General features: G+C 63.8%; 57 protein-coding genes, 5 tRNA genes and 1 pseudogene (2 of these 63 running past the window's edge). 34 read left to right on the plus strand and 29 right to left on the minus strand.

The genetic code is table 11. The annotated features are described in order from the left end of the window. Nucleotides 1–50 carry the 3' end of an SDR family oxidoreductase gene (locus CR917_RS07410; protein ID WP_054915845.1) on the plus strand. It extends 712 nt beyond the left edge of the window, so only the last 50 of its 762 coding nucleotides appear in the window; its start codon lies beyond the left edge, outside the window; it ends in the stop codon at nt 48–50. A 38-nt stretch (nt 51–88) separates the two neighbouring features. Here the strand turns inward: CR917_RS07410 and CR917_RS07415 are convergent, their stop codons facing one another. Next, nucleotides 89–1282, minus strand: a complete 1194-nt coding sequence (locus CR917_RS07415; protein WP_078479755.1) for a benzoate/H(+) symporter BenE family transporter — start codon at nt 1280–1282, stop codon at nt 89–91. A gap of 145 nt (nt 1283–1427) precedes the next feature. On the opposite strand from CR917_RS07415, the gene CR917_RS07420 reads away from it, so the two are divergent. Next, on the plus strand, nt 1428–2030 hold the full coding sequence (locus CR917_RS07420) for a glutathione S-transferase family protein (RefSeq protein ID WP_043862699.1): 603 nt from the start codon (nt 1428–1430) through the stop codon (nt 2028–2030). A 43-nt stretch (nt 2031–2073) separates the two neighbouring features. Here CR917_RS07420 and CR917_RS07425 read toward each other — a convergent pair whose 3' ends face one another. The 5 genes from CR917_RS07425 to CR917_RS07445 form a co-directional block, all read right to left on the minus strand. Continuing rightward, complete coding sequence (locus CR917_RS07425; RefSeq protein WP_043862700.1) at nt 2074–2445, minus strand: glutathione S-transferase N-terminal domain-containing protein; 372 nt, start codon at nt 2443–2445, stop codon at nt 2074–2076. Nucleotides 2446–2506: 61 nt separating this feature from the next. Then, nucleotides 2507–3052: a GTP cyclohydrolase I FolE gene (gene folE, locus CR917_RS07430; RefSeq protein ID WP_054915843.1), complete on the minus strand. Its 546-nt coding sequence runs from the start codon at nt 3050–3052 to the stop codon at nt 2507–2509. A gap of 69 nt (nt 3053–3121) precedes the next feature. Then, complete coding sequence (locus CR917_RS07435; RefSeq protein WP_043862702.1) at nt 3122–3679, minus strand: Smr/MutS family protein; 558 nt, start codon at nt 3677–3679, stop codon at nt 3122–3124. Nucleotides 3680–3731: 52 nt separating this feature from the next. Next, nucleotides 3732–4049 carry a hypothetical protein gene (locus tag CR917_RS07440; protein WP_043862703.1) on the minus strand — a complete coding sequence of 106 codons (318 nt, stop codon included), beginning with the start codon at nt 4047–4049 and terminating at the stop codon, nt 3732–3734. 73 nt (nt 4050–4122) lie between these two features. Beyond that, complete coding sequence (locus CR917_RS07445; protein ID WP_054915842.1) at nt 4123–4713, minus strand: cysteine hydrolase family protein; 591 nt, start codon at nt 4711–4713, stop codon at nt 4123–4125. Nucleotides 4714–4903: 190 nt separating this feature from the next. On the opposite strand from CR917_RS07445, the gene prmB reads away from it, so the two are divergent. Continuing rightward, nucleotides 4904–5812, plus strand: coding sequence for a 50S ribosomal protein L3 N(5)-glutamine methyltransferase (prmB, locus tag CR917_RS07450; RefSeq protein WP_054915841.1), 909 nt, complete (start codon nt 4904–4906; stop codon nt 5810–5812). Between the two features lie 88 nt (nt 5813–5900). On the opposite strand, the gene CR917_RS07455 is transcribed toward prmB, so the two are convergent. Together CR917_RS07455 and CR917_RS07460 are read right to left on the minus strand one after the other, a co-directional pair. Next, nucleotides 5901–6698 carry a hypothetical protein gene (locus tag CR917_RS07455; RefSeq protein WP_054915840.1) on the minus strand — a complete coding sequence of 266 codons (798 nt, stop codon included), beginning with the start codon at nt 6696–6698 and terminating at the stop codon, nt 5901–5903. Nucleotides 6699–6804: 106 nt separating this feature from the next. Then, nucleotides 6805–7767, minus strand: coding sequence for an alpha/beta hydrolase (locus tag CR917_RS07460; protein ID WP_043862707.1), 963 nt, complete (start codon nt 7765–7767; stop codon nt 6805–6807). A gap of 145 nt (nt 7768–7912) precedes the next feature. Between CR917_RS07460 and aroC the strand changes: the two genes are divergently transcribed. The 3 genes from aroC to CR917_RS07475 are packed head-to-tail and all read left to right on the plus strand — an operon-like array spanning nt 7913 to nt 10718. Then, complete coding sequence (aroC, locus tag CR917_RS07465) at nt 7913–9004, plus strand: chorismate synthase (protein WP_043862708.1); 1092 nt, start codon at nt 7913–7915, stop codon at nt 9002–9004. A gap of 38 nt (nt 9005–9042) precedes the next feature. After that, nucleotides 9043–10194 carry an MFS transporter gene (locus CR917_RS07470; RefSeq protein ID WP_043862709.1) on the plus strand — a complete coding sequence of 384 codons (1152 nt, stop codon included), beginning with the start codon at nt 9043–9045 and terminating at the stop codon, nt 10192–10194. After that, nucleotides 10191–10718: an acireductone dioxygenase gene (locus CR917_RS07475; RefSeq protein WP_104572084.1), complete on the plus strand. Its 528-nt coding sequence runs from the start codon at nt 10191–10193 to the stop codon at nt 10716–10718. The genes CR917_RS07470 and CR917_RS07475 overlap by 4 nt, the downstream gene beginning before the upstream one ends. A gap of 92 nt (nt 10719–10810) precedes the next feature. On the opposite strand, the gene CR917_RS07480 is transcribed toward CR917_RS07475, so the two are convergent. Further along, nucleotides 10811–11083, minus strand: coding sequence for a DUF3509 domain-containing protein (locus CR917_RS07480; RefSeq protein WP_043862711.1), 273 nt, complete (start codon nt 11081–11083; stop codon nt 10811–10813). Between the two features lie 273 nt (nt 11084–11356). On the opposite strand from CR917_RS07480, the gene CR917_RS07485 reads away from it, so the two are divergent. Continuing rightward, complete coding sequence (locus CR917_RS07485; protein WP_054915837.1) at nt 11357–11881, plus strand: ankyrin repeat domain-containing protein; 525 nt, start codon at nt 11357–11359, stop codon at nt 11879–11881. A gap of 59 nt (nt 11882–11940) precedes the next feature. Then, nucleotides 11941–12471: a hypothetical protein gene (locus tag CR917_RS07490; protein ID WP_043862713.1), complete on the plus strand. Its 531-nt coding sequence runs from the start codon at nt 11941–11943 to the stop codon at nt 12469–12471. Here CR917_RS07490 and CR917_RS07495 read toward each other — a convergent pair. Next, entirely contained in the window at nt 12468–13409 is a 942-nt protein-coding gene (locus CR917_RS07495) for a ZIP family metal transporter (protein ID WP_043862714.1), read from the minus strand. The genes CR917_RS07490 and CR917_RS07495 overlap by 4 nt on opposite strands. Before the next feature lie 129 nt (nt 13410–13538). On the opposite strand from CR917_RS07495, the gene CR917_RS07500 reads away from it, so the two are divergent. Then, nucleotides 13539–13730: a PLDc N-terminal domain-containing protein gene (locus CR917_RS07500; protein ID WP_043862715.1), complete on the plus strand. Its 192-nt coding sequence runs from the start codon at nt 13539–13541 to the stop codon at nt 13728–13730. Between the two features lie 44 nt (nt 13731–13774). On the opposite strand, the gene CR917_RS07505 is transcribed toward CR917_RS07500, so the two are convergent. Next, nucleotides 13775–14248: a methylated-DNA--[protein]-cysteine S-methyltransferase gene (locus CR917_RS07505; RefSeq protein ID WP_054915836.1), complete on the minus strand. Its 474-nt coding sequence runs from the start codon at nt 14246–14248 to the stop codon at nt 13775–13777. Nucleotides 14249–14434: 186 nt separating this feature from the next. Between CR917_RS07505 and CR917_RS07510 the strand changes: the two genes are divergently transcribed. The 5 genes from CR917_RS07510 to CR917_RS07530 all read left to right on the plus strand — a co-directional run bounded on the left by CR917_RS07510 (nt 14435) and on the right by CR917_RS07530 (nt 20130). Beyond that, nucleotides 14435–16522, plus strand: coding sequence for an LTA synthase family protein (locus CR917_RS07510; RefSeq protein ID WP_043862717.1), 2088 nt, complete (start codon nt 14435–14437; stop codon nt 16520–16522). Between the two features lie 263 nt (nt 16523–16785). Then, the gene (locus CR917_RS07515) at nt 16786–17961 is read left to right on the plus strand and encodes a hypothetical protein (protein ID WP_146094989.1); all 1176 of its coding nucleotides are present in this window, start codon (nt 16786–16788) and stop codon (nt 17959–17961) included. Then, on the plus strand, nt 17958–19292 hold the full coding sequence (locus CR917_RS07520) for a T6SS immunity protein Tli4 family protein (protein ID WP_116055135.1): 1335 nt from the start codon (nt 17958–17960) through the stop codon (nt 19290–19292). The genes CR917_RS07515 and CR917_RS07520 overlap by 4 nt, the downstream gene beginning before the upstream one ends. A gap of 73 nt (nt 19293–19365) precedes the next feature. Beyond that, nucleotides 19366–19602, plus strand: coding sequence for a hypothetical protein (locus CR917_RS07525; RefSeq protein ID WP_043862719.1), 237 nt, complete (start codon nt 19366–19368; stop codon nt 19600–19602). A 198-nt stretch (nt 19603–19800) separates the two neighbouring features. Then, the gene (locus CR917_RS07530) at nt 19801–20130 is read left to right on the plus strand and encodes a ribonuclease E inhibitor RraB (protein WP_043862720.1); all 330 of its coding nucleotides are present in this window, start codon (nt 19801–19803) and stop codon (nt 20128–20130) included. Between the two features lie 42 nt (nt 20131–20172). On the opposite strand, the gene CR917_RS07535 is transcribed toward CR917_RS07530, so the two are convergent. Further along, nucleotides 20173–20988, minus strand: a complete 816-nt coding sequence (locus tag CR917_RS07535; protein ID WP_104572087.1) for a cytochrome c — start codon at nt 20986–20988, stop codon at nt 20173–20175. A 548-nt stretch (nt 20989–21536) separates the two neighbouring features. Between CR917_RS07535 and CR917_RS07540 the strand changes: the two genes are divergently transcribed. Next, entirely contained in the window at nt 21537–22265 is a 729-nt protein-coding gene (locus tag CR917_RS07540; RefSeq protein WP_043862722.1) for an amidotransferase, read from the plus strand. 3 nt (nt 22266–22268) lie between these two features. Here CR917_RS07540 and CR917_RS07545 read toward each other — a convergent pair whose 3' ends face one another. The 3 genes from CR917_RS07545 to CR917_RS07555 form a co-directional block, all read right to left on the minus strand. Further along, nucleotides 22269–23240, minus strand: coding sequence for a magnesium and cobalt transport protein CorA (locus CR917_RS07545; RefSeq protein WP_043862723.1), 972 nt, complete (start codon nt 23238–23240; stop codon nt 22269–22271). A 43-nt stretch (nt 23241–23283) separates the two neighbouring features. Beyond that, a complete protein-coding gene (locus CR917_RS07550) occupies nt 23284–24027 on the minus strand; it encodes a 1-acyl-sn-glycerol-3-phosphate acyltransferase (protein WP_043862724.1) in 744 nt (247 codons plus the stop codon). A gap of 146 nt (nt 24028–24173) precedes the next feature. Then, nucleotides 24174–24863, minus strand: a complete 690-nt coding sequence (locus tag CR917_RS07555) for a crotonase/enoyl-CoA hydratase family protein (protein WP_043862725.1) — start codon at nt 24861–24863, stop codon at nt 24174–24176. Between the two features lie 75 nt (nt 24864–24938). On the opposite strand from CR917_RS07555, the gene CR917_RS27020 reads away from it, so the two are divergent. The 3 genes from CR917_RS27020 to CR917_RS07565 all read left to right on the plus strand — a co-directional run bounded on the left by CR917_RS27020 (nt 24939) and on the right by CR917_RS07565 (nt 25815). Further along, nucleotides 24939–25136 carry a hypothetical protein gene (locus CR917_RS27020; protein ID WP_143516616.1) on the plus strand — a complete coding sequence of 66 codons (198 nt, stop codon included), beginning with the start codon at nt 24939–24941 and terminating at the stop codon, nt 25134–25136. Then, nucleotides 25132–25221: transfer RNA gene (locus CR917_RS07560), tRNA-Ser, on the plus strand. Before CR917_RS27020 ends, CR917_RS07560 begins: the two co-directional genes overlap by 5 nt. Nucleotides 25222–25299: 78 nt before the next feature. Further along, nucleotides 25300–25815, plus strand: a complete 516-nt coding sequence (locus tag CR917_RS07565) for a hypothetical protein (RefSeq protein ID WP_043862726.1) — start codon at nt 25300–25302, stop codon at nt 25813–25815. A gap of 88 nt (nt 25816–25903) precedes the next feature. On the opposite strand, the gene CR917_RS07570 is transcribed toward CR917_RS07565, so the two are convergent. Both CR917_RS07570 and CR917_RS07575 read right to left on the minus strand, forming a co-directional pair. After that, nucleotides 25904–28063 (minus strand): TonB-dependent siderophore receptor, encoded by a 2160-nt coding sequence (locus CR917_RS07570; protein WP_104572088.1) that lies wholly within the window; start codon nt 28061–28063, stop codon nt 25904–25906. A gap of 103 nt (nt 28064–28166) precedes the next feature. Then, nucleotides 28167–29357, minus strand: coding sequence for an MFS transporter (locus tag CR917_RS07575; RefSeq protein WP_043862728.1), 1191 nt, complete (start codon nt 29355–29357; stop codon nt 28167–28169). A 106-nt stretch (nt 29358–29463) separates the two neighbouring features. On the opposite strand from CR917_RS07575, the gene CR917_RS07580 reads away from it, so the two are divergent. Then, a complete protein-coding gene (locus CR917_RS07580; protein ID WP_054915830.1) occupies nt 29464–30351 on the plus strand; it encodes a LysR family transcriptional regulator in 888 nt (295 codons plus the stop codon). A gap of 38 nt (nt 30352–30389) precedes the next feature. Here CR917_RS07580 and CR917_RS07585 read toward each other — a convergent pair whose 3' ends face one another. Further along, complete coding sequence (locus tag CR917_RS07585; RefSeq protein WP_043862730.1) at nt 30390–30872, minus strand: GreA/GreB family elongation factor; 483 nt, start codon at nt 30870–30872, stop codon at nt 30390–30392. Between the two features lies 1 nt (nt 30873). Beyond that, the gene (locus CR917_RS07590) at nt 30874–31266 is read right to left on the minus strand and encodes a hypothetical protein (RefSeq protein ID WP_058541059.1); all 393 of its coding nucleotides are present in this window, start codon (nt 31264–31266) and stop codon (nt 30874–30876) included. Between the two features lie 137 nt (nt 31267–31403). Between CR917_RS07590 and earP the strand changes: the two genes are divergently transcribed. Together earP and CR917_RS07600 are read left to right on the plus strand one after the other, a co-directional pair. Further along, nucleotides 31404–32537 carry an elongation factor P maturation arginine rhamnosyltransferase EarP gene (earP, locus tag CR917_RS07595; RefSeq protein WP_104572089.1) on the plus strand — a complete coding sequence of 378 codons (1134 nt, stop codon included), beginning with the start codon at nt 31404–31406 and terminating at the stop codon, nt 32535–32537. A gap of 48 nt (nt 32538–32585) precedes the next feature. Continuing rightward, entirely contained in the window at nt 32586–33158 is a 573-nt protein-coding gene (locus CR917_RS07600; protein WP_043862733.1) for an elongation factor P, read from the plus strand. A 78-nt stretch (nt 33159–33236) separates the two neighbouring features. Here the strand turns inward: CR917_RS07600 and CR917_RS07605 are convergent, their stop codons facing one another. Next, entirely contained in the window at nt 33237–33695 is a 459-nt protein-coding gene (locus tag CR917_RS07605; RefSeq protein ID WP_043862734.1) for a MarR family winged helix-turn-helix transcriptional regulator, read from the minus strand. Between the two features lie 51 nt (nt 33696–33746). Further along, entirely contained in the window at nt 33747–34703 is a 957-nt protein-coding gene (locus CR917_RS07610) for a LysR family transcriptional regulator (RefSeq protein WP_054915829.1), read from the minus strand. A 105-nt stretch (nt 34704–34808) separates the two neighbouring features. Between CR917_RS07610 and CR917_RS07615 the strand changes: the two genes are divergently transcribed. Further along, complete coding sequence (locus tag CR917_RS07615; protein WP_054915828.1) at nt 34809–35558, plus strand: sulfite exporter TauE/SafE family protein; 750 nt, start codon at nt 34809–34811, stop codon at nt 35556–35558. A gap of 48 nt (nt 35559–35606) precedes the next feature. On the opposite strand, the gene CR917_RS07620 is transcribed toward CR917_RS07615, so the two are convergent. Next, nucleotides 35607–36953, minus strand: a complete 1347-nt coding sequence (locus CR917_RS07620) for a class II 3-deoxy-7-phosphoheptulonate synthase (RefSeq protein WP_054915827.1) — start codon at nt 36951–36953, stop codon at nt 35607–35609. 128 nt (nt 36954–37081) lie between these two features. Here CR917_RS07620 and CR917_RS07625 point away from each other — a divergent pair, with 128 nt between their 5' ends. Together CR917_RS07625 and CR917_RS07630 are read left to right on the plus strand one after the other, a co-directional pair. Next, nucleotides 37082–37837: a spermidine synthase gene (locus CR917_RS07625; RefSeq protein ID WP_104572090.1), complete on the plus strand. Its 756-nt coding sequence runs from the start codon at nt 37082–37084 to the stop codon at nt 37835–37837. A gap of 322 nt (nt 37838–38159) precedes the next feature. Further along, nucleotides 38160–39861: pseudogene (locus CR917_RS07630) on the plus strand (DEAD/DEAH box helicase). Nucleotides 39862–39966: 105 nt separating this feature from the next. Here the strand turns inward: CR917_RS07630 and CR917_RS07635 are convergent. Next, nucleotides 39967–40734 (minus strand): class III extradiol ring-cleavage dioxygenase, encoded by a 768-nt coding sequence (locus CR917_RS07635; protein ID WP_104572091.1) that lies wholly within the window; start codon nt 40732–40734, stop codon nt 39967–39969. Nucleotides 40735–40839: 105 nt separating this feature from the next. Here CR917_RS07635 and CR917_RS07640 point away from each other — a divergent pair, with 105 nt between their 5' ends. Next, entirely contained in the window at nt 40840–41493 is a 654-nt protein-coding gene (locus CR917_RS07640) for a thiopurine S-methyltransferase (protein ID WP_043862741.1), read from the plus strand. A gap of 51 nt (nt 41494–41544) precedes the next feature. Here CR917_RS07640 and htpX read toward each other — a convergent pair whose 3' ends face one another. Together htpX and CR917_RS07650 are read right to left on the minus strand one after the other, a co-directional pair. Next, the gene (htpX, locus tag CR917_RS07645) at nt 41545–42432 is read right to left on the minus strand and encodes a protease HtpX (protein ID WP_043862742.1); all 888 of its coding nucleotides are present in this window, start codon (nt 42430–42432) and stop codon (nt 41545–41547) included. A 203-nt stretch (nt 42433–42635) separates the two neighbouring features. After that, nucleotides 42636–43847, minus strand: coding sequence for a pyridoxal phosphate-dependent aminotransferase (locus CR917_RS07650; protein WP_043862743.1), 1212 nt, complete (start codon nt 43845–43847; stop codon nt 42636–42638). A gap of 165 nt (nt 43848–44012) precedes the next feature. Between CR917_RS07650 and msrB the strand changes: the two genes are divergently transcribed. Both msrB and CR917_RS07660 read left to right on the plus strand, forming a co-directional pair. Continuing rightward, nucleotides 44013–44408 carry a peptide-methionine (R)-S-oxide reductase MsrB gene (gene msrB, locus CR917_RS07655; RefSeq protein WP_043862744.1) on the plus strand — a complete coding sequence of 132 codons (396 nt, stop codon included), beginning with the start codon at nt 44013–44015 and terminating at the stop codon, nt 44406–44408. Between the two features lie 26 nt (nt 44409–44434). Continuing rightward, entirely contained in the window at nt 44435–44923 is a 489-nt protein-coding gene (locus CR917_RS07660; RefSeq protein ID WP_043862745.1) for a glutathione peroxidase, read from the plus strand. On the opposite strand, the gene CR917_RS07665 is transcribed toward CR917_RS07660, so the two are convergent. Continuing rightward, complete coding sequence (locus CR917_RS07665; RefSeq protein WP_104572092.1) at nt 44920–47286, minus strand: response regulator; 2367 nt, start codon at nt 47284–47286, stop codon at nt 44920–44922. The two genes, CR917_RS07660 and CR917_RS07665, sit on opposite strands and share 4 nt — an antisense overlap. 76 nt (nt 47287–47362) lie before the next feature. On the opposite strand from CR917_RS07665, the gene CR917_RS07670 reads away from it, so the two are divergent. Both CR917_RS07670 and CR917_RS07675 read left to right on the plus strand, forming a co-directional pair. Next, nucleotides 47363–48250, plus strand: a complete 888-nt coding sequence (locus CR917_RS07670) for an ATP-binding protein (protein ID WP_058541064.1) — start codon at nt 47363–47365, stop codon at nt 48248–48250. Further along, nucleotides 48250–48732 carry a GAF domain-containing protein gene (locus CR917_RS07675; RefSeq protein WP_104572093.1) on the plus strand — a complete coding sequence of 161 codons (483 nt, stop codon included), beginning with the start codon at nt 48250–48252 and terminating at the stop codon, nt 48730–48732. Before CR917_RS07670 ends, CR917_RS07675 begins: the two co-directional genes overlap by 1 nt. A 75-nt stretch (nt 48733–48807) precedes the next feature. On the opposite strand, the gene CR917_RS07680 is transcribed toward CR917_RS07675, so the two are convergent. Beyond that, on the minus strand, nt 48808–49575 hold the full coding sequence (locus CR917_RS07680) for a hypothetical protein (RefSeq protein WP_043862749.1): 768 nt from the start codon (nt 49573–49575) through the stop codon (nt 48808–48810). A gap of 333 nt (nt 49576–49908) precedes the next feature. Here CR917_RS07680 and CR917_RS07685 point away from each other — a divergent pair. The 5 genes from CR917_RS07685 to CR917_RS07705 all read left to right on the plus strand — a co-directional run bounded on the left by CR917_RS07685 (nt 49909) and on the right by CR917_RS07705 (nt 50731). Continuing rightward, a tRNA-Glu gene (locus CR917_RS07685) sits at nt 49909–49984 on the plus strand. 2 nt (nt 49985–49986) lie between these two features. Then, nucleotides 49987–50062 (plus strand) — tRNA-Gly (locus tag CR917_RS07690). A 102-nt stretch (nt 50063–50164) separates the two neighbouring features. Further along, nucleotides 50165–50240, plus strand: a tRNA-Glu gene (locus CR917_RS07695). Nucleotides 50241–50243: 3 nt separating this feature from the next. Further along, nucleotides 50244–50319 (plus strand) — tRNA-Gly (locus tag CR917_RS07700). Between the two features lie 76 nt (nt 50320–50395). Further along, nucleotides 50396–50731: a hypothetical protein gene (locus CR917_RS07705; RefSeq protein WP_063612007.1), complete on the plus strand. Its 336-nt coding sequence runs from the start codon at nt 50396–50398 to the stop codon at nt 50729–50731. Nucleotides 50732–50834: 103 nt separating this feature from the next. Here CR917_RS07705 and CR917_RS07710 read toward each other — a convergent pair whose 3' ends face one another. Both CR917_RS07710 and CR917_RS07715 read right to left on the minus strand, forming a co-directional pair. Beyond that, nucleotides 50835–51248: a PA2817 family protein gene (locus tag CR917_RS07710; RefSeq protein ID WP_043862897.1), complete on the minus strand. Its 414-nt coding sequence runs from the start codon at nt 51246–51248 to the stop codon at nt 50835–50837. Nucleotides 51249–51324: 76 nt separating this feature from the next. After that, nucleotides 51325–53215, minus strand: the 3' portion of a protein-coding gene (locus tag CR917_RS07715) for an acyl-CoA dehydrogenase (RefSeq protein WP_100634413.1). It continues 557 nt past the right edge of the window; 1891 of the gene's 2448 nt are visible here — the last part of the coding sequence; its start codon lies beyond the right edge, outside the window — the gene reads right to left on this strand; its stop codon occupies nt 51325–51327.

The raw sequence follows: 53215 nt of genomic DNA on the forward strand, positions 1-53215 counted from the left end.
TCACCACTGGCCAGGCTCTGGCAATCGATGGTGGTGCCACCGCTATCTAGCGGGTGGGGCAGGGGAGGGCCAGGCCCTCCCGTGTCGATCAGGCAGGCTTGCGCCAGTTCAGGATCATCAGCGTCAGTACCCCCGCCACAATCCCCCAGAACGCCGAGCCGATCGAGAACAGGGTAAAGCCCGAGGCCGTGACCATGAATGTGATCAAGGCCGCCTCGCGCTCCCTGGCTTCGCTCATCGCGACCGTCAGGCCGTTCATGATCGAGCCGAACAGCGCCAGTGCGGCAATCGACAGCACCAGCTCCTTGGGCAACGCGGCGAACAGTGCCGCCAGGGTGGCGCCGAACACGCCGGCAATGCCATAGAAAATCCCGCACCAGACCGCCGCGGTGTACCGCTTGCTCGGGTCTTCATGGGCATGCGGCCCGGTACAGATCGCGGCGCTGATGGCCGCCAGGTTGATGCCGTGCGAGCCGAACGGGGCCAGCAGCAGCGAGGCCAGGCCCGTCACTGAAATCAGCGGCGAGGCAGGTACCTGGTACCCGTCCGCACGCAGCACCGCCACACCCGGCATGTTCTGTGAAGTCATCGCCACCACGAACAGGGGGATGCCGATGCTGATGGTCGCGGCCAGCGAGAACGACGGCGTGGTCCATACCGGTGTCGCCACCTCCAGGTGGAAGCCGCTGAAGTCCAGCAACCCCATCACTGCGGCGATCGCGGTGCCTACCACCAGCGCGGTCAGTACCGCATAGCGCGGCGACAGCCGCTTGATCAGCAGGTAGCTGAAGAACATCCCCAGCACCAGGGCGGTCCGATGCTGGGCTGCAACAAAGATCTCGCTGCCGATCTTGAACAGAATGCCGGCCAGCAGGGCCGCGGCCAGCGATGCCGGAATGCGCCGTACCAGGCGTTCGAAACTGCCTGTAAGCCCGCAGATCACCACCAGTACGGCGCAGGTGATGTAGGCGCCGATTGCCTCGCCATAGCTCACGCCGCCCAGGCTGGTGATCAGCAAGGCTGCGCCGGGGGTCGACCAGGCGACCGTGATGGGCGTGCGATATCGCAGTGAAAGGCCAATGCTGCATACCGCCATGCCGATCGACAGCGCCCAGATCCACGAGGAAATCTGCGCGGTGGTCAGGCCGGCCGCCTGGCCCGCCTGGAACATCAGCACCAGCGAGCTGGTATAGCCCGTGAGCATGGCAATGAAACCGGCGACCACCGCCGAGGGGGAGGTGTCGGCCAGCGGACGCATTGGCGCAGAGGTGGCGTCAGGCATGCAGTAATCCTTGTGCGGGTGTAAGCAGGTTTTTCAGACTACGCTGCGATAGGGCGAGTTTTGCCATACAGCAACCATTGCATTTAACCGTACAGTCGCCAACTATGGACGGCGGTTTCGTTTCAGCTTTGGAGAGGGGGGAACAATGTACAAGGTCTACGGGGATTACCAGTCGGGCAACTGCTACAAGGTCAAGCTGATGTTGCACTTGCTTGATATTCCGTACACATGGTGTCCCGTGAACATCCTCAATGGCGAGACCGAGCGCCCTGAGTTTCTGGTCAAGAACCCTAACGGCAAAGTGCCGGTGCTGGAGTTGGAGGACGGCAGTTATCTGTGGGAGTCCAACGCCATTCTGAACTACCTCGCCGAAGGTAGCCTGTTCCTGCCGAGTGAGCCGCGTTTACGTACGCAAGTGCTGCAGTGGCAGTTCTTCGAGCAGTACAGCCATGAGCCCTACATTGCCGTGGCACGTTTCATCCAGTTCTATCTGGGCATGCCCGAAGATCGTGTCGATGAATACAAGTCGTTGCAGAAGGGCGGGCACAAGGCGCTGAAGGTGATGGAGAAACAGTTGCAGGAAACACCTTACCTGGTCGGTGACCAGTACTCGATTGCCGATGTGGCGTTGTATGCCTACACCCATGTGGCCCACGAAGCCGGCTTCCTGCTGAATGATTACCCGAAGATTCGCGCCTGGCTGGAACGCGTGGCCTCGCATCCGCGGCATGTGCCCATGATCGATTGATGGTGTTTTGCCGGCAGGGAGCAGCCCTGCCGGCCAAGCGCTGTCAGACCGCCGAGAACCGCTGGTTCAGGTAGTCGATGATCACCTTGGACTCGTACATCCAGGTGGTCTTGCCGTCTTCCTCGATGCGCAGGCACGGCACCTTGATCTTGCCGCCTTGCTCCAGCAGGGCCTGGCGATCCTGTTCGTTGTTCTTCGCGTCACGCAGTGCCACCGGCACGTTCAGGCGGTGCAGTGTACGGCGGGTCTTCACGCAGAAGGGGCAAGCGTGAAACTGATACAGGCTCAGCCCCTTGGCCTGCTGCTCGACATTCGCCTGGGCGGCCGCATCACGCTTGAGCTTGCTCGGGCGGCTGACCCAGTCGAGGAAGACGATCAGCTGGCCAAGGCCAACCCGCAGTGCTTTGACGATCATGGCAACTCCTCACAATGAAAAAAGCCGACCTGGGCAGGTCGGCTCGCAGAACCTCGGCCGATTACTTGATCAGGCTGAGGAACTCGCTGCGGGTGGCAGCATTGTCGCGGAAGGCGCCGAGCATCACCGAGGTGATCATCGACGAATTCTGTTTTTCCACACCGCGCATCATCATGCACATGTGCTTGGCTTCGATCACCACGGCCACGCCCAGCGCGCCGGTCACCTGCTGAACCGCCTCGGCGATCTCGCGGCTGAGGTTTTCCTGGATCTGCAGGCGGCGAGCGTACATGTCGACGATGCGCGCCACCTTGGACAGGCCCAGCACCTTGCCGCTCGGGATATAGGCGACATGCGCCTTGCCAATGAACGGCAGCATGTGGTGTTCGCACAGCGAGTACAGCTCGATGTCCTTGACCAGGACCATTTCGCTGTTGTCGGAGCTGAACAAGGCGCCGTTGGTCACCTCTTCCAGGGTTTGGTCGTAGCCGCGGCAAAGGTACTTCATGGCCTTCGCAGCCCGCTTGGGCGTATCGAGCAGGCCCTCGCGGGAAACATCCTCGCCGAGTTGGCCGAGAATCGCGGTGTAGTGCTGTTCCAGGGACATGGATCTACCTGTGGGATTTATCGCAAAAGCGAAGGGTACGGCGGCTGTGACGGCGCTGCAAGCGCGGCGTTACTCGTCACGCCCTTCAAGCATGGTCCGCTTGAGCATGACATACACCGCGCCGGTGCCGCCGTGACGCGCCTGGCACGAGGTAAAACCCAGTACCTGGGCATGCTGGCGCAGCCAGGTGTTGACGTGGCTCTTGATCATCGGACGTTTGCCATCGAGCCGCACCGCCTTGCCGTGGGTGACTCGCACGCAGCGCACCTCGAAGCGCGTGGCCTCTGCCAGGAATGCCCAGAGGGTCTCGCGGGCTTTCTCCACGGTCATGCCGTGCAGGTCCAGGCTGCCTTCGAAACCGATCTGGCCAAGCTTGAGCTTGCGCATCTGGCTTTCCTGCACGCCATCGCGGCTCCAGTGCAGGTCGTCTTCCGGGCCCACGTCGATGACGAACTGATCGGACAGGCCGTCGATCACCGTCTGGTCGCTGCGCACGGTCGCGGCCTGGCGCAGGCTGGCCAGCTGCTTGCGGTCAGCCTTGGGTTTGCCGGTGTCGGCGCGATCATGCCGGATCGGCTTGACGCCATGCATCTGGCTCTTGAACAGGGAAAAATCGTCGTCTTGCATGTAAGCCTCCGCCTGGGCGGCGCAGTTTACGCGACTCCCCACAGGGTTGCAGTCAATCGTGTTTCTTCATCAGGTGCGGTGACAGGTTCAGCCCCCTGGCACGGCGCAGGCGCAGCCGGCTGCGGCGCCAGGACCAGACGCCCAGGTACAGCGACAGCAAGCCCAGGCCCAGCACCACGGCAGCGCCGGGACGGTTGTTGTTGAGCTCGCCCAGCGCCTCGGCATGGCCCAGCAGGCCAGCGACGCCGGCCATGGTCAGGAGCACGCCGAGTATCGCCAGCAGTGCCGAGAACGCCGTGGCCAGGCGTGCGCCCCAATTGCGTTGTTCGCGGGGACGCAGGCGCCTGGCGTCGAAACTGGATAACTTCATTCCGACTTTCCTCAAAGGGTATCCGGGGTTGGACCCGAACGCCCCAGAGTGGTTCCACTTGCCTGTCGGGTGGTCAGATCAGGCTGTTGACGGGTGCGACACAGGCAAAGTTGTCGGCCATGATCGCCATTTCGCTCTGCTGGATCTGTGCGGCCGGAATCACGCCGTCCTTGAACGGCAGGTCGCGGGTGGCGCAGCCGTCTTCGACCAGGGTGCAGCGATAGCCGTAGTCCTTGGCGCGGCGCACGGTGGTGCTGACGCTGGAGTGGCTCATGAAGCCGCACACGATCAGGTCCAGGTGGCCGTACTTCTGCAGCGTCTCGTGCAGGGTGGTGTTCTTGAAAGCGTTGGGCATGCGTTTTTCGATGACGACTTCATCGCCCTGCGGCTCCAGGCCCGGAATCCACTCGCCGCGCGAGCCCTGTGGGTCGAACAGGCCACCCACGGTGCCCAGGTGGCGCACATGCACCACGGGCCGGCCGGCCTTGCGTGCAGCCTCGAGCAGTTTGCCGATGTTGGCCACCGCTTCGTCCATGCCCGACAGCGCCAGGGGCCCGCTCAGGTACTCCTTTTGCGCATCGATAATCACCAGGCTGGCGTTGCTCAGCTTGGCCGGCGGATAACCGCGACCGCTGAGGTGGAACATCGTCGTTGGAACGGACATCAGGGGCTCCTTTGGATAGGGCTTTTCACCTATTGTCCCCTGCTTGGCGACTTATGTGAATGGCTTAGCGTGCATGCGGCGTGGATAGCGGCCTGCAGGCATGAGCACAATTGCGGCCAGAGGCGTATTGGCGGGCCCATTTGTGTTCCAGGCTGTTAGAATTGCCGGTCGTCTTTAAAGGAGTCTGCCCGTGATCACTTCCCGCCTGCGCACCCTGCGCGACCACATCCGTTGGGCTGTCAGCCGTTTTCATGAGCAGGGGCTGTTTTTCGGGCATGGCGCCGACAATGCCTGGGACGAAGCACGCCTGCTGGTGCTGGGTTCGGTGCATCTGCCATGGGAAGTGGCCGACGCCTATCTCGATTGCCGTCTTGAAGACGACGAGCTGGTCAAGCTGCAGCGCCTGCTCAAGCGACGTATCGAAGAACGCGTGCCGACCGCGTACCTGCTTGGCGAGGCGTGGTTCTGTGGCATGTCGTTCATCGTCGACGAGCGCGTGCTGATCCCGCGCTCTCCTATCGGCGAACTGATCGAAAAACGCTTCGAGCCATGGCTGGCTGCCGAACCCGCGCGCATTCTCGACCTGTGTACCGGCTCCGGCTGCATCGGCATCGTCAGCGCCGACGTGTTCCCCGAGGCCGAGGTGGTGCTGGCCGACCTGTCGTTCGAGGCGTTGGAAGTGGCCAACCAGAACATCGAGCGCCATGGTCTTGAAGAACGTGTGTTCACCGTGCAGGGCGATGGGTTCGAGGGGTTGCCGGGGCAGCGTTTCGACCTGATCCTGTCGAACCCGCCGTATGTCGATGCCGAGGATTTCGCCGACATGCCCCAGGAGTACCACCACGAGCCGGAGCTGGGCCTGGCCTGCGGCAATGACGGGCTGGACCTGGTACGGCGCATGCTGGCCGAGGCGGCGGATCACCTGACCGAGAAGGGCCTGCTGATCGTCGAGGTCGGCAACAGCCAGGTGCATGTCGAGCAGTTGTACCCGGAGGTGGATTTCGCCTGGCTGGAGTTCGAACGTGGCGGGCACGGGGTGTTCATGCTCACGGCCGAACAATGCCGGCAGCATCAGGCGCTGTTTGCTTCGCGGGTGTAAGGGATACCGGGTTCAAGCCTGTCGCGGGTCAAGCCCGCCCCAACAGGGCCGCATTGCCGTGTTGGGGCGGGCTTGACCCGCAACGCTTTCAGCGGTTGGTGGCAATCCAGATCAGCAGCCCGGCCTGGAACACCGCAAAGGCCACCAGGCAGGTGATGGTGAAGCGCAACCCGCTGTCTTCGCGGCGGTACTTGTTGACCCGCTCATCGCGCTCGCGCAGTTGTGCTTCCTTCTCCTGCAGGTTCTGCTCGGCCTGCTGCAGCATGCCCGCAGCATCCAGGATGTCTACCTTCTGCACCTTGTCGGTATTCCAGCCACCCTTGAGCTGACCTGCCTGGACTTCCACGCAGCGCCCCTTCAGGTGCTGCGCATCGGCGTACTCGACCTCCAGGCCATGGCTGCGCAGCACCTGGTCGCGGCGCAGGCGTGTGTCTTCGTTGAGTGCGTCCTTGTTGGCCAGGGCCATGCCCTCGACCCGGTAGTGCGACCACTTGCGCTGTACCCAGTGCACCGCCTGCGACAACAGGAAGCGCCCCAGGCCACGGCTGACCGGCTCGATCTGCAAGCCACTGTCGGGGCCGATCTTGATCTGGTGCAACTCATGGTCCACCCAGATATCCAGGCGATTCTGCTCCTTGCGCACCTTCTGCCCAGGCAGGCGCACTTCCATGCGCAGCAGGCTGTGGGTCTTGTTGTGCCGTTCGGCATAACCGTACTGCACGAAGCGCAGCGGCCGCGCGCCGGTGTTGCGGTCGGTGGGCTGCGGGGACAGGCGCAGCATCTGGAAATGCTCGGGCACAACGTCCGCCCAGGGCAGCGGGGCCGCTTCCGGGGCTGGCGATTCGTCGGTCGCGTCTGGGGCGTCCTGGGGGGTGGCTTCAGTCATCACGGCGGTCCTTTTGTGCACAGCAGGCGGGTCGCAAGGGCGACGCCTGCACCGGCTTATCGGCCGCTTTGCGCAAGACTGGAGACACAATTTGCGCCAATTCGCTTCATGCCGCCGGCAATCGACGAATGAACTCGACGATCCGCTCGCCCAGGGCACTGGCCAGGGGCAGCTCGGGGTTGTTGTAGCTGTCGCGCTGCTGGCTCATGGCACGCGGGCTGATGCGCAGCATGTGGTTCATGCCGTCAATCAGTGCCAGTTCGGCGTCCGGCTTGGCAGCGTGCAGGCGCTCGGCATCCTCGACCTCGACCTGGACGTCGTTGCGCCCCTGCACGATCAACGCCGGCAAGTGGAGGCGGGCGAAGGCGGCGGCCGGGTCCTGGCGAAACAGCGAGATCAGGTACGGCTGCACGCTGGGGCGAAACACGTCGCGCAGGTGCAGCGGTACCTGGGTGCTGGGCTGGCCGGCCTTGAGCTGCTCGATCAGGCGTACGGCCTGGGCTCGCTCGGTCGCCGGCAGGCGTTCACCCAGTTGCTCGCGCAGTACCTGATCGACCGGGCGCCCGCTGCCTGCCACTGAAATTACCGCGCTGGCGCCGGCCTGTTCGGCCGCGAGGCTGGCGATCAGTGCGCCCTCGCTGTGACCCAGCACGATCAGCGGGCCAAAGCGCGGGTCGGCCTTGAGCAGATGGCCCCAGGCAACGGCATCGGCCACATAGCGCTCGACGCTGAGGTTGCGTTCGTCGGGGGTTGCCGCGCGGCTGGCGGCCACCCCGCGCTTGTCGTAGCGCACGCTGGCAATGCGGTTGTTTGCCAGCAGCAGGGCCAGGCGCTTGAGGTTGTCGATACGTCCGCCGGCGGGATTGTTGCCGTCACGGTCCGTGGGGCCGGAGCCGGCGATGATCAGCACCACCGGTGGCGGCGTGTCGCTGCGCGGCAACAGCAGGCTGCCCTGCAGGGTGCCGTCGTCGGTCACCAGGCTGATCGGTCGTTGCAGTACCGTGGGGGCCGCGGCCTGGGCCAGGCCGGTAAACAGGAGGAACAACAGGGCGAACGTGCGCAGCATCATCAGGCCATTAGCGAGGAGGTGGCGTTTTGACTCGTCCGGCGGCATTAGGTTCGCGCCCGGAGGTGATCTAAGGGTATACCCTGCGTATACTGGTTGGCCTTGTTACCATCCAGTTAAAAATCAGGCTGAACGCGGAGCGCCCTGCATGTCCGGCAATACCTACGGCAAGCTGTTCACTGTCACCACCGCTGGCGAAAGCCATGGTCCGGCGCTGGTCGCCATTGTCGATGGCTGCCCTCCGGGCCTGGAGCTTTCGCTGGCCGATCTTCAGCACGACCTGGACCGGCGCAAGCCCGGTACCAGCCGGCACACCACTCAGCGCCAGGAGCCCGACGAGGTCGAGATTCTATCTGGCGTGTTCGAGGGCCGTACCACCGGCTGCGCCATCGGCCTGCTGATTCGCAACACCGACCAGAAGTCCAAGGACTACTCGGCGATCAAGGACCTGTTCCGCCCGGCCCACGCCGACTACACCTATCACCACAAGTACGGCGAGCGCGACTATCGTGGCGGCGGCCGCAGCTCGGCCCGCGAAACCGCGATGCGCGTGGCTGCCGGTGCCATCGCGAAGAAGTACCTGGCCACCCAGGGCATCCGCATCCGCGGCTACATGAGCCAGCTGGGCCCTATCGAAATCCCGTTCAAGACCTGGGAGTCGGTGGAGCACAACGCCTTCTTCAGCCCCGACCCGGACAAGGTGCCGGAGCTGGAGGCCTACATGGACCAGCTGCGCCGTGACCAGGACTCGGTGGGTGCCAAGATCACCGTGGTCGCCGAAGGCGTGATGCCCGGCCTGGGCGAGCCGATCTTCGACCGCCTCGACGCCGAGCTGGCCCATGCGCTGATGAGCATCAACGCGGTCAAGGGCGTGGAGATCGGTGCCGGCTTCGACAGCGTGGCCCAGCGCGGCACCGAACACCGTGACGAACTCACCCCCGAAGGGTTCCTCAGCAACAATGCCGGCGGCATCCTGGGGGGCATCTCCTCGGGGCAGCCGATCATTGCGCACCTGGCACTCAAGCCGACCTCCAGCATCACCACCCCGGGCCGTTCCATCGATGTGGATGGCAACCCGGTGGAGGTCATCACCAAGGGCCGTCACGACCCCTGCGTCGGCATCCGTGCCACCCCTATCGCCGAGGCGATGATGGCCATCGTGCTGATGGATCACCTGCTGCGCCACCGCGGCCAGAACGCCGATGTGCGGGTAGCCACCCCGGTACTGGGCCAGCTGTAGTGCACCTGCCCGACGTCGACGCCACGGCCCGCTGAGCCGTGGCGCCGATTCCCTACTGGCGGCTGTCCAGCTTCTACCTGTTCTATTTCGCCTTGCTGGGTTCGACAGCGCCGTTTCTGGCGCTGTATTTCGATCACCTGGGGTTTTCCAGCGCGCGCATCGGCGAGTTGGTGGCCATCCCCATGCTGATGCGCTGCGTGGCACCGAACCTGTGGGGCTGGTTGGGCGATCGCAGCGGCCAGCGCCTGCTGATCGTGCGTCTGGGGGCCTTGTGCACCCTGGCCAGCTTCTCGTTGATCTTCGTGGCCAAGAGCTACGCCTGGCTGGCGCTGGTAATGGCCCTGCATGCGTTCTTCTGGCATGCGGTACTGCCGCAGTTCGAGGTCATCACCCTGGCCCACCTGCAAGGTCAGACTGCCCGCTACAGCCAGGTGCGGCTGTGGGGGTCGATCGGTTTCATCCTCACCGTGGTGGCCCTGGGGCGATTGTTCGAATGGTTGAGCCTGGACATCTACCCGGTGGCGCTGGTGGCGATCATGGCCGGCATCGTGCTGGCCAGCCTGTGGGTGCCCAATGCCCAGCCGCCAGGCCAGCACGAGCGCAGCGATGGTGGCGGCTTTCTCAGGCAACTGGCCAGCCCTGGCGTGGCCGCGTTCTACGTGTGCGTGGCATTGATGCAGTTGAGTCACGGCCCGTATTACACCTTTCTCACCCTGCACCTGGAGCGCCTGGGCTATGCCCGCGGCACCATCGGCATGTTGTGGGCGCTGGGGGTGGTGGCCGAGGTGCTGATGTTCCTGGCCATGAGCTGGATCCTGGCGCGGTTCTCGTTGCGTCGGGTGCTGTTGGCGAGCCTCTTACTGGCGGCCTTGCGCTGGTGGCTGCTGGGGACCTTTGCCGAGTATCCGGGCGTGCTGCTGTTCGCCCAGTTGCTGCACGCCGCCACGTTCGGCAGTTTTCACGCGGCCGCCATCGCCTTCGTGCAGCGCAGCTTCGGCGCTCGCCAGCAGGGCCAGGGGCAGGCGCTGTATGCGGCCCTGGCCGGTACTGGCGGTGCGCTGGGTGCCCTGTATTCGGGCTACAGCTGGAACGCCCTGGGCGCCACCATCACCTTTAGTATTGCCAGCGTCGCGGCCCTGGTCGCAGCCGTTATCATTGCGTTTCGAATGACAGAGGAAAAGGCCCCATGAGCAGCCTGAGCGTGTTTCACCAGTCCACCCCGGACATTCCCAACAAGGTGCTGACCCACCTTGAAGACATCGCCGCGACACTGGCCGAGCAGGGAATAAGGTTCGAGCGCTGGACGGCGCAGTCGCCTGTGCAGGCCGATGCTGGCCAGGCCGGTGTGCTGGCCGCCTACCAGGTGCAGATCGACCGGCTGCAACACGAAGGCGGTTACCGCGCCGTCGACGTGATCAGCGCCAGTGGCGATCCGATGAGCGAACTGCTGGACGAGCATGTGTATTCGGATGACCTGGTGCGTTTCTTCGCAGCCGGGCGCAGCCTGGTCAGCGTGCGGGCAGGGGAGTACGTGCATGCGGTGGTGTGCGAGAAGGGAGATCTGATCGTGGTGCCGGCGGGGTTGCGGGTATGGATCGATGGCGGGGACAACCCGCACTTCGTGGCGGTGCGACTGTTCAATCAGCCTGAAGGGGTGGTGGCGCAGTTCACGGGGGAGAAGCTGGCCGAGCGTTACGCGCGATTGGACGATTGATCACGCCGAGGCCACTGGCTTGCAAGCCAGCGCTCACAGGAACCAAGGTGATCCTGTGGGCACTGGCTTGCCAGCAAAGGCCGCTACGCGATTCAGCGATAGGTCGGTAGTGCGAACCGCTGTTGGCTTTGCAGCATCGAGATCACCGGCAGCTCGCTGGCCTGCTCGGCCAGGTCGCGGCGGATCGCGCTGATCGCCCACGACAGTTGCTCGGCACTGTGCAGCTGGCCATACGAAATCGAGCGCTTGACCTGTTTGCCGTCGGCGGCGCGCAACGTCAGCAGTACACCGCCATCAGGGCGAGCCTGGGTGGTGACGTCGTAGGCGGAAAATACCGAGGCGAATTTTTGCTGGATGAGGTCCATATCAGCTCCTGACTGTTGTGTGGCAGACATGAAGTGATAGGTGCAGCGACCGTGCCAGTTTTCCTTGATTAAAAAAAGCTTATAAAACAATGACTTAAAGTTGTCGTGCGCAATGGGTGCCGTGCATTCTGCATGGTCGTGCAATTTGCACAGTGCATTTTGCAGTGCCTTGCGGCCAATAGATTTGCTCTGTCGTCCTCATGGGATTTGCGAGGTTGACCCAAAGCCTTCCCTGACAAAGACTTGGGCTCTACCGCAGCCAGGAGGTTCCCGATGACCGACCACCCAACCCCCACCCCGATGAACGACGATGAAGCCGCAGCCTTTGCCGAAGAAGTGTTCGATCGGGCGCGCAAGGGGGACGCCGACATGCTTGGCCGTCTGCTGGAGAAGGGCCTGCCGGTCAACCTTCGCAATGGCAACGGCGACACGCTGCTGATGCTTGCCAGCTACCACGGCCACCTTGAAGCGGTGAGGGTGCTGCTTGAGCACGGCGCAGACCCGCAGATTGCCAATGACAAGGGCCAGTTGCCGATTGCCGGTGCCGCTTTCAAGGGCAACCAGGCGATGATCGAGCTGCTGGTGGAGAAGGGCGCGCTGATCGATGGAGCGTCTGCCGATGGCCGTACCGCGCTGATGCTGGCCGCGATGTTCAACCGCACCTCCATCGTCACCTACCTGCTCGGCAAGGGCGCGAACCCCAATCACCGCGACGCGCAGGGCGCCACCGCACTGGTTGCCGCGCAAACCATGGGCGCACCCGACACCGTCGCCCAGTTGCAGGCGCTGGCCGGCTAACTGCCATGGGGCTTTTGCGGCTATCCTTGGCGACTTTTTTTGCCTCGCAGGGCCCCCGCATGAAAAACCAACTGGTCGAACTCATCGGCAAAATCAGCTCCGGCTGCCTTCCGGACGCCGAAATCGAGCGCATCGCCGACGAAGCGGCGCAGGCCTATGCCGACCCGCAGGCGTTCCTGGCGGCCAACCCCGACATCAACTACGACGACACCTTCCCGATTCCGCTGGGGGAGTGGGTGGTGATCGGCAGCCTGCCCGATACCGTGCTGTTCCAGGCCGACACCTACAGTGACCTGTTCCAGCAGATCACCGACTCGTTCGGCAAGGACGTTGCCTTCAACATCAAGCCCAAGCAACTGGTCAAGGTCGAGCCGCTCACGGCACTCAACCGCATCCAGGTGCAGATGGGCAGCATGAACAAGGAAAACGGCGGCTACACCCTGGTCAACATCAGCCAGTTGCTGGACGACGAATTGCAGATGGTGCTGGTGTACGGCAACGACGTGCCGCGGGTGCTGGAGCTGTGCGCCGAGGTCGGCATCGCCGCGGCGCCTGCCCTGGAGGCGCTGCGGGTCGCGGTACACGTCTAGCCCAGCGCGGTATCCAGGAACATCATCACCGCGAAGCCGCCCATCAGGCCCAGGGTGGCCGAGGTCTGGTGGCCATTGCGGTGGGTTTCGGGGATCACCTCGTGGGATACCACGAAAATCATCGCCCCGGCCGCCAGGCCCATGCTCACCGGGTAGGCGATGGCGAAACCGGTGGAAATGCCCAGGCCGATCACTGCCCCGATCGGCTCCATCAGCCCCGAGCCGACCGCCACCAGCGCAGCCTTGAGGTTGGACAGGCCGGTGGCGCGCAACGCCAGTGCCACGGCCAGGCCTTCGGGAATGTCCTGGATGGCGATGGCGGTGGTCAGCGGCAGGCCCACGTTGAGGTCGCCGTTGGCAAAGCCCACGCCGATGGCCATGCCCTCGGGCAGGTTGTGCAGGGTGATCGCCAGCACGAACAGCCACACCCGGTTGATGCGTTCCGACTGTGGGCCGCAGGGGCCGGTGCTTTCGTGCTCATGGGGCGTGAAGCGGTCCAGGCCCAGCATCAGCAGCACCCCCAGGCCCATGCCGACCACCACGGTCAAGGCCGCGAAAGGCCCGTTGCCGGTGATTTCACGCGCAGCCTCCAGGCCCGGCAGAATCAGCGAAAACGAACTGGCGGCGAGCATCATGCCGGCGGCGAAGCCGAGCATCACATCCTGCGAGCGGGCGCTGACGTCGCGCAGCACCACCGCCAGTACCGCGCCCAGCGCCGTGGCGCCAAACCCTGCCAGGCCGCCGAGCAGGGCCATGTGCAGGTTGTCCTTGTTGTCGCCGTGCACCGCGTTCCAGGCACTGGCGACCAGCAGGCCGAGCACGGCGAGCAGGCTCAGGGCCAGGCCGGCACTGAGCCATGGGGTGGCCTGAACCTGGTGCAGCCAGGCGCTGCGCAGGGAGGTCGGGTTGGCGTTGGCGGAGCTTTGGGCGGGTGGCATGGAGGCCTCTGTGGTACGGAGTCGATCAATCGAGTGTAATCACTGCGCGGCGTGTGCGACGAGCGGTTCGCCGCTATGGGGCCGATAGCCAGCTACGCTGAAGGCAGGTTCAATCATGGGAGTATCACCATGGGGTCGACGTTCAACGGGTTGGTGGGGCTGGTCATTCTGGCGCTGGATATCTGGGCGATCATCAACGTGATCAAGAGCGGCGCCAGTGGCGGGGCCAAGGTGCTGTGGATCCTGCTGATCCTGCTGCTGCCGGTGCTGGGCCTTATCATCTGGGCGATTGCCGGGCCACGGGGCAACGTTAGGCTGTAGCGCCAGTCCAGGCTCGGGCGTGGGCCTCCCGGCGATGCGGCGGCTCAGATCAACCAGGCGCCCTCAAGCTGCAACAACTGCTGCTTGCGCTCCAGGCCACCTGAAAACCCGGTCAGGCTGCCGTCGCTGCCAATCACCCGGTGGCACGGCACGATCACCGCCACCGGGTTGGCGCCGTTGGCCGTGCCTACCGCGCGTATCGCCTTCGGCCGCCCGACGCGCTGCGCCAGTTGTGCATAGCTGGTGGTGGTGCCATACGGAATCTGCTGCAGCGCCCACCACACCGCACGTTGGAATTCGGTACCCCGTGGTGCCAGGGGTAGCTCGAAACGCTGGCGCCGGCCTTCGAAATACTCATCGAGCTGTCGCGCTACCGTATCCAGCTGCGCGCCCGCCGGCTGCCAGCTTTCGGCCAGTTGCCAGGGGTGGGCGCTGTCCATGTGCAGCAGGTGCAGACCTTGTTCATCACCGGCCAGCAGCAACTGGCCGATAGGGCTGGGGTGGTAGCGAAAGTACATGGTGAGTGGCTCCGGGCATGTCTGGCCCACACGATACCCGAACACTGAGCTATTGTTCGAGGCGCGGTTTTCAACATAATTTTCACATTCGATTGCTGACAATCCGCGCGCGAATTTCCGTTCGTCCAAGGGCCACGCAATGTCCCGGCCCTCATAAAAATCTGAACCCTAGGGATCTTCCTGTCCATGGCTAACACGGATGCCTTGAGTCATCAGCGAGCCGCTTCGCGCCCGTTGCTGCAACCAACGCTCAAATCACACCTCGCCTATACCCTGCTGTGCGGCCTGGTGATCATGCTGATGCTGAGCCTCGTGCGCCTGGCGCTGCTGCTCTACAACAGCGACATGATCGGCGACACCCCACTCTCGACCGTCGCTGAAGGCTTTCTCAACGGCCTGCGCTTCGACCTGCGCGTGGTGGTATACCTGAGCATTCCGCTGCTGCTGGCGATCCTCAGCGCTCGCGCCATGGCCGCCCGTGGCCTGTTTCGCGTATGGCTGACCCTGGCTTCCAGCGTGGTGATGTTCCTCGGCCTGATGGAGATGGACTTCTACCGCGAGTTTCACCAACGCCTCAACGGCCTGGTGTTCCAGTATGTGAAGGAAGACCCCAAGACCGTTCTGAGCATGCTCTGGTATGGCTTTCCGGTGGTGCGCTACCTGCTGGCCTGGGCCTTTGGCACCTGGGTGCTGAGCCTGCTGTTCAAGGGCATCGACCGTCTTACCCGCCCGCGCGGCGAGTACTCCAGCAACGTCGCCGGCCTGCGCAGCGTGGCGCCCTGGTACCTGCGTGGCGCGGTATTCGTGGTGATCCTGCTGGTGGCCGTGATCGCCGCCCGTGGCACCTTGCGCCAGGGCCCGCCGATGCGTTGGGGTGACGCGTTCACTACCGACTCCAATTTCGTCAACCAGCTGGGCCTTAACGGCACCCTGACCCTGATCGACGCCGCCCACAGCCGTTTTGGCGAAGACCGCGGCAACATCTGGAAGGCCACCCTCGACCAGAGCCAGGCCCAGCAGACCGTGCGCGACATGATCCTGACCGAGCACGACCAGCTGGTGGATGCCGACAGCGCGGCGATCCGCCGTGACTTCACCCCGCCTGCGGCCAACAGCCTGCCGATCAAGAACGTCGTGGTAATCCTGATGGAGAGCTTCGCCGGCCACTCGGTGGGCGCGCTGGGCAGTACCACCAACATCACCCCGTACTTCGACAAGCTGGCCAAGGAAGGTCTGCTGTTCGACCGTTTCTTCTCCAACGGCACCCATACCCACCAGGGCATGTTCGCCACCATGGCCTGCTTCCCGAACCTGCCAGGCTTCGAATACCTGATGCAGACGCCGGAAGGCGGCCACAAGCTGTCCGGCCTGCCGGCGCTGCTCAGCGCCCGCGACTATGACGACGTGTACGTTTACAACGGCGACTTCGCCTGGGACAACCAGTCCGGGTTCTTCGGCAACCAGGGCATGACCACCTTCATCGGCCGCAATGACTTCGTCAACCCGGTGTTCTCCGACCCGACGTGGGGGGTGTCCGACCAGGACATGTTCGACCGCGGCGCACAGGAGCTTGCGCACAACTATGGCAAGAAGCCGTTCTATGCCCTGCTGCAGACCCTGTCCAACCACACTCCGTATGCGTTGCCCAAGGACCTGCCGGTGCAGCCGGTGACCGACCAGGGCCGCCTGAACGAGCACCTGACCGCCATGCGCTACTCGGACTGGGCGCTGGGCCAGTTCTTCGAGAAGGCGCGCAAGGAGCCGTACTTCAAGGAGACCCTGTTCGTGATCGTCGGCGACCACGGTTTCGGCAATGCCCAGCAGGTCACCGAACTGGACCTGGGCCGCTTCAACGTGCCGCTGCTGCTGATTGCTCCGGGCATCCAGGAAAAGTTCGGTGCGGTCAGCCACACCGTGGGCACCCAGGTAGACATCGTGCCGACCATCATGGGCCGACTGGGGGGCGAAACCCGTCATCAGTGCTGGGGGCGTGACCTGCTCAACCTGCCGGCCGGCGATGAAGGCATCGGCATGATCAAGCCATCGGGCAGTGAGCAGATCGTCGGCCTGGTGCAGGGCGATCGCATTCTGATCCAGTCCAAGGACATGTCGCCGCGCATGTACCGTTACCAGCTTGGGGCCAACTTCAAGGCCGAGGTGATCGAAAGCCCGGACCAGGCACAATTGAGCCGCAAGCTGGAGTCCTACATCCAGACCGCGACCAAGAGCCTGCTGGACAACACTGCCGGCGTGACCCACAGCACGCCGCAATGACGCACGGGCTGTTGCACTGACCAGGACCCCGGCTTGCCGGGGTCTTGGCTTTTCGGGCCGTGGGTGCTCAAATCACGCGCCTCAGCAAGAGGGGCCGACAGCGGTCCCGCAAAAAGGATGTTTGCGTGCGTGTGTTCGTGTTGCTGGTTTGCCTGTGCCATTCGATCCAGGCGGTGGCTGATGCCGTATCGCCTGCGCCCCAGATGGCTCAGGAATGTGTAGGGCGCTCGCGCCTTGTGGTACCGGCCAGCCTGGAGTGGCAAATGAGCGGTCTTCGCCTGGGCGAGCCGTTCGCCCGCTTCATGCCTGGTGGCGATACGTGGCAGGCCGCCTACGGCGCGCCGGCGTTCTCCGGGGAATCGCACCTGGTCACCATCGATGTGAGCCCGCTCACTACCCGTGAGCTGTACGACCGCCTCAAGGATCGTCTGGTCCTGAGCCGGGCCAATGCGCAGGGCGAGTACATCATGGCCGAGCAGACACGCATCGGGAACCTGATGACCCCGTACCTAAAGGCCCAGAAGCCGAGCGAGTACCACGCCTTGAACGAACGGTACAAGGCACTAGCGCGCACCTTCGAGCGCATCGACAAGATCCCCGGTGAGCGGGCGTCGCTCGAGGCGATGATCGCCGATTTCGCGGGCAAGGGCTGGCCAGTGGACACGCTGCAGGCGCGGCTTGAGCGGCTCAACCGTGAAGACGCGGGGTACCCCGTCTCCGATCGCTTCAAGTGGCAAGTCCTGCCGGACTTTGCCCTGGAGGATGGCTATGCGGTGTACAACGAGCATGGGTTGACCGTGATGCTGTGGCGCCAGTCGCGCGTCTACAAGCTCAACTTCGGTTACATCGAACGTGGAGTGAGCAACGAGCAGGTGCTGCAGCGGCTGGACCCGCATGTGCGCCGTGTGCTCGCCGCCTTGCGTCCACGCGCCGCCTTCGAAGTGCCTCGGCAACCGGGTATATGCCTGCCGTTCGGTTTTCTGGCCGATGACGGCACAGCCCCCTATGTGGTGCGCGCCGCGTGGTTCGGGCGGCACCAGGAGGCGGTCCGCTACGACCTTCAGGTGGCCAGCCAGTCGCTGCGCGAGCAGTTCGAGGCCCGGCGGGCCGCCGACCTGTCGCTCGATCGCGCTGATTTCCCCGTACTTGAGCAACTGCCGGAACGCCAGTTCCGGCTGGGGCAGATGACCATCCTGCAAACCACCACGCTGACCAAGTGGTACCTCGAACACGAAACGGATCGCCGCGAAACATTCCAGCTGCGCGCAGCGCACCTGGGCGCCACGCCCGTTCCTTCGATGATCCTGCAAGTGGACCAGTTGCACAGCCGCGACGGCCTGAGCCTGAAGCTATTGGAGACAGAAGCCGTCGAGATACTGGGGCAGGTACAGGCCCTGCCGAACGCACCGCAAGTGGCACAGAAAAGGAAACGTACATGAAGTCGTTACACATGAGCTGGATGTGGCTGGCGTTGCTGGCAGCGCCCCTGTCGGCGCTGGGTGAGCCGGATTACCAGACGCCGCCGGGTTGGCGTACCGAGTGCATGGGACGGGTGCAGTTCGATGTGCCCAAGGAGATTGCCTGGCACCTTGCCGGGGGCTACTGGCAAAAGCCGGACTTCGACCCCGTGCGCCCAACCATCGCCCCGGGTGGCCAGCAGATCATGTATGGCGAGGGCGTGACACCCGAGCAGGCCTACCTGGTGAAGATCGAAGTCAGCCCCGTGACGGATCGCAATGTCTTCGATCGCCTGCAGCTTATCCACGGGCCTAATCGCGGTTCGGCGCAAACACGCGTGGTACGTGCGCAGATCGACGCGCTGCAAGCCCAGATCGATGCAAAAAAGGCTGACGACGAAGACTATTCCGCGTTGCTTGAACAGCATCGCGCCCTGGACGACACCATTACGCGAATCAACTGGGTGAGCACCGAGTTGTTCGTACTCAACGACATGATCCGCGAGTTCTCGGCCACGGGGCGCCCCACCGTCAAACTGGAGGCTGAACGCGCAGCTTATCTCGAGGAACAGGCCAAGTGGCCGACCGACGCATTATTCGAGCAAGAGCGCTTTCTGGACCTGGGGATAGCAGATACGTTCGCCGACTGGGTGCCGGGTGAGATGACGGCCCATCTCTGGCGTAACCAGCGCATCTATCGCTTTGTATTTCATGCAGGGTCGGACGCTGCCGGCGTACCGGTCTCACTGGAACGTGTCGAGCCCAGGGCACGTGCCTTGCTGGCGGCCTTTCGAACCCGCGAGCAATACGAAATCCCGCAGCAGCGCGGCTTTTGCCTGCCGTTCGGGTTCATTGCCGACGATGGCGCCCCGCATCATTCGATAACGCTGGGCTTCAACCCCGTGGGCAACCCGAACCTGCTGCACCGCCTGAGCATGGGGCGCGAGATCAGGAAAGACGCTGATTTCATGCCGAAGCTGTTGGAGCAGGTGATCTCCAGGCGGTTTCCAACGCTCGTCCAGACCGACATCTTCGGCCCGCTGCGCGTGCTTGTCGGCGCACTCGACGGCAACCTTCGCGGTGCGCGCTACAAGGCCTATGATGCGTACCACAAGCCGGTGGATTACGAAACGTTCACGCTCGACGGCGACGCTCCGCCCACTGGATACCAGCCTGGCGTAGGGCTGACGGTGCTCGATGATCATTCCCAGCCGCAGCTTGCGTTCGAGCGCACCCGCGTCGATATGCTGCAGACCCTGAAAAGCATCCGGGCGCTGCCGGGCGGCCATCGTTTTGCGCCGCAGGCCGACTGAACAACCGCCCAGGCGCGGGGTCAACGGAAGGTAAGGCTGATTCACCCTGAGTCGCGTTACTGAGGAGAATCCAATGAAAGCGTGGGTAATTACCTTTGTTGACCAGAAAGGCGAAAGGACCTCGCTGTCGTTTGACGCCGAGCAGCAGCCCAGTATCGAAGAGGCGGCTCGGGTGATTCGCGCCCACCTCTATCCTGTCGTGGACAAGGCGGACCTCAATGATTTCGAGGGCCGCGTGTCGATGCCCACTGCCGAATGGCTGAAGCAGGACAGCGGCGTGGAGATCAAGGAAATCAAAGAACAGCCCTGAGCGCTCGCGCTACTGGCATACCCTTATGATTGGCGCTAGTCTGCAGCCAGGGTCACGGGTTATTTACCCAGCCGGCCCTTTTCCCTTAAACCATTGCTGCATCCGCTACATCCGCTCGAGTTGCCCACCCACGTTTGGCAGGGTGGGTCAGTGCGTAATGCACTGAAAGTCTATCCATCGCGACGAGGAGGACGATTCATGAGCAGCCCGTATGAGGACATCAGCAGCACGGTTCTACGCCGCATGAAAGAAGGCGGTTTCGATTTTGCCCAGATCCATCCCATCGAGTTCTATGCGGTGTTCCCGGACGAGGAGCGGGCGCGCAGGGCCGCAGGCAAGTTTCGTGGTGAATCGATCAACACCCAGGTACGCGAAAGCGACGAGGGGTGGCAGCTGGAGTTGAGCAAACTGATGTTCGCCACCTATGGCGGCATCGGCGAGTTCGAGCATGACTTCGAGCTGGCAGTTTCCCCTTTGGGCGGCCAGATACAGGGCTGGGGCGTCAAGCAGGAGCGACTGCTCGCCTGAGCCTGTGTATCCGCGGGGCGGCCATGCCGCCCCCATCCATTTTCAGGGTACTTCCACACCGGACCGCTTGCGGCTGGCCATGTGCGCCAGGTACCCCAGCAACTGGTCCAGTTCTGCGTCGCTGATCACCGTTTCGGCAAAGCCGGGCATGCGCGCCTGTGGCCACTGGCGCAGGCTTTGCGGGTTGCGGATGTAACGGCGCAAGAACGTCGGCTGGAAGTACTCGGTGGGGTTGAAGGGCAGGTTCAGGTCGGGCCCGAACTGCGCATCGCCGGCACCGTTGAGTCGGTGGCAGGCCAGGCAGCTTTTCTGAAACACGGCAAAGCCCAGGTTGATCGGGTCGTCCTCACGCAGTTGCGGGTCTGGCAGCAGTGCCGGGAAGCGCGATGCCACAGGGGCCAGGCGGCGAATGGTGGCAAGCTGGAAGGGCCATTGTTCGGGGCTGATCCGGCCTGCCTGCGGTTGGGTCCACACCAGGTAGAAGGGCCCGGCGCTGCCTTTGCCCTTGCTCAGGGCTGGCCATGGGTGGGCGGGGTCCTCGATGGCCAGCCAGGCGCGTGCCGGGCCGTTGCCGAGCAACGGGGCAGCGGGCAGTTCGGCGGCAAAGCCATCCAGCGCCACGGCCTGCAGATGATCGCCGGGGGCTACGCCCTCCAGCAGCGCCACCATGGGCACGGCGCGGTAGTGCATGGTCTTCTTGTAGGAAACGTCACCGTCGATGCGGATATTCCGCGCCTGCGGGTGAGCCAGCAGTTGAGCGGTGCTCCACTGGCGCTCGGCGCCGCCCAGGTTCAGGGTCAGCTGTGCGGCGTGCAGGGGCAGGCTCAACAGCAGGATCAGGGCAAGGCAATGACGCATCGGGTGCTCTCCAACCATTCAGGCCGGCAGGATACACCAGCGTTGCGATGATGCCTGGTTACAGAACGGGTGGGCTTCAGCCGAACAGTCGTGTGAGGTTGGGCACGATCAGCAGCAGCGTCGTGGCGAAGAGGATGAGGCCGGCTTGACGTACTTTGGAGTGCTTGAACATGGCGGTCTGCCTTTTTGTTGTTATTCCTGAATGCCGTGTGGCGTCCTTGGCCAGGGTCCGTGATAACCCGCGAGCGCTGTCGAAATGTCCGCGTTGCCCCCGCATCGGACCTGCTTTGCTTCGATATACAACTAACCTTAGGGTCAACGTCACCCGTGTTTTAGAACGCTTTCGTATTAAATGGTGGGTTCTAAGGCACTACGGCTATGAGGCCAAGGGCCATCCGGCGACCATCCCTTCAGCTAGACACGTGCGTGCGCTCCGGGGCGTGGCCTGCACAGTGTGACCGTTCGTCCGAGTGAACACTTGCCTCCGAGCGCCATTCGCGGCAGGCTCTAGCGACACTTTGTGCCTCATGTCGTTCGGGACTAAATCTATGTCGTTACGCATCTGCATCCTGGAAACCGATGTCCTGCGACCCGAGCTGGTCGATCAGTATCAGGGCTACGGACGGATGTTCGAGCACCTGTTCACCCATCAGCCGATTGCCGCCGAATTTCGCGTGTACAACGTGATGAACGGTGAATACCCCGACGACGACGAGGTGTTCGACGCCTACCTGGTGACCGGCAGCAAGGCCGACTCGTTTGGCGACGACCCGTGGATCGCCAGGCTCAAGACCTTTCTGCTGGACCGCTACAAGCGCGGCGACAAGCTGCTGGGCGTATGCTTCGGCCACCAGTTGCTGGCCCTGTTGCTGGGCGGGCGCAGCGAGCGCGCGCACCAGGGCTGGGGGGTGGGAACCCACCGCTACGTGATGGCGGCCAAGGCGCCGTGGATGAGCCCGCAGGTGGAGGAACTGACCCTGCTGATCAGCCACCAGGACCAGGTTACCCAGTTGCCCGAAAACGCCACGGTGATCGCCTCCAGCGACTTCTGCCCCTATGCCGCCTATCACATTGGCGACCAGGTGCTGTGCTTCCAGGGCCACCCCGAGTTCATCCACGACTATTCCCGTGCCTTGCTCGAGCTGCGCCAGCAGCACCTGGGCCCTGAGGTCTACAGCAAGGGCGTGGCCAGCCTCGACCAGCAACACCAGGGCACCACGGTGGCCGAGTGGATGATGCGCTTTGTCGCGCACAAGCCACAGGGCAGCGCGGCCTGAGGCCTACAGCCAGCCGGAGCGCTTGAAGCTGGCGAACAGTGCCGTGCAGCCCAGGGCGATGACCCCCAGCACGGTGAAGTAGCCGTAGTGCCAGCTCAGCTCCGGCATGTTCTGAAAGTTCATCCCGTAGATACCCGCCACGGCGGTGGGGAAGGCCAGGATCGCCGCCCACGCGGCGAACTTGCGCTGGGTGATGCTCTGGCGTGACGACTCCAGCAGCATGCCGATCTCGATGGTCTGGCTGGCGATGTCGCGGATGCTCGACAGGTCTTCCATCTGCCGCGTCACGTGGATCTGCACGTCGCGAAAATACGGGCGCATGTTCTTGTCGATGAAGGGGAAGGCCAGGCGCTGCAGCTCTTCGCTGATCTCGACCATCGGTGCCACATAGCGGCGCAGGCGCAGGATGTCGCGACGCAGGCCGTGCAGGCGGCGGATATCGTCTTCCTGCAGCGAACTGCTGAGTACGTTGTTTTCCAGCTCTTCGATCTCGCTGTGAATCGCCTCGCTCACCGGCTGGTAGTTTTCAGTGACGAAGTCGAGCAGTGCGTACAGCACGAAGTCTTCGCCGTGCTCGAGCAGCAGCGGCCGGGCCTCGCAGCGCTGGCGTACCAGGGCATAGGATTTGGAGTGGCCGTTGCGGCAGGTGATGATGTAGCCGTTGCCGGCAAAGATATGCGTTTCGATGAACTCCAGCCTGCCGTCCTGGCGTACCGGCGAATAGGTCACGATGAACAAGGCATCGCCGAAGGTTTCAAGCTTGGGCCGGCTGTGCTTTTCCAGCGCATCCTCGATTGCCAGTTCATGCAGGTTGAACTGGCGCTGCAGATTGGCCAGTTCCTGCGCGGAGGGCTCTTCCAGCCCGATCCACACGAAGTGCCCCGGTTTGCTGGCCCACTCGGCGCCCTCGTCGAGGCTGATGTTGGTGACTTTTCTACCGGCGCTGTAGACCGCTGCCGCTACGACTCGACCCATGGTTGTGCCTTTCCCCCGTTATCATGCCCCTAGCTTGGTATGACTACGACAAATCGGCAACTGCGCGGCTGGCCTGCAGTTCTTTTTCCATCAGGTCGATGCAGCGCTGCATCTGTTCGCGGCACTGCTCGGCCAGGGCGGGAACATCCTGGTGGGTCATGCCGGTGGTGGAGATCGGCGCCAGCGAGCGGATGATCACCTTCTGCTTGCGCCAGCCGTTGAGGTTCAGGCGCCTGGCGTAGCGGCTCACGCACACCGGCACGATGGGCACGCCGGCTTCGATGGCCATGTGGAACGCGCCCTTCTTGAAGGCTAGCAACCGATCGCCGGCGTTGCGCGTGCCCTCGGGGAATACCCAGATCGAGGTGTCCTGTTCCTGCAGGGTGCGGGTGGTGGTCTGCATGGCGCGTCGGGCCTGGTAGGCGTTGCTGCGATCGACCAGCACATTGCCGCCCAGCCAGAACAGCTGGCCGAACAGGGGGATCCATTTGAGGCTCTTCTTGCCGATGCACACCGTGCGCGGCGGCACCACGTGACCGAGCACGAACAGGTCATGGTTGGATTGGTGGTTGGCCACGATCACGCAGCCCGGGGGCTGGTCGAACAGCGGGCCGACTTCGGCCTGTACCTGCAGGCGCATCAGCCAGGTGGCGGGCCAGCCATACAGGCGCGCGAACACGCGGCTGTTGTCGGGGTTGAAAGGCCGACACAGGCCGATGAGCACACCCAGTATGCCTACCAGAACAAAATGCAGGCCCAGGAGGGGCATGCGGATCAGAAACAGCATTGTGGTTAACCCCGGACAAAACGCGGCGCAGTGTACGGTTGTGCACAGCCCGGGGCAAACTTAAAGCTTCGCCGGCAAGGCCGGCTCCTGCAACGGTTGCGTCCCCTGCAGGAGCCGGCCTTGCCGGCGAATGGCGCGACCCGCTATCAGACCGGGTGTTCCTGGTCGCGAATGATCGCGTCGTCCAGCAGGTCCAGCAGCGCCTTGCGCACCTTTAGCTTGGTCTTCTTGTGCGCGTTCATGTTGATGGTCTTGAGTTGCTGCGCCGCTGCCAGGGCGGTTGCGTGCAACTGCTCCACCGGCACCACCTTGTCGAGGAAGCCGGCATCCACGGCACTGGCCGGGTCGAACATCTCGGCATTGATGACCGAGCGGTGGAAGGCCGAGCGACGCAGGCGATCACGCGCCAGCTCGATGCCGGCGTGGTGCATGGTCATGCCGATCTGCACTTCATTCAGGCCGATGCGGAACGGGCCTTCGACGCCGATGCGGTAGTCGGCCGACAGCAGCAGGAATGCACCCTTGGCCACGGCGTGGCCGGGGCAGGCGACGATCACCGGGAACGGATGCGACAGCAGGCGCCGGGAGAGCGTCGAGCCGGCGGTCACCAGCGCGATGGAGGCCTGTGGCCCAGAGGTCATCACCTTGAGGTCGTAGCCACCGGAGAGGATGCCCGGCTGGCCGGTGAGGATGACGACGGCGCGATCCTGCACGGCACGGTCCAGTGCATCGTTGAAGGCTGCGATCACGTCCGGTGAAATGGCGTTGACCTTGCCGTTGTTCAGGGTCAGCGTCGCGATGCCGTCTTCCAGTTGGTAGGTAACCAGCTCACTCATGACAGAGTTCCTTTAGGTGGAGTGGGGCTGACGTTACCCAGCTGCCGCGGTCAGGTAAAGCACCAAGGCTGACCGATGAGTCAGGCGCAGCACGCCGGCCCCGGCACCACGGGCTTCGTGCATGGACCACAGCCGAACCACGCCAGAGATTGGCAGCTTTGCCACTGCTGGCTTAAGCGCATGAATATTCTGAAAAAAACCTTTGCCATTCAAAGTGCTTTCGACTACATTAGCGCGCCTCGACAGGCTGAACAGCTTGGCGAGAACCGGTGAAGTGTCCGAGTGGCTGAAGGAGCACGCCTGGAAAGTGTGTATACAGGAAACTGTATCAAGGGTTCGAATCCCTTCTTCACCGCCATATTCAGATACGCGAAGAGCCCCCGAACTTGAAAGAGTCCGGGGGCTTTTTGTTGGGCCATTGAAAAGGAAGTTTCAGATGCTTGCAGAGTGCTTTTCCGAACAGCAGATTCTTGCCGCCGAGCAATTGATTGCTCTTGTCAGCCCCACGCCCGAAATGGCCGCCGAGCATCTTCAGGCGTTTCGCGAGCTGGAGTTGGACGAGGATGACATCGAAGAGTTCGAGGACGATCCCAAGCAACTGATGTGGATGGTCAAGGACATCGCCGACTGGGAGTCGGTGTTCTACGTCGACTGGAAGGACACCGAGTCGTTCGTGCAAAGCGTCCAGCAACTGGCAGAAGCACGTGACGCCCAGGTGACCTTTGGCGTGGATGACCCGGAAGATGAAGACTTCCTGGAAAACCACAGCGTGTCGCAACTGATGGTGCTGGCCCATGCCGAGCTTCAGAAGCAGGGCCTGGTGCTGTGGAACTGGTCGACGCTGGAGGACTGCTACAGCGGCTTCATCACCACCCCGGCCGCGGCGGCCGACCTGAGCGAAATCGCCGGGATACTGGAAGTGCAGTTCCGCGAGGGTAGCGAGCCGTTCTGATCGGCGGCGCGCTGTTCGCCAGCCAGGCTGGCTTCTGCAGGCAAGGCGAACGCCTGTGCAGGAGCCGGCCTTGCCGGCGAACGCATTCTCAGAAGCTCACAGCAGCCGACACCCGCGCAGTTCGCGGCGCGCCCTGAAACAGGTAGCCGTCGCCCAGATATTCCCCCGCGTCTCTCCAGTAGCGCCGATCGAACACGTTATCCACTGTCAGGCGCAGCACCGTGTCATACCCGCCGATGCGCGTGCGATAGCGGCTGCCAATGTCGAACACCGCATAGCCACCCACCGCCACCGTACCTGCCTGGTTGGCATACTTGCTCGCGCTGTAGCGCGCCCCACCCAGCAGCGCCAACCCCGGTACACCCGGGAGGCTGTAGTCGGCCTGCAGCGCCGCGCGCAGGTTCGGCACGTTCAGCGCCTGATGGTCGTCGTACGCCCGCGTGCCGCTGCCGCCGACCCGTGCACGAATGGCCGCGGCACTAGCGTTGATCTGCAGGTTCGACGTTACCCAGCCGCTGGCCGCCAGCTCCAGGCCAGTGTTCTTCTGCTGCCCCTGCTGCACGTAGGTGAAGTCACCGCTGCCGTCCGGCTGGGCATACTGATACCCCTGGCGCAGCTGGAACAGCGCCGCGCTCAGGCTCATGCGCTGCCATTCACGCTTGATACCCAGTTCGAGCTGGCGTGACGTGGTGGGGGCCAGGATGTCCTGGCTGTTGAGCGCGAACCACGGCGCGGCATTGCCCGACGACAGCCCCTTGCTGTAGCTGGCGTACAGCGAAATGTCCGCGCGCGGCTTGTAGATCAGCGCGGCGTTGGGCAGCAGTTCATATTGCCGGGTATGCCGGCGCAGGTTGCCGTCTTCACCAAAGGCCTGCTCGTCCAGGCGTACAACGCGCGCACCGAGTACCGTCTGCCAGTGTTCGTCGAAGCTGATCCGGTCGCTGGCGAACAGGCCGTACTGGCGGCTGTCGAGGCGGCGTTCGCGGTGGCCCGGGCTGCCGTCGAAGGGCTCCAGTGCCGGCGTAGGCTGGTAGATGTTGCCGCTGCCGATCCACTCGTTGAACGTCGGTCGCTGGTCGACAGTGCGCCTTTGCGCGCTGCTGCCGACCGTCAGCTCGTGCTCCAGGCCCGCCAGGGCAAACAAGCCGTTGAGAGTGACCTGTGCCTCGTCGGTGCGCCGGGTATCGTCCGGGCTGCGGTAGTCGTAGATGTCGTAGTCGCCCTCGGGGCTGAAGTAGTTCGGCACCTTCGAGCCTGCGCAGCTGGCGGCGCCGTAGCAGCCCCAGGCGAACGCGCTGTAGTCGTCGATCACCACGCGGCTGCGCGAAGCGCTCACGCTGCCGGTCCAGGTGTCGCTGAAGCGGTATTCGAAGCGACCGCCCAGGTTCAGCGAGTCGATCTGCACCGGCTTGGCCCAGTGCTGATAGGCCAGGCGATCATCGGGGTCGATGCCGTGGGGCAGGCGGTTGCCGCCGAGCAACTGGTAGCCGGGCACCGAGCGCTGCTCGCGCTGTTGGTACTCGACATCCAGTTGCAGCAGCGCATCCGGGTTCACTTGCCAGTCGAAGGCCAGCGAAGCGAAGTCGCGCTGGCCGTCGGCATGGTCGACGTAGGAGCGGATATCTTCATGGGCCAGGTTTGCGCGCAGGCCGAACTGGCGTTCGCTGCCAAACCAGCCGCCCAGGTCGGTGGCGATGTAGCGCTCGCCCAAGGCCGTGCTCGATACCGTGAGCGAACGGATGTCCTGCGGGCGCTTGGTCACATAGTTGATCAGCCCGCCGGGTTCGGCTACTCCGCTTTGCAGGCCCGACAGCCCCTTGAGCAACTCGACCTGCTGCTTGTTCTCCAGCGCCACGTTCTGCTCGCCGGCGATGGTCTGGCCGTTGATGGTGTAGCTGTGGGCGGCGTCCAGTTCGAAGCCGCGCACGTTGAAGTTCTCGTAGTAGCCGATGGGCGCATAGCTCTCGCCGACCGAGGCATCGCTTTGCAGCACCTCGCTGAGCAGGCGCACCTGGCGGTCCTGCAGCAACTGTTCGGTGAACACCGACACCGAGGCGGGGGTGTCGAGCAGCGGCGCCGCGCCAAAGCCGGTTACCGAGGCCTGGCGCGGCTGGTAGCCGTCCTCGAGCACATCGGACACGTTCAGGGGCGCGAGGGTGATGCCGCTGTCGGCCAGGGTGGTGGACGAGCTCAGGGCCAGGCCGAGGCTCAGCAGCCCCAGGGGCAGGCGAGGGTGGTGCAGGGTCATGCGCAGGTTCCTTGAGGGCCAGCAACAGGCGCGCCGGCAGGCGGGGCGCCATGTTACCTGAAGGGGGCCTGCGGGTAGGAGCCAGCCTTGCTGGCGAACGCCGTTACGCGGCCTTCACCTGAGCCGAGCGGCGCTCCACCCACAGCCACACCACCAGCGCCACGCCGCCGATCACCAGCCCCGCCACCACGATGCCGTTCCAGCCGTGGGCCTGGAACAACTGCGTACCCAGCAGCGAGCCCAGTGCGCCACCGATGAAGTAGCAGGTGATGTACCCGGCATTGAGTCGGTTGCGCGCCTCGGGGCGCAGGGCGATCACCGCGTTCTGGTTGCTCACGTGCACCAGCTGTACCGCCAGGTCGAGCACCAGCACGCCAATCAGCAGGGCGGCGAGCGACACCTGGGCGAAGGCCAGCGGTACCCAGGCCAGCACCAGGGCCAGCAGCCCCACGGTGGTGCCCAGCGAGCCCTTGCCGCGGTCGGCCAGGCGCCCGGCCCAGTTGGCGGCCAGGGCGCCGGCCGCACCGGCCAGGCCGAACAGCCCGATCACCGCATCGGAGTAGTGGTAAGGCTCGGCTGCCAGCAGAAACGCCAGGGGTGTCCAGAACAGCGCGAACAGGCAGAACGACAGCAGCCCCAGCAACGAGCGCAGGCGCAGCACCGGCTCATCCACGAACAGGCGGAACACCGAACCGATCAGTGCGGGGTACTTGAGCCCGGCGTGCTGGTGGCGCTCGGGCAGGGCCCTGGCCAGGGCGATGGCGCTCAGGGCCATGAGCGCAGCGGCCAGCAGGTAGATGCTGCGCCAGTCACCCAGGGTCGCCATGAACCCGGCAGCGGTGCGCGCCAGCAGAATGCCCAGCAGCAGGCCGCTCATCAGCGTGCCGACCACTCGCCCGCGCTCGGACGGGTCGCTCAGGCCGGCGGCCATCGGCACCAGTACCTGCGCCACCACCGAGAACAGCCCGGTCAGGGTGGTGCCGATCAGCAGCCACATCAGGCTGGGGGCGAAGGCGCTGATCAGCAGGCCGACCGTGGCGATGGCGATCATGCTGACGATCAGGCGGCGTTGTTCGAACAGGTCACCCAGCGGCGCGAGCAGCAACAGGCCGGCGCCGTAGCTCAGCTGGGCGGCAATCACGATGCTGCCGGCGGTGGCGGTGGTCAGGCCGAAATGCTGAGCGATGCTGTGCAGCAAGGGCTGCGCATAGTAGTTGCTGGCCACGGCCAGGCCGGTGGCGGTTGCCATCAGCAGAATCAGGGCGCGGCTCAGGTGAGTTGTGGCGGGGGCCATGGACCGTCTCGTTGTCAGGGGGGAAGGGGAGTGCATTATCGAAAATGCGCTAGCATGACGCCAATGAATCGTTTAGATCCCATCAATCTCTTGTGCAGATGGAAAGATGAACCTCAAGCAGATCGAATACGCGCTGGCGGTGGCCGATACCGGTAGTTTCACCCGTGCGGCCGAACGTTGTCATGTGGTGCAGTCGGCTTTGAGTCATCAGGTGGCGCGCCTGGAGTCGCAACTGGGCACCTTGCTGTTCGAGCGCAGCTCGCGCCGGGTGCGCCTTACACCTGCCGGCGAAGCCTTCGTGCTCAGCGCACGCACGGCGCTGGAGGCCACCCGGCGCATCGCCGAGGACGTGGCCGCAGCCTGTGGCGAAGTGCGCGGGCGCTTGTCCATCGGCGAGATCAGCTCGCTGACCGAGCTGGACCTGGTGGACCTGCTGGCCGGTTTTCACGGGCAGTACCCGCAGGTGGACATTCGCTGGCTGATCGGCAAGAGCGAGCTGCTGATTGCCGATGTGCGCGAACGGCGCCTGGATGTGGCGTTCATCGGCGTCTGGCCGGGGGAGCCGCTGGCGGGGGTGGCGTCGCGCCTGCTGGCGGCCGAGGAGCTGGTGGCGGTGCTGCCGCTGCAGCACCCGCTGGCAGGCATCGGGCGTCTGGCGCTGGAGCAACTGGAAGACCAGCCTCTGGTGGACTTCCAGGCTGGCAGCGGCGCGCGTCGACAGACCGACGAGGCATTTGCCGCCGCAGGGGTGCGTCATCGGGTGCAGTTCGAGGTGGGCAGTATCGGCCTGATCGAGAAGTTCGTGCAGCGTGGCCTGGCCCTGGGGCTGGTGCCGGCAAGGATCGCCGCAGGCTTCAAGGGCGTAGCCGCAGTACCGGTGTGCGATGCCCCGGTGCGCCACCTGTACGCGATCTGGTCGACCACCCCGACGCCAGCGGCGCGGGCCTTCGTCCAGTTGCTGGAGCAGAACCTGGCGGCAAGGGCAAGCCATTAGCCGTGGCAGCCTCTTTGCTGGCAAGCCAGCGAAGTGCTTCAGAGCACTTCCACCAGTTCGTAGACCTGGCGCCCATTGCCCAGTACCAGCACCACCTCGTCGCCCTCGAGCTTGCCCATCAGGCTTTGCCCCAAAGGTGAGCGCGGGGTGATCACCGTGATCAGCGCCTGCCCTTCGCCGATTTTCAGCCCTGCCGCTTCCGGCCCCAGGAACACGCGCTGCTGGCGATCCTGTTCGTCGGCCAGCAGCACCAGGTTGCTCAGTTGCACGCCGGCCTCGGGGTCGTAGTCGCGCAGGGTCAGTTGCTGGTACGCCAGCCGTGCCTGGCGAATCTCCTCCATGCGCCGGGCCTGCCCGGTGGCCAGGTACGAGGCTTCCAGGCCGAGGGTGTCGTACTTGTTCTCGGCGATGTTCTCCTCGGCAGTGGCCGCCTCATACGCGGTCTGCGCAGCACGTTGTGCCACGTCGAGGTCGACGCCCAGGCGCTCGATGATGCGCGCCAGCAGGTCGGTCTTGTTCATCTCAGTTGCAGAACTCAAGGACATTGGCGCGGCTTTTCTCGGTGGGGGCGGTACGGTTCTGTTGCAGCCAGAACTGGCATCTGGGGTTGGACAGGTTGCGCGGGCTGCCCTGGGCCTGCTCCTCGGCCTGCTGCACCGCCTGATCGTGCAGGATCTGCTTGTACTGCTCGAACATGCGGTTCTGCTCCGGCGACTGCTGCGGCGCCAGGGCCGGCGCGGGCGGGGCGATCACCTCGTGCAGGGGCTGGCGCAGGTCGGGCAGGTACTGCCAGCCCAGCCACAGGGTCAGCATGATGGCAACGAAGCCCAGCCACAGGCCGATGGCCACGCACAGGATCAGTTGCAGCGGGTTTTGCGAAATTTTCAGTTCACGGCGACGCGCACGGTACGACATGGCAGCCTCCTGGCCAGGACAATGGCGGCGATTGTCGCATGCAGCGCGGGTTTTATTCAGCCTCGCTACTGTTGTCTGCAATGATTAACCCGGACAATCGGCGCTTTTTGTTTCCGGCTCAACGCGAGGTGCCTGCCATGAAACCGACCTGGGATATCTTCTGTTGCGTCGTCGACAACTATGGCGACATCGGCGTCACCTGGCGCCTGGCCCGGCAACTGGTGGCCGAACACGACGTGGCGGTGCGCCTGTGGGTGGATGAACTGGCGGCCTTCGTGCGCCTGTGCCCCGAGGCGGACGCCCAGGCCCGGCAGCAATGGCAGCAAGGCGTCGAGGTGTGCCTGTGGCCGGCCGACTGGCAGCCGACGGCAGTGCCGGACGTGGTGATCGGCGCCTTCGGCTGCCACTTGCCAGCGGCCTATGTCCAGGCCATGCAGGACCGCACCGTGCCGGCAGTGTGGCTGAACCTGGAGTACCTGAGCGCCGAGGACTGGGTGGAAGGCTGCCACGGCCTGCCGTCGCCCCAGGCCAATGGCCTGCGCAAGGTGTTCTTCTTTCCGGGGTTCACGCCCGGTACCGGCGGGTTGCTGCGCGAAGCCACGTTGCTGACGCGGCGCAAGGCGTTCGAAGACGACCCGCAGGCCCGTCAGGCATTCCTGCGCGGCCTGGGCGTGAGGGTGCATGAGGGTGCACGGCTGATCTCGTTGTTCGCCTATGAGAACCCGGGCCTGGCCAGTTGGCTCGATGTGCTGGCCGCCGACACCCGCCCCAGTCACCTGCTGGTGCCCGAGGGGCGCATCCTGGGGGATGTGCAGGCCTGGCTGGGCGAGAGCGGGCTGGGGGTGGGCAGTGTGACGCAGCGTGGGGCGCTGACGGTGCAGATCCTGCCCTTCGTCAGCCAGGATGACTATGATCGGCTGCTGTGGTGCTGCGAGTTCAATGCGGTGCGCGGCGAGGACTCGTTCGTGCGTGCTCAGTGGGCCGGGCGGCCACTGCTGTGGCACATCTATGTGCAGGAAGAGTACGCCCACTGGGAAAAGCTCGAGGCCTTTCTGGACCATTACACCCAGGGCTTGTCGGCCCCGGCAGCCGCCGCGCTGGTGGCGCTGTGGCGGGCCTGGAACATGGATCGCGACATGGGCCAGGCGTGGCGCGAGCTGCTGGCGCACTGGCCGGAACTGAGCGCCCACGCCGAGCGCTGGTGCGCCGCGCAGGCCGCTCAGCCGGACCTTGCCACGGCGCTGGTACAGTTTTGTCGAAATTCGCTATGATATGCGGCCTCGATTTTTGTAAATCCATCCAAATTCGGATATCTCGCAATGAAAACTGGTAAAGAGCTGAAACCCGGTACCGTGATCCGTATCGACAACGACCCTTGGCTGGTTCAGAAAGCTGAATTCACCAAATCGGGCCGTAACAGCGCGATCATGAAGACCAAGCTGAAAAACCTGCTGACCGGCTACAAGACCGAAACCGTCTACAGCGCCGACGACAAGCTGGACGACGTGATCCTCGACCGCAAAGAAGCGACCCTGTCCTTCATCAGCGGCGACACCTACACGTTCATGGACACCACCGACTACACCATGTACGAGCTGAACGCCGAAGACATCGAAAGCGTTCTGCCTTTCGTTGAAGAAGGCATGACCGATGTGTGCGAAGCCGTATTCTTCGAAGACCGCCTGGTTTCCGTAGAGCTGCCGACCACCATCGTGCGTCAGGTCGACTACACCGAAGGTTCCGCCCGTGGCGATACCTCCGGCAAGGTCATGAAGCCTGCCAAACTGAAGAACGGTACCGAACTGTCGGTTGCCGACTTCATCGAGATCGGTGACTGGATCGAGATCGACACCCGCGAAGGTGGCTCCTACAAGGGCCGCGCCAAGGTTTAAGCCTGGCGATCTGCGCGAACACGAAAACCCGGCCAAGGCCGGGTTTTTTTATGCCCTGCATGCGCGGCTGCGGCGCCGTCAGAGGCTGTTCTGCAGGTTGTCGCGCAGCGCCAGCAGCTCGGCCTGCAAGCGTTGCAGGCGCTCCAGCGAGTGGCCGCTGGCGCCCAGGATGCACGGCGGTATCGAGCGTGCCTGCGCTTGCAGGGCACGCCCCTGGGCAGTCAGTTGCACGATCACCACGCGCTCGTCCTCGCGGCTGCGGGTGCGCTTGAGCAGGCCCTCGGCTTCCAGGCGCTTGAGCAAGGGCGTGAGCGAGCCGGGGTCGGTCAGCAGGCGATGGCTGATTTCGCCGACGGTCAGCCCGTCCTGCTCCCATAGCACCAGCATGGCCAGGTACTGCGGGTAGGTCAGGCCCAGTGCCTGCAGCAGTGGCTTGTACACCTTGGTCATGAGCAGTGACGTGGAGTGCAGGGCGAAGCACACCTGATTGTCGAGCAGCAGCTCATCGTAAACGGGCGCTTTGGAGGTGGCGTTCATGCGGCTCCTTTCTATCTGGTCCATGAAATGGTGGCGCGCATGCTATGCGCGCTATTGCCAGCGCAGCTCGCTCTGCAGTGCCAGGTCCCAGGGAGGGATGGGGCTGAAGCGGCTCTTGAGGAATTCGAGCAGCAAACGGCTGCGAGAGTTCGTTTCATGTTCAAGGCGCAATGCATAGACACCGCTGGTTTCGGCCGGGGGCAGCCCGTTCTCGCAGAACAGCGGCAGCAGGTCGCCGCGCAGCAGGTACTCGCTGATCAGCCAGGTGGGCAGGTGCGCGATGCCCAGGCCCGCCAGGGCGCCGAACAGCAGGGTCTCGGCGTTGTTGGCGCTCATGCGCATGCGCGAGGGGCGCAGCAGACGCATCTGCCCGTCCACCGCGAAGCGCCAGGCGAAGGGTGGGGCCAGGCCATCCCAGTCCAGCCCGTCGTGCTCTGGCAGGTCGCAGGGGCTGGCAGGCACGCCGCGGGCCTGCAGGTAGGCGGGGCTGGCGCAGGCAATGCGCACCATGTACGCCAGCGGTGTTGCCACCAGCCGGGTATCGGCCAGAGGGCCTGCACGCAGCACCAGGTCGACTTCGCCCAGGTGCGCGCCCTGCAGGTCGACGAAGCTGTCGATCAGGCGCAGTTGTACATCCAGGCCCGGGTACGCCACCAGAAAATCGGCGATGGCCGGTGCCAGGTGGCGGCGGCCGAACGCCGAAGGCGCATCGATGCGGATCAGGCCCTCCGGTGCATTGCTCAGCGACACGGCCTCGGCACGGGCCAGACGCAGCTCTTCGACGATACGCCGGGCGCGTTCGGCGAATGCATTGCCGGCGGGCGTGGGGCGTACCGCATGGGTGCTGCGCACGAACAGGCGGCTGCCCACGGCGGCCTCCAGGGTATCGATGCGTCGGGCCACCGCCGAAGGGGTCAGCGGGTGGCGCCGCGCCGCGGCAGAAAAGCTGCCGCTTTCGAGCACATCGAGAAACAGGCTCAGGTGTTGGGTGAGGGCGTCCGGGGTCATGGTGATTGCTTGTGCGAATTGGGCACAGCCATTGTGCGTTGCTGTGCGTTTCCCCGCTAGCCCGCCATCGGTAGCATGGCGCTATTGCAGAGCAGAGAGGCGAGCATGGTCGAGTGGTTGATGTACATCGTATTGGGAGCAGGGCTGGGTACCCTGGGCGGGCTGTTCGGGATCGGCGGCGGCCTGATCGCGATCCCCGTGCTGGGCGTGCTGTTCGGCCTTGACCAGCAACTGGCCCAGGGCACCGCGCTGGTGATGGTGGTGCCGAACGTGTTGCTGGCGCTGTGGCGCTATCACCAGCGCAATCGCATCGAGCTGCGTCATGCATTGCCCTTGTCGCTGGCCGGCTTCGTGTTCGCCTGGCTCGGCTCGATCTGGGCGGTGGGGTTGGATGCACAGGCCATGCGCGTCGGCTTCGTGGTGTTTCTGGTGGCGCTGACGGTGTGGAACCTGGTGCGCATGTTCACTCGCAACTCGCCGCCTTCGACCGAGTTGCGCCAGCCCTGGCCCTGGCTGGGTGTGCTGGGCGGGGGTGCCGGTGTGGTCGGCGGGCTGTTCGGGGTAGGGGGCGCGGTGGTCGCCACACCGGTGCTGACCAGTGTGTTCGGCACCACCCAGGTGGTTGCCCAGGGCCTGTCGCTGGCACTGGCGGCGCCCAGTACCTCGGTCACGCTGCTGACCTACGGGCTGCACCAGCATGTGGACTGGAACATGGGCATCGCGCTGGCACTGGGCGGCTTGCTGAGTATCAGCTGGGGAGTGAAGCTGGCCCATGCGCTGCCGGAAAAGGTCCTGCGCTCGTTGTTCTGTGTGTTTCTGGTGGTGTGCGCGTTGATGCTGGGCTTCAGGGTCTGAAGCCCGCCGCGGGTCGAGCCGGCACGGCCGTCGAGGGCCGTGCAGGTGTCAGCGCCGTACCTGCTTGAGCGTTTCGGCGATCAGGAACGCCAGCTCCAGCGACTGGTCGGCGTTCATGCGCGGGTCGCAGTGGGTGTGGTAACGGTCGGACAGCGCGTCTTCGGTGATCGGCCGGGCGCCGCCGATGCATTCGGTGACGTTCTGACCGGTCATCTCGATGTGAATGCCACCGGCATGGCTGCCTTCGGCCTGGTGCACCTGGAAGAACTGCTTGACCTCGCCCAGGATCTGCGCGAAATCGCGGGTCTTGTAGCCGCTGCTGGCCTTGATGGTATTGCCGTGCATCGGGTCGGAGCTCCACAGTACCTTGCGCCCCTCGCGCTCGACGCTGCGGATAAGCCCCGGCAGGTGCTCGCCGACCTTGTTGGCCCCCATGCGCACGATCAGGTTGAGCCGGCCCGGGTCGTTGGCCGGGTTGAGGATGTCGATCAGGCGGATCAGCTCCTCGGTGTTCATGCTCGGGCCCACCTTGACCCCGATCGGGTTGTTCACCCCGCGCAGGAACTCCACGTGGGCGCCGTCCAGCTGACGGGTGCGATCACCGATCCAGAGCATGTGCGCCGAGCAGTCGAAGTAGTCGCCGGTCAGGCTGTCGCGCCGCACGAAGGCTTCCTCGTAGTTGAGCAGCAACGCCTCGTGCGCGGTGAAAAAGCTGGTTTCGCGCAGTTGCGGCGAGCTGTCCATGCCGCAGGCGCGCATGAAGGCCAGGGTTTCGTCGATGCGGTCGGCCAGCTGGCTGTACTTTTCGGCCAGCGCCGAGTTGGCGATGAAGTCCAGGTTCCACTTGTGCACCTGGTGCAGGTCGGCGAAACCACCCTGGGCGAAGGCGCGCAGCAGGTTGAGGCTGGCGGTGGACTGGTGATAGGCCTGCAGCAGGCGCTCCGGGTCGGGCACGCGGCTGGCAGGGTCGAAGCCGATGCCGTTGACGATGTCGCCCCGGTAGGCCGGCAGGGTCACCTCGCCGATGGTTTCGTCATTGGACGAGCGCGGCTTGGCGAACTGCCCGGCCATGCGCCCCACCTTGACCACCGGGCAGCCGGCGGCAAAGGTCATGACGATGGCCATCTGCAGCAGCACCTTGAAGGTGTCGCGGATTTTCGCTGCCGAGAACTCGGCAAAGCTTTCGGCGCAATCGCCGCCCTGCAGCAGGAAGGCACGGCCTTCGGTCACTTCGGCGAACTGGCGGCGCAGCTCGCGCGCCTCGCCGGCGAACACCAGCGGCGGGTAGCTGGCCAGGGTCTGCTCGACCTTGAGCAGGTGCGCTGCATCGGGGTAGTGCGGTTGCTGCTGGATCGGCAGGGCACGCCAGCTATCGGGACTCCAGGGTTGGCTCATCACAGGCTCGGTTTCTATCGGAAAAGGGCTGTGAACATGCTAACACCTGGACCCTGCCTTGTTGCATCGCCTGTATTGACGGACAATGGTCGTTTTTGCTTGGGCACATGCAGGTGTCGGGAGAGAGCATGACAGAGGAACGGGTAGATCGGCTGCTGGCGCAGGTGCACGACGAGTTCGGCACCATCAGCGTGCTGGAAGTCGAGGACTACCGCTTTCTCGAGTTTGGCGAGGCCATCGAGCAGAGCTGCGTATTCACTGCCGACCCGAGCTGGCTGGAGTACGACTATACCCGCGCCATGCTGGTGGGCGCGCTGTGCCACTGCGAGCCTGAAAGCGCGCTGTTTCTCGGCCTGGGTGCCGGTACCCTGACCCAGGCCTGCCTGAAGTTCCTGCCCCTGGAGGACGTGGAGGCCATCGAGCTGCGTCCCGAGGTGCCGCGCCTGGCCATCGAGTACCTGGGGCTGGACGATGATCCGCGCCTGTACATCCGCGTGGGTGATGCGGTCGAGCTGCTGGAGACGGCCGAGCCTGCCGACCTGATCTTCGTCGACCTCTACACCGACCACGGGCCCGGCGTCGGCCACCTGGCCTGGAAGTTTCTCGAGGACTGCCAGAAGCGCCTGAACCCCGGCGGCTGGCTGGTCATCAACCAGTGGGCCACCGATGACGGCAAGCCGCTGGGCGCCGCGCTATTGCGCGGGCTGTATCACCGCCATTACTGGGAGCTGCCGGTGAAGGAGGGCAACGTCATCCTGCTGGTGCCCGCCGACCTCGACCAGACCCTCGACCGGGAGGCGCTCACCGCGCGCGCCCGGGCTCTTGAACCGCGCCTGGGCTACTCCCTGCAGCGCCTGATCGAGGTGATCCGACCGGCATCTTGAATAAATCGTTTCAGCTCCGGCCGCGCCGCCAACAGACGCGTGGGCCTCGATCATCGGCAAGGGCTGTCGATTCGAGGCCTCCGGGCTTCTCTTCCCTGTAAAAAAGTCTCACGCGATGCAGGAAATCGGGTATAGTACGCGCCGGTCTTTTACCGGACCTCGTTCAGGTAGTGCAATTCCCCGAAGCCAGCTTCGGCTGCGCGTCCGCACCGCGGACTCTGCCTTGACGTTCCTTTTTTTCTTCAATCGTTTTCGCAAATCCCCGCCGACAAAGCTGCCAGGGTGACCTTCGGGTCTTACAAGGCATGTGCAGCTTTGGAGCATGGGTCTTTGCGGATGCACTTAGAGGCAGACCCATGACCCAGGAAACCGGCGGCTTCGCCGCTCTCGATCTTCATCCAAGTATTGTTGCCGCCGTTATCGCCACTGGCTACGAAGAGCCATCGGCCATTCAGCAGCAATCGATCCCGATTATTCTTGCCGGTCATGACATGATCGGTCAGGCGCAGACAGGTACCGGTAAAACCGCTGCCTTCGCTCTGCCAATCCTGCACCGCATCGACCCGAGCAAGCGCGAGCCGCAAGCCCTGATCCTGGCGCCAACCCGTGAGTTGGCGCTGCAAGTAGCTACCGCATTCGAAACCTACGCCAAGCAGATGCCGGGCGTTACCGTGGTAGCGGTATACGGTGGTGCCCCGATGGGCCCACAACTCAAAGCAATCCGTAACGGCGCGCAGATCGTCGTCGCTACCCCTGGCCGTCTGTGCGACCACCTGCGTCGCGACGAGAAGGTGCTGGCTACCGTCAATCACCTGGTGCTCGACGAAGCTGACGAAATGCTCAAGCTGGGCTTCATGGACGACCTGGAAGTCATCTTCAAGGCCATGCCGGAAACCCGCCAGACCGTACTGTTCTCGGCCACCCTGCCGCAGTCGATCCGTGCGATCGCCGAGCGTCACCTGCGTGACCCGAAACACGTCAAGATCCAGACCAAGACCCAGACCGTGACTGCCATCGAGCAGGCACACCTGATGGTCCACGCCGACCAGAAGGTCTCGGCGGTACTGCGCCTGCTGGAAGTCGAAGAGTTCGATGCACTGATCGCCTTCGTACGTACCAAGCAAGCCACCCTGGACCTGGCCAGCGCCCTGGAAGCCAAAGGCTACAAGGCTGCCGCGCTCAACGGTGACATCGCCCAGAACCAGCGTGAGCGCGTCATCGACTCGCTCAAGGATGGTCGCCTGGACATCGTCGTCGCTACCGACGTCGCTGCCCGTGGTCTGGACGTACCGCGCATCACCCACGTGTTCAACGTCGACATGCCGTACGATCCGGAGTCCTACGTTCACCGTATCGGCCGTACCGGCCGTGCCGGTCGCGAAGGTCGTGCACTGCTGCTGGTCACCCCGCGTGAGCGCCGCATGCTGCAGGTGATCGAGCGTGTGACCGGCCAGAAGGTTGCCGAAGTTCGTCTGCCCAACGCCCAGGCCGTACTGGATGCGCGCATCAAGAAGCTCACCAACAGCCTCGCGCCGTTGGTTGCCGATGCAGAAGCTACCCACGGTGATCTGCTCGACCGCCTGACTGCCGACATCGGTTGCAGCCCGCGTGCCCTGGCCGCGGCCCTGCTGCGCAAGGCCACCAATGGCCAGGCGCTGACCCTGGAAGCCGTCGAGAAAGAGCAGCCGCTGGTGCCGACTTCGGCCCCACGTGGTGATCGTCCTGCCGGTGAGCGCTCCGAGCGTGGCGAGCGTGAGCGTCGCGCGCCGATGCCACTGGGTGAAGGTCGTGCACGTTGCCGTACCGCGCTGGGTGCGCGTGACGGTATCGCGGCCAAGAACCTGCTGGGTGCGATCCTCAACGAAGGCGGCCTGGCCCGCGAAGCGATCGGTCGCATCCAGGTGCGCGACAGCTTCAGCCTGGTCGAGCTGCCGGAAGATGGCCTCGAGAAGCTGCTGACCAAGCTCAAGGACACTCGCGTTGCCGGCAAGCAGCTGAAGCTGCGTCGTTATCGCGAAGATTGATCTTCGAGTGAAATGAAAAATCCCCGACTGGTTCGGGGATTTTTTTTGCCTGGGCGGCCTGTTTCGCTTATAGGGGCCGGCCTTGCCGGGGAAAGGGCTGCCGCCTCAGTCGAACCGATAGATATCCATTCCCAGTGCTCCCAGGGTAAAGCCCTGGTGCTCGATCGCGAACCGCTCGCCCGCGCCGCGGGCAAAGTACAGCGGCAGCAGGTGCTCGTCGCTCGGGTGGTTGCGCACCGCAAACGGCGCCTGCCGGCGATAGTCATGCAGGGCCGACATGTCGCCCGCAGCCAGCTTGTCGATCATCCAGTCGCGAAACGCCAGTGCCCAGGGCTCTACGCTCTCGGGGCCGGCATGCCAGTCGAGTTCGCGCAGGTTGTGGGTAATGCTGCCGGAGCCGATCAGCAGCACGCCTTCCTCGCGCAGGGCCGCCAGTGCCTGGCCTACCTGTTGCTGGTACGCCGGGCCGTGCTGGCTGGGCAGTGATACCTGCACCACCGGTATGTCCGCCGCCGGGTACATCAGCGACAGGGGCACCCACGCGCCATGGTCGAAAGGCCGCTTGGCGTCGAGTGTTGTGGGCAGCCCGGCTTCATTGAGCCGTTGCCTTACCTGTTCGGCGAGCTGTGGGTCGCCGGGGGCTGGGTACTGCACGGCATACAAGGCGGCCGGAAAGCCGCCGAAGTCGTGCCAGGTGGGTGGGTGCGGGTTGCTTGTCACGCGCAGTTCGGTGGTTTCCCAGTGCGCAGACATCACGACGATCGCTCTGGGGCGCGGCAGTTGCGCCGCCAGGCGCGCAAGTGCCGGGCCGCTGGCACCCGGTTCCAGTGCCAGCATGGGAGAGCCATGGGAGATAAACAGGCTGGGCAGCATCGGGGTGGTCCTGAAGGTTAATATGCAGCCATCTTCAGGCAGATCATTGATCTAAATCTAATATAAGTTTTTGCGGTATTTAATCGAATTTATCGAGGTAAGGTTATGCAGCCCGCGTTCTGGCACAACCGCTGGGAGAACGATCTGATCGGCTTTCACCAGCAGCAGGTCAACCCGTATCTGCAGCAGCATTGGCCCGCACTGGGCATTGCGCCTGGTGCCCGTGTACTGGTGCCGCTGTGCGGCAAGAGCCTGGACATGGCGTGGCTGGCCGCGCAAGGCCACGACGTGCTGGGGGTGGAGTTGTCCGAGCGGGCGGTGAAGGACTTTTTTTCCGAGCATGAGCGGGAGCCGCAGGTTTCGCAGCAGGGGGCCTTCACGGTCTACCGCAGCGAGGGCATCGAGTTGTGGTGTGGCGATTTCTTCGCACTGACCGCGGGTGACGTGCGGGGCTGTACGGGCCTTTACGACCGTGCCGCGATCATCGCCTTGCCGCCTGCCATGCGCGAGCGGTATGTGGCGCATCTGCAGCAGCTCCTGCCGTCGCCTTGCAAGGGCCTGTTGATCACTCTGGACTACGATCAGGCGGTTACTGACGGTCCGCCTTTTGCCGTGCCCGATGAAGAGGTCGAGCGCCTGTTCGGCGAGCATTGGCAGTTGGCGATCGCCGCGCAGGACGACGTGTTGGCGCAGAGCCCCAGGTTCATCAAGGCGGGTGCTGATCGGCTGCTGGAGCGGGTGTACCGTCTGCAACGCTGAAATGAAAAAGGGCGACCCGTGGGTCGCCCTTCCTGTTTGCCTGGTGCTCGCTTAGCCGCGACGACGCAGGGCTTCGATACGATCTTCCAGCGGCGGGTGGCTCATCAGCAGGCCTGCCAGGCCCTGCTTCAGGCCACCATTGATGCCGAAGGCATTCAGGGTGTCAGGCATGTGCACAGGCACGCCCTGTTCAGAACGCAGGCGCTGCAGCGCGCCGATCATCGCGTTGGTGCCGGCCAGGCGGGCGCCGGCTTCGTCGGCGCGGAACTCGCGTTTGCGCGAGAACCACATGACGATGATGCTGGCCAGGATACCCAGGACCAGTTCGGCAACGATGGTCGCGATGTAGTAGGCAATGCCCTGGCCTTCTTCGTTCTTGAAGATCACCTTGTCGACGAAGTTGCCGATGATGCGTGCGAAGAACATCACGAAGGTGTTGACCACACCCTGTACCAGCGCGAGGGTCACCATGTCGCCGTTGGCGACGTGGCCGATCTCGTGGGCCAGCACGGCGCGTACTTCATCACGCGAGAAACGCTCGAGCAGGCCCTGGCTGACCGCGACCAACGCATCGTTGCGATTCCAGCCGGTAGCGAAGGCGTTGGCCTCGTAGGCCGGGAAGACGCCCACCTCGGGCATCTTGATGCCTGCCTGGCGGGAAAGCTCTTCGACGGTCTGCAGCAGCCATTGCTCATGGTGGGTGCGCGGCTGGGTGATGATCTGGGTACCGGTGCTCATCTTCGCCATCCACTTGGAGATGAACAGCGAGATCAGCGAGCCGGCAAAGCCGAACACAGCGCAGAAAATCAGCAACTGGTCGAGCTTGAGGTCAACCCCGTTTGCCGCCATGAACCCGTTGAAGCCGAACAGGCTCAGGGTGATGCTGGCAATCAGCACGACCGCAAGGTTGGTGGCCACAAACAGCAAAATGCGCATCATGGTTGTTACGTTCTCCTGACGGATAGAAAGCTTGCGTATGCGGGGTATATAAGGTGCGCGCTCCGTGTATTCAACCGGGCGACTATTTCAAACTGTGTACTTGTGCGGGCAGGCGCGGAGAATGCCAGGTGCGCGAGCCAGAGCGGCAGGCTTGAGGTTGGCCCGTGGCCTGCGCCAGGGCTGGCGCAGGCAGGCATTCGGGCTTACTGCTGGTAGGTCTTGAGGAAATTGCCGATGCGACCGATCGCCTGCTCCAGGTCATCGACACGTGGCAGGGTCACGACGCGGAAGTGGTCGGGCCACGGCCAGTTGAAGGCGGTGCCTTGCACGATCAGCAGTTTTTCCGACAGCAGCAGGTCGAGGGCGAACTTTTCGTCGTTGAAGATCGGGCAGACCTTCGGGTCGATGCGCGGGAAGGCATACAGGGCGCCCATCGGCTTGACGCAGCTGACCCCTGGAATGTCGTTGAGCAGCTCCCAGGTGCGGTTGCGCTGCTCCAGCAGGCGACCTGGCGGCAGCACCAGGTCATTGATGCTCTGGTAGCCGCCCAGTGCGGTCTGGATGGCGTGCTGGCTCGGCACGTTGGCGCACAGGCGCATGTTGGCCAGCATGTCGATGCCTTCGATATAGCTCTGGGCGTGCTGCTTGGGCCCGGACAACGCCAGCCAGCCGGAGCGGAAGCCCGCCACCCGGTACGACTTGGACAGGCCGTTGAAGGTCAGGCAGAGCAGGTCGGGGGCCAGCGAGGCGGTGCAGATGTGCACGGCATCGTCGTACAGGATCTTGTCGTAGATCTCGTCGGAGAACACCACCAGGTTGTGTTGGCGGGCGATTTCCAGCATGCCCAGCAGCAGCTCGCGCGAGTACACCGCGCCAGTGGGGTTGTTCGGGTTGATGATCACCATGGCCTTGGTGTTGGGGGTGATCTTGGCCTTGATGTCGGCAAGGTCGGGGAACCAGTCGGCCTGCTCGTCGCACAGGTAGTGCACCGGGTTGCCGCCGGCCAGGCTCACCGCAGCGGTCCACAGCGGGTAGTCCGGGGCCGGGATCAGCACCTCGTCGCCGTTGTTGAGCAGGGCCTGCATCGACATCACGATCAGCTCGGACACGCCGTTGCCCAGGTAGATGTCCTCGATGCCGACACCTTCGACCTGCTTCTGCTGGTAGTACTGCATCACCGCCTTGCGCGCGCTGAACAGGCCCTTGGAGTCGCTGTAGCCCTGGGCGGTGGGCAGGTTGCGGATCACATCCTGGAGGATCTCGTCGGGCGCCTCGAAACCAAAGGGCGCCGGGTTGCCGATGTTCAGCTTGAGGATGCGGTGGCCTTCCTCCTCCAGGCGTTTGGCGTGCTTGAGCACCGGGCCGCGAATGTCGTAGCAGACATTGGCGAGCTTGTTCGATTTGCTGACCTGCATGATGTGATCCCGATTAGAAAAGATCGCCGCGCATTGCGCTGTGAAAACGTTTGAAATGCGTGTAACGCGGGTGCCAGACTGACGTCTGATGAGGCGCAATAATACGTGCCACCCGCGTTGTCGAAAAGACGCAGTGCGGGGTTTTTAATTCAGCGAGGCCTGGTGATGGAAAAGATCGAGAAAACCCTGGAAGAATGGCGTGCGATGCTCGACCCCGAGCAGTACAACGTGTGCCGCCTGAAGGGCACCGAGCGCCCGTTCAGCGGCAAGTACAACAGCACCCGCACCGATGGCGTCTACCATTGCATCTGCTGCAACAAGCCGCTGTTCGATTCCAGAGCCAAGTTCGACTCCGGCTGCGGCTGGCCCAGCTTCTACGAGCCTATCGCCGACAACGCGATGGTCGAGATCCGCGATACCTCACATGGCATGATTCGCACCGAAGTCACCTGCGCCACTTGCGATGCCCATCTGGGCCATGTGTTTCCCGACGGCCCGCCGCCCACCGGTCTGCGCTACTGCATCAACTCGGTGTGCCTTGACCTGGTGCCGCGACAGTAACCCACCCGAACGCAGGAGACGCGGTCATGGCCGACAACAGTTTGCTCAATATTCCCTGCACCACCCTGCGGGGCGAGCAGAAAACCCTGGCGGATTACCCGGCAAGGGCGGTGCTGGTGGTCAATACCGCCAGCCAGTGCGGGTTCACGCCACAGTACAAGGGCCTGGAGTCGCTATGGCAGCGCTATCGCGAGCGCGGCCTGGTGGTGTTGGGCTTTCCCTGCAACCAGTTCGGCAAGCAGGAGCCGGGCGATGAGCTGGCGATATCGCAGTTCTGTGAAGCCAACTTTGGCGTGAGCTTTCCCCTGTTCAGAAAGGTCGAGGTCAATGGGGCGGGCGCGCATCCCCTGTTCGCCGCGCTCAAGCAGAGGGCTCCCGGCCTGTTCGGTTCGCAGGCGATCAAGTGGAATTTCACCAAGTTCCTGGTCGATCCGCAGTCGGGTGCCGTGAGCCGTTATGCGCCCAGCACCAAGCCCGAGGCGCTGGCGGGCGATATCGAAAAGCTGCTGCGCTAGGTTTCAGGGGCTGTTGGCGGCACCCAGTGATCGATCAGCGCCAGCAACTCTTCGCGGCGAAAGGGTTTGGCCAGGTAGTCGTTCATGCCTGCCGCCCGGCAGCGTTCGCGCTCCTCGGGCATGGCGTTGGCGGTAAGTGCCACGATGGGCAGGTCGGGCCAGCGTCCGCTCTGGCGTATGCGCCGGCTGGCCTCGTAGCCGTCCATCACCGGCATGTTGCAGTCCATCAGCACCAGGTCGAAGGCGGCTTGCTCCAACTGCTCCAGGGCCTCCCCGCCGTGGGCGGCCACGATCACCTCGCAGCCCAGCTTGCCCAGCATGCCCTTGGCGACCAGCTGGTTCACCGGGTTGTCTTCCACCAGCAGGATGCGGGCACGTCGCTCGCTGGTCTGGGTGCCCGCCTGGGCGACCGGGCCTGCATCGTCACTGCCCTGCAGAATGCGCTGCAAGGTCTGGTACAGGGCGTTGCGGGCCAGCGGGCGGGCCTGCTGCTGCAGCGGCGCCAGCTGGGCGGCTTCTTCCCCCGGCAGGAAGTTGCCATAGGCGGTCACCAGCAGGATTGGCGCCTTGAGTGACGGACGCAGGCCGAACAGGCCATCCAGGTTGTCGGTGACCAGCAGGTCGGGCTCCAGGTCGACCAGGCTGTCGATGCTGTCATGGCGCGAGTACGTCAGCCCCCAACGTGGCAGCAGGCTCTGCAGCAGTTCGGCAAGGCCGCTGCTGGCGCTGCTGATCGCCACCACCTTGCCGCGCAGGGGAGCGGGTGCAATCGCCGGGGTGTGGGAGGCCAGCGGCAGCTCGACACTGAACTGGCTGCCGAAGCCAGCTTCCGAACTGATGCTCAGGCGCCCCTGCATGGCTTCGCAAAGGTTGCGGGTCAGCGCCAGGCCCAGGCCGGTGCCGCCATACTGGCGGGTAATACCGGCACCGGCCTGGGTGAAAGGCTGAAAGATCCTGACCTGGGCTTCCAGCGGGATGCCGATGCCCGTGTCGCAGACTTCCAGGCGCACGCCGCCGGGGTAGGTGCCCAGGCGAACGTCGACACGCCCGAAACGGGTGAACTTGAGCGCATTGGACAGCAGGTTGCTGACGATCTGGCGCACCCGCGTGGGGTCACCCAGCACGCTGCTGGGAAACTGCGGATCGATCAGGCAGGTCAGCTCCACGCTGGGCGCCGCGTTCTGCGACAGCAGGTTGGCGGTGTCTTCCACCAGGGCGCCGAGGTCGAAGGGGATGCGCTCCAGCTCCAGCTGGCCGGCGTCGAACTTGGACAGGTCGAGAATATCGTTGAGCAGTTCCACCAGTACCTTGCCCGAGTCGTGGGCGATGGACAGCTGCTGGCGTTGTTCGGCGTTGAGCGGGCTGTCCAGCGACAGCGCGATCATGCCCAGCAGGCCATTGAGCGGGGTGCGGATCTCGTGGCTCATGTTGGCCAGGAATGCGGCACGGGCCTGGGCCATGTCCAGTGCTCGGCGTCGCGCCTGCTCCAGTTCCTCGTTGGACTGGCTCAGGCGGGTGTTGCTGGACTTGAGTTCGTTGGTACGGGCCGAAACGATGTTTTCCAGCTCGTTGAGGTAGTCGGTCAGGCGGTTTTCGGCGTTGCGCCGCTGCTGGATCTCGGTGGCCATGCTCACGAACTGCTGGTTGGCGACCTTGACCAGCACGCCGATCTCGTCCTGTTCGTGACCGGGCGGGAAGGCCAGCTTGTTCTGGTTGGGCGCGCGCGCATTGCTGTTGCTCAGGGCGCTGATCACCCGCACCAGCGGCTTGGTCAACATGAAATAGAACAGTGCCAGCAGGATGCCGGTCAGCACCAGGCTGCGCACGAACCCGTTGAGCAGCGTTACTTCGGCCCGCTTCAGAAAGCGGCTGCCGAAGGCGAAGGTGTCGACTTCAAGATACAGGGTGCCGAGGTATTCGCTGGGCATCTGGTCGAGCATCAGGCGATCCTGGAACTGCCGGCTCTGGCCGAAGAGAAAATCACTCACTACCCGATAGCTGCTTTGTTCGCGCGGGCGCTGCACATCGGACAACACGCTGTCGGTGTTGTCGATCAGGCGCGCACGGGTGATGGCGGGGGATTTGAGCAGGCCCAGGGTCAGTTCGTTGGCCAGTTCCGCATCGAGGTTGTAGGCAATGCGCGAGGCGGGGTTGTGGCTGATTTGCAGCAGTGCCTGCATCTCGCGATTGATAGAGGCGTCTTCGCTGGCATAATCGATGCCGATCTGGATGAGACTGAGCAATGTTCCCAGGATGAAACCGACCAGGACCGTCAGCCGGGCTTGCTTGTAAGACAGGCGATTGGTGAACTTGATATCCATGTATCCCGAGCCAGTTCCACTTTCCGTGCGCTGCGCAAGCATAGCCGATCACCCCCGGTAGCTGGCAGGTACTGTCGCACATTCAGGCTTCCCCAAGAATCTGTGTCGAGGACATAACGTGGACTCTCGCTTGAATGCTTTCCTGGAGCGCGCCGAATCGGTATTGGCGCGTCTGGAACCGCTGCTGCCGGCATTGCGCCCCAGCATCGATTGGACCCAGTGCCTGGCTGCCCGTTGGCAGCGCGAAGGGCGCAGCGGTTTTCTGCTGCCGCTCGAGGTCAGCCTGGACATGCGCCTGACCGACCTGATAGGTGTCGACAGGCAGCGTGAACAACTGGGCCGCAATACCCGCCAGTTCATCGACGGCATGCCGGCCAACCACGCGCTGCTGTGGGGCTCGCGCGGCACCGGCAAGTCGTCGCTGGTGCGTGCCTTGCTGGCAGAGTACGCCCCACAGGGGCTGCGCCTGATCGAGATCGAGCGTGACCACCTGGCGGACCTGCCGCGGGTGGTGGAACAACTGCACAAACTGCCACAGCGTTTCGTGCTGTTCTGCGATGACCTGTCGTTCGAGGCCGGGGAGGGCGACTACCGCGTGCTCAAGAGCGTGCTGGACGGCTCTCTCGAGCAGGCGCCGGACAACGTTCTGTTGTATGCCACCTCCAACCGTCGGCACCTGGTGCCGGAAAAGCAGAGCGACAACGAGAACTGGAAGATGGTCGACGGCGAGCTGCACCCCAGCGAGGCCGTCGAGGACAAGATTGCCCTGTCGGACCGCTTCGGTCTGTGGCTGTCGTTCTACCCGTTCACCCAAGAGCACTTCCTTGATGTGGTCGAGCACTGGATCACCCAGTTGGCGCTGGCGCCAGGTCTGGTCTGGGCGCGGGATGAAGAGCTGGACAAGGCCGCGATCCGCTGGGCAACCGGCCGCGGCAATCGCAATGGCCGCTGCGCCTATCAATTTGCCCGCTATTGGGTGGGCCTGAAACTGCTGGAGCAACAGTAATGATCGATTTGAATGCAGTGGGGGGCGGCCAGTGCGGCTATGACCTGCTGGCGGCGCAGCTGGAGGCACTACTGGACGGGGAGCGGGATTTCATTGCCAACGCTGCGCAGCTTTCCGCCTTTCTGTACAGCCAGGTCGAAGACCTGAATTGGGCAGGTTTCTACCTGGCGCGCGGTGAAGAGCTGGTGCTGGGGCCGTTTCAGGGGCAGGTTGCGTGTGTACGTATCCCGTTCGGGCGCGGGGTGTGCGGGGCTGCGGCGGCTACACGCCAGACCCAGCGTGTGGAGGATGTGCATGCCTTCCCGGGGCATATTGCCTGTGACAGCGCCTCCAACAGCGAGTTGGTGATCCCTCTGGTCAAGAACGGTGCGCTGATCGGCGTGCTGGACCTGGACAGCCCTGTACTTGCACGCTTTGGTGAGCAGGATCAGGCCGGGCTGGAGCGTCTGGCGCGGATTTTCCTGGATTCGACGGACTGCTGAGGAGGGTAGAGGCGTTGCGCCCATTCGCCAGCAAGGCTCCTGTCGGGGGCTGCTGGCGAATGGGTTGTGTTGCAATCAGTCGTAGATGACTTTCTTCTTCCAGTCTTCTTCGGTGTCGGACTTCAGCCCTTCGGTCAGTGGGTTGACCTCGTCTTCGGTTGGCTGGTTCTGGCTCAGTACCATGGCGTTGGCGCGTGCCAGCAGTTTGTCCATATAGTCGAGCTGCTCGCGGTAGAGCACCGGATCAGGTTGCTTGCGCAGGTACTGCACGCCCCGTTCGAACGCCAGGCGGGCCTGCCCCGGCTGGTTCTGCTGCAGCGCATGCTGCCCCAGGTTGTTGAAGAACTCGATGTGTAGCAGCACCAGGATATGGCGAATTTCCTTTACCCAGTACTTGGCTTCGTTGGTCGGCAGGAAGCCTTCCTGGGAGGCGCGAACCACCTGGCTGTGCAGGGCTTCGAGCAGAAAGCGTACATCCTTGGCACGGGCTTCGGTCTGGATCGGGCCGGGAGGGTTGTTCACCGGTATGCCATCGCCCAGGGCAATCAGGCCCTGGAGCTCGCTGATGCGTGCCTGGATTTCACGGTTGTGCTTGTCCAGGGCCAGGCGGCGCTGGTTCAGGTTCAGTTCGAGGCGGGTCAGCAGCAGCTTGAGTGCCGGGGTCATCAACTGGCCGGGGAAGGTTTCGGTGATTTCGCCACAACGACGCAAGCGGTCGGCCAGCTCGATCTTGAGGCGGGCTCGTTCCAGCTTGTTGCTCTCGACTACATTGTTCAGGTAGCCAATCACGATCAAGAGTGCGATACCCGCTACTATAAGCAGGGTGATCAGAAGTGGTGTCACCGTTAACGCCTCATACAGGAAGGTTTGCCGTTTGAGTGTAGTGGCTTCGCTTTTGCCCGGATAGAGCTGTTTGGCAGTTGAGCAGGGCGGATTGCTGGCATTTTGCCTTGAGGTGCCGCCAGCACTGGGCCGCGTCGCGTATGTGCGTCAGAAAATAATCGTCAAGGCTCAGGCGCGCTGCGGCCTCCGTGGCAGCGTAAAGCAGGGCGAAGTCATTGATTTAAATAAATTTATATCTAGGGGTTGACGACTTCTCAAACCACCCCTAGAATGCGCGCCACTTGCAGCGTAAAGCACACAGCGAAACGCGGCAGGGAGTGAATGTTGTAGCGTGTCCCCTTCGTCTAGTGGCCTAGGACACCGCCCTTTCACGGCGGTAACAGGGGTTCGAGTCCCCTAGGGGACGCCATTGCGGGAATAGCTCAGTTGGTAGAGCACGACCTTGCCAAGGTCGGGGTCGCGAGTTCGAGTCTCGTTTCCCGCTCCAATTTTAAGCAGCTTTGCTTCAGGGCAGGGCTGAGTGAAACCAGAAAGCATCTTCGGGTGTATTTCTGGAGCTGAAACACTACACCATGGTGTTTCAGGCAGTGTCCCCTTCGTCTAGTGGCCTAGGACACCGCCCTTTCACGGCGGTAACAGGGGTTCGAGTCCCCTAGGGGACGCCATTTGCGGGAATAGCTCAGTTGGTAGAGCACGACCTTGCCAAGGTCGGGGTCGCGAGTTCGAGTCTCGTTTCCCGCTCCAAATTCAAAGAAAACGCCGTTCGTATGAACGGCGTTTTTTTTTGCGTAAAAAACGCCGCGCGATGGCAGGGGGCAGCATGAAAATAATCTGTGTGCCGTTGAGCCGAGGCGCCATGTCGCGGCTGGATACCGATACCTGTACGGATGCAGACCTGCTAGATGTTCAGCTGGATGCAGAGGAGTTCGAAGCCGTGTGGCGATCGGGGCTTTTCACGCAGGCCAATCGAGCGCTGGCGCTGAACATCGATGAGTACGAAGATGAAAGGATTCTAGGCACTGTGCAGTTGGCGGCATTCAGTGCGTTGGTGTCGGCCTGTATCGAAGCCTGCCCCGAGGTAGGTGCACTGCTGAAGGTGGAGGCGCAGGTGCGAACCGCACTCGAGCTCGATACCGGCGTGTACTTTTTCTTCTGAGCCCGTTCAAGCACACGCAGTCATGTGAATGCGCTTTGTGCGGGACGTGGTCATGGGGGCTACCTGCCAGTTCTGCTGGCCGCGCTGACAGGTAGCTTGCGCATCAGTGCTTGCTGTCGTCGCCCGACATGCTCAACAACTGCTTCTCCTGGTTCCAGTCGAACGGTTCGTCGTTCTGCTCGGCTTCGTAGCGGCGTTCTTCCAGCTCCTGGTACATGGCCAGTTCTTCTTCCGGCATGTAGTGCAGGCAATCGCCGCCAAAGAACCACAGCAGGTCGCGGGGGATAAGGTGCGCGATCTGCGGGTAGCGCTGGATGACCTGGCAGATGAGGTCCTGACCCAGGTAGGTGCTCTCCGGGTCGACCGGCAACTGTTGCATCAGGTCGTCGAAACGCTCCAGAAACAGCGCGTGGCTTTCTTCCGGTACCTGTTCGGCCTCACCCAGGGCTGCAAGGATGGTGCGCAGGTGGGTGAGCAGGGCGAGGTGGTATTCCAGTTGAGCAGTGGCGTTGGCCATGCGGGCGATCCTCTAGAGCAAAATCGGGCGCGGGAGTATAAGGCTCCCCGCGCCCGATGTCCCGTTGGAGTGATGCTCAGCGCACCTTGCCCTCGGTGGGCAGCAGCTCGTCCTTGCTGAACGCATCCACGTCGATCACACGGCGCCGTGCGGCTTCGGCCTCGTGCAGGCTTTGAGCTTCGCCGGCCTGCAAGGTGTTGGCGTGCAAGGCTGCGTCGATCAGCGATTCGCCGGGAGCCGGCGCCAACTGGCCGCCCTTGTGGGCCTGGTGCAGCTTCTTGTGCAGCGGGGCGCTGGCCCTTAGCAGGTCGCTGGCCTGTTGCAACGCGCCCACCGGGTCGCTTGCATCGGTGGGGCGATAGCAGCCAGCCAGCAGTTGTTCGAGTGCCGGATCACCCTTGGCGCGACCCAGCAGCGCAGCAACCTCGGCATCCAGTTCGTCCGACGGGCCGGTATGACGGCGCCCGAACGGGAACACCACCAGGCGCAACGCGCCACCGAGGAACCGATTGGGGAAGTTGTCGAGCAGGCGGTCCAGGGCTTTTTCGGCCTGGCCCAGGCTTTCTTCCATGGCCCAGCGCAACAGCGGCCGCAGGTACTCGGGCGAATCGAGATCGTGGTAGCGCTTGAGGGCTGCCGAACCCAGGTACAGGTTGCTCAATACGTCGCCAAGGCGCGCCGACAGGCGCTCACGGCGTTTCAGCTCGCCACCGAGCAGCATCATGCACAGGTCGGCCAGCAGGGCGAAGGCCGCCGCCTGGCGATCGAGTGCGCGAAAGTATCCCTGGCTCAATGCATCGCCGGGTGCCTTTTCAAAGCGCCCCAGGCCCAACCCAAGGACCAGCGTGCTGGCCGCGTTACCCACCGCGAAGCCCACATGCCTGAGCAGCAGGGCGTCGAACTCCTTGAGCGCCTGGTCGTGGTCTTCACGTGCTGCCAGGGCCATCTCCTTGAGCACGAACGGGTGGCAGCGAATCGCCCCCTGGCCAAAGATCATCAGGTTGCGCGAGAGGATGTTGGCGCCCTCGACGGTGATGAAGATCGGTGCCCCCTGCCAGCTGCGACCCAGGTAGTTGTTCGGGCCCATGATGATGCCCTTGCCCCCGTGCACGTCCATGGCGTGCTGGATGCATTCGCGCCCCCGTTCGGTGAGGTGGTACTTGAGGATCGCCGACAGCACCGAGGGTTTTTCACCCAGGTCCACCGCGTTGGCGGTGAGCATGCGTGCGCTGTCCATCAGCCAGGCATTGCCGCCGATGCGGGCCAGAGCCTCCTGAATGCCCTCGAACGCGGCCAGCGGTACGTTGAACTGCTCGCGCACCTGTGCGTACTGGCCCGTTACCAGGCTGGTGTACTTGGCGGCACCGGTACCGACTGCCGGCAAGGAGATCGAGCGTCCCACCGACAGGCAGTTCATCAGCATCATCCAGCCCTTGCCGAGCATCTCCTGCCCGCCAATCAGAAAACTCAGCGGGACGAACACGTCCTTGCCGCTGTTGGGGCCGTTCATGAACGCGGCGCCCAGCGGCAGATGGCGCTGACCGATCTCGACACCTGGGGTGTCGGTCGGGATGAGAGCCAGGCTGATACCCAGCTCCTCCCTGTCACCCAGCAGGTGATCGGGGTCGTAGGCCTTGAACGCTAGACCCAGCAGCGTCGCCACCGGGCCCAGGGTGATATAGCGCTTCTCCCAGTTCAGGCGCAGGCCCAGTACTTCCTCGCCCTGCCACTGGCCCTTGCAGATGACCCCGGTGTCGGGCATGGCGCCGGCGTCGGAGCCGGCCAGCGGACCGGTGAGGGCGAAGCACGGGATGTCGTCACCGCGGGCCAGGCGGGGCAGGTAATGGTTGCGTTGCTCGTCGGTGCCGTAGTGCAGCAGCAGTTCGGCCGGGCCGAGCGAGTTGGGCACCATCACCGTGGAGGCCAGGTCGCCGCTGCGGGTGGCCAGTTTCATCGCGACCTGTGAA

The organism is Pseudomonas sp. BRM28 (assembly GCF_002939405.1).
Lineage (GTDB): Bacteria > Pseudomonadota > Gammaproteobacteria > Pseudomonadales > Pseudomonadaceae > Aquipseudomonas > Aquipseudomonas palmensis.

What these genes read in the sequence shown, in the direction of transcription:
- CR917_RS07415 (WP_078479755.1), bottom strand. Translation starts at nt 1,282, where the DNA reads ATGCCTGACGCCACCTCTGCGCCAATGCGTCCGCTGGCCGACACCTCC.
- CR917_RS07420 (WP_043862699.1), top strand. Translation starts at nt 1,428, where the DNA reads ATGTACAAGGTCTACGGGGATTACCAGTCGGGCAACTGCTACAAGGTC.
- CR917_RS07425 (WP_043862700.1), bottom strand. Translation starts at nt 2,445, where the DNA reads ATGATCGTCAAAGCACTGCGGGTTGGCCTTGGCCAGCTGATCGTCTTC.
- folE (WP_054915843.1), bottom strand. Translation starts at nt 3,052, where the DNA reads ATGTCCCTGGAACAGCACTACACCGCGATTCTCGGCCAACTCGGCGAG.
- CR917_RS07435 (WP_043862702.1), bottom strand. Translation starts at nt 3,679, where the DNA reads ATGCAAGACGACGATTTTTCCCTGTTCAAGAGCCAGATGCATGGCGTC.
- CR917_RS07440 (WP_043862703.1), bottom strand. Translation starts at nt 4,049, where the DNA reads ATGAAGTTATCCAGTTTCGACGCCAGGCGCCTGCGTCCCCGCGAACAA.
- CR917_RS07445 (WP_054915842.1), bottom strand. Translation starts at nt 4,713, where the DNA reads ATGTCCGTTCCAACGACGATGTTCCACCTCAGCGGTCGCGGTTATCCG.
- CR917_RS07455 (WP_054915840.1), bottom strand. Translation starts at nt 6,698, where the DNA reads ATGACTGAAGCCACCCCCCAGGACGCCCCAGACGCGACCGACGAATCG.
- CR917_RS07460 (WP_043862707.1), bottom strand. Translation starts at nt 7,767, where the DNA reads ATGATGCTGCGCACGTTCGCCCTGTTGTTCCTCCTGTTTACCGGCCTG.
- aroC (WP_043862708.1), top strand. Translation starts at nt 7,913, where the DNA reads ATGTCCGGCAATACCTACGGCAAGCTGTTCACTGTCACCACCGCTGGC.
- CR917_RS07475 (WP_104572084.1), top strand. Translation starts at nt 10,191, where the DNA reads ATGAGCAGCCTGAGCGTGTTTCACCAGTCCACCCCGGACATTCCCAAC.
- CR917_RS07480 (WP_043862711.1), bottom strand. Translation starts at nt 11,083, where the DNA reads ATGGACCTCATCCAGCAAAAATTCGCCTCGGTATTTTCCGCCTACGAC.
- CR917_RS07485 (WP_054915837.1), top strand. Translation starts at nt 11,357, where the DNA reads ATGACCGACCACCCAACCCCCACCCCGATGAACGACGATGAAGCCGCA.
- CR917_RS07490 (WP_043862713.1), top strand. Translation starts at nt 11,941, where the DNA reads ATGAAAAACCAACTGGTCGAACTCATCGGCAAAATCAGCTCCGGCTGC.
- CR917_RS07495 (WP_043862714.1), bottom strand. Translation starts at nt 13,409, where the DNA reads ATGCCACCCGCCCAAAGCTCCGCCAACGCCAACCCGACCTCCCTGCGC.
- CR917_RS07500 (WP_043862715.1), top strand. Translation starts at nt 13,539, where the DNA reads ATGGGGTCGACGTTCAACGGGTTGGTGGGGCTGGTCATTCTGGCGCTG.
- CR917_RS07505 (WP_054915836.1), bottom strand. Translation starts at nt 14,248, where the DNA reads ATGTACTTTCGCTACCACCCCAGCCCTATCGGCCAGTTGCTGCTGGCC.
- CR917_RS07510 (WP_043862717.1), top strand. Translation starts at nt 14,435, where the DNA reads ATGGCTAACACGGATGCCTTGAGTCATCAGCGAGCCGCTTCGCGCCCG.
- CR917_RS07515 (WP_146094989.1), top strand. Translation starts at nt 16,786, where the DNA reads ATGAGCGGTCTTCGCCTGGGCGAGCCGTTCGCCCGCTTCATGCCTGGT.
- CR917_RS07520 (WP_116055135.1), top strand. Translation starts at nt 17,958, where the DNA reads ATGAAGTCGTTACACATGAGCTGGATGTGGCTGGCGTTGCTGGCAGCG.
- CR917_RS07525 (WP_043862719.1), top strand. Translation starts at nt 19,366, where the DNA reads ATGAAAGCGTGGGTAATTACCTTTGTTGACCAGAAAGGCGAAAGGACC.
- CR917_RS07530 (WP_043862720.1), top strand. Translation starts at nt 19,801, where the DNA reads ATGAGCAGCCCGTATGAGGACATCAGCAGCACGGTTCTACGCCGCATG.
- CR917_RS07535 (WP_104572087.1), bottom strand. Translation starts at nt 20,988, where the DNA reads ATGCGTCATTGCCTTGCCCTGATCCTGCTGTTGAGCCTGCCCCTGCAC.
- CR917_RS07540 (WP_043862722.1), top strand. Translation starts at nt 21,537, where the DNA reads ATGTCGTTACGCATCTGCATCCTGGAAACCGATGTCCTGCGACCCGAG.
- CR917_RS07545 (WP_043862723.1), bottom strand. Translation starts at nt 23,240, where the DNA reads ATGGGTCGAGTCGTAGCGGCAGCGGTCTACAGCGCCGGTAGAAAAGTC.
- CR917_RS07550 (WP_043862724.1), bottom strand. Translation starts at nt 24,027, where the DNA reads ATGCTGTTTCTGATCCGCATGCCCCTCCTGGGCCTGCATTTTGTTCTG.
- CR917_RS07555 (WP_043862725.1), bottom strand. Translation starts at nt 24,863, where the DNA reads ATGAGTGAGCTGGTTACCTACCAACTGGAAGACGGCATCGCGACGCTG.
- CR917_RS27020 (WP_143516616.1), top strand. Translation starts at nt 24,939, where the DNA reads ATGAGTCAGGCGCAGCACGCCGGCCCCGGCACCACGGGCTTCGTGCAT.
- CR917_RS07565 (WP_043862726.1), top strand. Translation starts at nt 25,300, where the DNA reads ATGCTTGCAGAGTGCTTTTCCGAACAGCAGATTCTTGCCGCCGAGCAA.
- CR917_RS07570 (WP_104572088.1), bottom strand. Translation starts at nt 28,063, where the DNA reads ATGACCCTGCACCACCCTCGCCTGCCCCTGGGGCTGCTGAGCCTCGGC.
- CR917_RS07575 (WP_043862728.1), bottom strand. Translation starts at nt 29,357, where the DNA reads ATGGCCCCCGCCACAACTCACCTGAGCCGCGCCCTGATTCTGCTGATG.
- CR917_RS07580 (WP_054915830.1), top strand. Translation starts at nt 29,464, where the DNA reads ATGAACCTCAAGCAGATCGAATACGCGCTGGCGGTGGCCGATACCGGT.
- CR917_RS07585 (WP_043862730.1), bottom strand. Translation starts at nt 30,872, where the DNA reads ATGAACAAGACCGACCTGCTGGCGCGCATCATCGAGCGCCTGGGCGTC.
- CR917_RS07590 (WP_058541059.1), bottom strand. Translation starts at nt 31,266, where the DNA reads ATGTCGTACCGTGCGCGTCGCCGTGAACTGAAAATTTCGCAAAACCCG.
- earP (WP_104572089.1), top strand. Translation starts at nt 31,404, where the DNA reads ATGAAACCGACCTGGGATATCTTCTGTTGCGTCGTCGACAACTATGGC.
- CR917_RS07600 (WP_043862733.1), top strand. Translation starts at nt 32,586, where the DNA reads ATGAAAACTGGTAAAGAGCTGAAACCCGGTACCGTGATCCGTATCGAC.
- CR917_RS07605 (WP_043862734.1), bottom strand. Translation starts at nt 33,695, where the DNA reads ATGAACGCCACCTCCAAAGCGCCCGTTTACGATGAGCTGCTGCTCGAC.
- CR917_RS07610 (WP_054915829.1), bottom strand. Translation starts at nt 34,703, where the DNA reads ATGACCCCGGACGCCCTCACCCAACACCTGAGCCTGTTTCTCGATGTG.
- CR917_RS07615 (WP_054915828.1), top strand. Translation starts at nt 34,809, where the DNA reads ATGGTCGAGTGGTTGATGTACATCGTATTGGGAGCAGGGCTGGGTACC.
- CR917_RS07620 (WP_054915827.1), bottom strand. Translation starts at nt 36,953, where the DNA reads ATGAGCCAACCCTGGAGTCCCGATAGCTGGCGTGCCCTGCCGATCCAG.
- CR917_RS07625 (WP_104572090.1), top strand. Translation starts at nt 37,082, where the DNA reads ATGACAGAGGAACGGGTAGATCGGCTGCTGGCGCAGGTGCACGACGAG.
- CR917_RS07635 (WP_104572091.1), bottom strand. Translation starts at nt 40,734, where the DNA reads ATGCTGCCCAGCCTGTTTATCTCCCATGGCTCTCCCATGCTGGCACTG.
- CR917_RS07640 (WP_043862741.1), top strand. Translation starts at nt 40,840, where the DNA reads ATGCAGCCCGCGTTCTGGCACAACCGCTGGGAGAACGATCTGATCGGC.
- htpX (WP_043862742.1), bottom strand. Translation starts at nt 42,432, where the DNA reads ATGATGCGCATTTTGCTGTTTGTGGCCACCAACCTTGCGGTCGTGCTG.
- CR917_RS07650 (WP_043862743.1), bottom strand. Translation starts at nt 43,847, where the DNA reads ATGCAGGTCAGCAAATCGAACAAGCTCGCCAATGTCTGCTACGACATT.
- msrB (WP_043862744.1), top strand. Translation starts at nt 44,013, where the DNA reads ATGGAAAAGATCGAGAAAACCCTGGAAGAATGGCGTGCGATGCTCGAC.
- CR917_RS07660 (WP_043862745.1), top strand. Translation starts at nt 44,435, where the DNA reads ATGGCCGACAACAGTTTGCTCAATATTCCCTGCACCACCCTGCGGGGC.
- CR917_RS07665 (WP_104572092.1), bottom strand. Translation starts at nt 47,286, where the DNA reads ATGCTTGCGCAGCGCACGGAAAGTGGAACTGGCTCGGGATACATGGAT.
- CR917_RS07675 (WP_104572093.1), top strand. Translation starts at nt 48,250, where the DNA reads ATGATCGATTTGAATGCAGTGGGGGGCGGCCAGTGCGGCTATGACCTG.
- CR917_RS07705 (WP_063612007.1), top strand. Translation starts at nt 50,396, where the DNA reads ATGAAAATAATCTGTGTGCCGTTGAGCCGAGGCGCCATGTCGCGGCTG.
- CR917_RS07710 (WP_043862897.1), bottom strand. Translation starts at nt 51,248, where the DNA reads ATGGCCAACGCCACTGCTCAACTGGAATACCACCTCGCCCTGCTCACC.